Origin of the sequence: Pseudomonas sp. NPDC096950 (assembly GCF_044762525.1) — a bacterium.
Taxonomy (GTDB): domain Bacteria; phylum Pseudomonadota; class Gammaproteobacteria; order Pseudomonadales; family Pseudomonadaceae; genus Aquipseudomonas.
In genome coordinates this window covers 572493-630163 of sequence record NZ_JBIWEL010000001.1, presented here as the reverse complement: position 1 = coordinate 630163, position 57671 = coordinate 572493, and the positions used below count along the sequence as shown (strand labels likewise).

Annotated in this window: 52 protein-coding genes (1 of these 52 only partly in view); 28 read left to right on the top strand and 24 right to left on the bottom strand. The window is 60.7% G+C overall.

Annotation, left to right across the window (positions count from 1 at the left end):
- The 4 genes in view from ACIQY3_RS03105 to ACIQY3_RS03090 are tightly spaced (at most 56 nt apart) and all read right to left on the bottom strand, a layout consistent with a single transcriptional unit that may run on beyond the window.
- Positions 1 to 606, bottom strand: partial view of a type VI secretion system protein gene (locus tag ACIQY3_RS03105; protein WP_403017136.1) — the 5' end (the start) only. Its footprint begins 3213 nt before the window's first position; 606 of the gene's 3819 nt are visible here — the first part of the coding sequence; the start codon lies at positions 604 to 606; its stop codon lies beyond the left edge, outside the window.
- Positions 603 to 1370: a DotU family type IV/VI secretion system protein gene (locus ACIQY3_RS03100; protein ID WP_403017134.1), complete on the bottom strand. Its 768-nt coding sequence runs from the start codon at positions 1368 to 1370 to the stop codon at positions 603 to 605. The genes ACIQY3_RS03105 and ACIQY3_RS03100 overlap by 4 nt, the downstream gene beginning before the upstream one ends.
- A gap of 18 nt (positions 1371 to 1388) precedes the next feature.
- Complete coding sequence (gene tssK, locus ACIQY3_RS03095; protein WP_403017132.1) at positions 1389 to 2720, bottom strand: type VI secretion system baseplate subunit TssK; 1332 nt, start codon at positions 2718 to 2720, stop codon at positions 1389 to 1391.
- Between the two features lie 56 nt (positions 2721 to 2776).
- On the bottom strand, positions 2777 to 3226 hold the full coding sequence (locus tag ACIQY3_RS03090) for a type VI secretion protein (RefSeq protein ID WP_403017130.1): 450 nt from the start codon (positions 3224 to 3226) through the stop codon (positions 2777 to 2779).
- A gap of 226 nt (positions 3227 to 3452) precedes the next feature.
- Here ACIQY3_RS03090 and tssB point away from each other — a divergent pair, with 226 nt between their 5' ends.
- The 12 genes from tssB to ACIQY3_RS03030 all read left to right on the top strand — a co-directional run bounded on the left by tssB (position 3453) and on the right by ACIQY3_RS03030 (position 16851).
- Complete coding sequence (tssB, locus tag ACIQY3_RS03085) at positions 3453 to 4001, top strand: type VI secretion system contractile sheath small subunit (RefSeq protein WP_403017128.1); 549 nt, start codon at positions 3453 to 3455, stop codon at positions 3999 to 4001.
- Between the two features lie 28 nt (positions 4002 to 4029).
- Entirely contained in the window at positions 4030 to 5511 is a 1482-nt protein-coding gene (tssC, locus tag ACIQY3_RS03080; RefSeq protein WP_403017124.1) for a type VI secretion system contractile sheath large subunit, read from the top strand.
- Positions 5512 to 5588: 77 nt separating this feature from the next.
- Positions 5589 to 6086: an Hcp family type VI secretion system effector gene (locus tag ACIQY3_RS03075; protein WP_403017121.1), complete on the top strand. Its 498-nt coding sequence runs from the start codon at positions 5589 to 5591 to the stop codon at positions 6084 to 6086.
- Positions 6087 to 6101: 15 nt separating this feature from the next.
- Positions 6102 to 6545, top strand: coding sequence for a type VI secretion system baseplate subunit TssE (gene tssE, locus ACIQY3_RS03070; RefSeq protein ID WP_403017119.1), 444 nt, complete (start codon positions 6102 to 6104; stop codon positions 6543 to 6545).
- On the top strand, positions 6529 to 8322 hold the full coding sequence (gene tssF, locus ACIQY3_RS03065; RefSeq protein WP_403017117.1) for a type VI secretion system baseplate subunit TssF: 1794 nt from the start codon (positions 6529 to 6531) through the stop codon (positions 8320 to 8322). The genes tssE and tssF overlap by 17 nt, the downstream gene beginning before the upstream one ends.
- Positions 8286 to 9311 carry a type VI secretion system baseplate subunit TssG gene (tssG, locus tag ACIQY3_RS03060; protein WP_403017115.1) on the top strand — a complete coding sequence of 342 codons (1026 nt, stop codon included), beginning with the start codon at positions 8286 to 8288 and terminating at the stop codon, positions 9309 to 9311. The genes tssF and tssG overlap by 37 nt, the downstream gene beginning before the upstream one ends.
- Positions 9312 to 11855: a type VI secretion system ATPase TssH gene (tssH, locus tag ACIQY3_RS03055; RefSeq protein WP_403017112.1), complete on the top strand. Its 2544-nt coding sequence runs from the start codon at positions 9312 to 9314 to the stop codon at positions 11853 to 11855.
- Positions 11856 to 11908: 53 nt separating this feature from the next.
- Entirely contained in the window at positions 11909 to 12265 is a 357-nt protein-coding gene (locus ACIQY3_RS03050) for a hypothetical protein (protein ID WP_403017110.1), read from the top strand.
- 40 nt (positions 12266 to 12305) lie between these two features.
- Positions 12306 to 13091: a hypothetical protein gene (locus ACIQY3_RS03045; protein ID WP_403017108.1), complete on the top strand. Its 786-nt coding sequence runs from the start codon at positions 12306 to 12308 to the stop codon at positions 13089 to 13091.
- A 90-nt stretch (positions 13092 to 13181) separates the two neighbouring features.
- On the top strand, positions 13182 to 14231 hold the full coding sequence (locus tag ACIQY3_RS03040; RefSeq protein ID WP_403017106.1) for a hypothetical protein: 1050 nt from the start codon (positions 13182 to 13184) through the stop codon (positions 14229 to 14231).
- Positions 14232 to 14284: 53 nt separating this feature from the next.
- Entirely contained in the window at positions 14285 to 16294 is a 2010-nt protein-coding gene (gene tssI, locus ACIQY3_RS03035; RefSeq protein WP_403017105.1) for a type VI secretion system tip protein TssI/VgrG, read from the top strand.
- Between the two features lie 14 nt (positions 16295 to 16308).
- Entirely contained in the window at positions 16309 to 16851 is a 543-nt protein-coding gene (locus ACIQY3_RS03030) for a toxin-antitoxin system YwqK family antitoxin (protein ID WP_403017103.1), read from the top strand.
- A 233-nt stretch (positions 16852 to 17084) separates the two neighbouring features.
- On the opposite strand, the gene ACIQY3_RS03025 is transcribed toward ACIQY3_RS03030, so the two are convergent.
- On the bottom strand, positions 17085 to 17477 hold the full coding sequence (locus ACIQY3_RS03025; protein WP_054047418.1) for a DUF4280 domain-containing protein: 393 nt from the start codon (positions 17475 to 17477) through the stop codon (positions 17085 to 17087).
- A gap of 188 nt (positions 17478 to 17665) precedes the next feature.
- Between ACIQY3_RS03025 and ACIQY3_RS03020 the strand changes: the two genes are divergently transcribed.
- From ACIQY3_RS03020 to ACIQY3_RS03010, 3 genes are all read left to right on the top strand, one after another.
- Positions 17666 to 18733 carry a phosphotransferase family protein gene (locus tag ACIQY3_RS03020; RefSeq protein ID WP_403017101.1) on the top strand — a complete coding sequence of 356 codons (1068 nt, stop codon included), beginning with the start codon at positions 17666 to 17668 and terminating at the stop codon, positions 18731 to 18733.
- Between the two features lie 38 nt (positions 18734 to 18771).
- Positions 18772 to 19539, top strand: coding sequence for an SDR family oxidoreductase (locus tag ACIQY3_RS03015; protein WP_054047414.1), 768 nt, complete (start codon positions 18772 to 18774; stop codon positions 19537 to 19539).
- A gap of 283 nt (positions 19540 to 19822) precedes the next feature.
- Positions 19823 to 20938 (top strand): Gfo/Idh/MocA family protein, encoded by a 1116-nt coding sequence (locus ACIQY3_RS03010; RefSeq protein WP_403017098.1) that lies wholly within the window; start codon positions 19823 to 19825, stop codon positions 20936 to 20938.
- Here ACIQY3_RS03010 and ACIQY3_RS03005 read toward each other — a convergent pair.
- The 5 genes from ACIQY3_RS03005 to ACIQY3_RS02985 all read right to left on the bottom strand — a co-directional run bounded on the left by ACIQY3_RS03005 (position 20935) and on the right by ACIQY3_RS02985 (position 26050).
- Positions 20935 to 21582: a trimeric intracellular cation channel family protein gene (locus tag ACIQY3_RS03005; protein WP_403017096.1), complete on the bottom strand. Its 648-nt coding sequence runs from the start codon at positions 21580 to 21582 to the stop codon at positions 20935 to 20937. The genes ACIQY3_RS03010 and ACIQY3_RS03005 overlap by 4 nt on opposite strands.
- Before the next feature lie 493 nt (positions 21583 to 22075).
- The gene (locus ACIQY3_RS03000; protein WP_163909718.1) at positions 22076 to 22324 is read right to left on the bottom strand and encodes a DUF1652 domain-containing protein; all 249 of its coding nucleotides are present in this window, start codon (positions 22322 to 22324) and stop codon (positions 22076 to 22078) included.
- A gap of 193 nt (positions 22325 to 22517) precedes the next feature.
- Complete coding sequence (locus tag ACIQY3_RS02995) at positions 22518 to 24014, bottom strand: PAS domain S-box protein (protein ID WP_403017093.1); 1497 nt, start codon at positions 24012 to 24014, stop codon at positions 22518 to 22520.
- Between the two features lie 344 nt (positions 24015 to 24358).
- On the bottom strand, positions 24359 to 24607 hold the full coding sequence (locus tag ACIQY3_RS02990) for a DUF6124 family protein (RefSeq protein WP_403017091.1): 249 nt from the start codon (positions 24605 to 24607) through the stop codon (positions 24359 to 24361).
- Positions 24608 to 25129: 522 nt separating this feature from the next.
- Positions 25130 to 26050: a bifunctional oligoribonuclease/PAP phosphatase NrnA gene (locus ACIQY3_RS02985; protein ID WP_403017089.1), complete on the bottom strand. Its 921-nt coding sequence runs from the start codon at positions 26048 to 26050 to the stop codon at positions 25130 to 25132.
- A gap of 196 nt (positions 26051 to 26246) precedes the next feature.
- Here ACIQY3_RS02985 and ACIQY3_RS02980 point away from each other — a divergent pair, with 196 nt between their 5' ends.
- From ACIQY3_RS02980 to ACIQY3_RS02970, 3 genes are read left to right on the top strand one after another with little or no spacing between them, the layout of a single operon-like run.
- A complete protein-coding gene (locus tag ACIQY3_RS02980) occupies positions 26247 to 27095 on the top strand; it encodes a lipase family protein (RefSeq protein WP_403017087.1) in 849 nt (282 codons plus the stop codon).
- A gap of 11 nt (positions 27096 to 27106) precedes the next feature.
- On the top strand, positions 27107 to 28603 hold the full coding sequence (locus ACIQY3_RS02975; protein WP_403017086.1) for a hypothetical protein: 1497 nt from the start codon (positions 27107 to 27109) through the stop codon (positions 28601 to 28603).
- Between the two features lie 24 nt (positions 28604 to 28627).
- Positions 28628 to 29383 (top strand): hypothetical protein, encoded by a 756-nt coding sequence (locus ACIQY3_RS02970; RefSeq protein ID WP_403017084.1) that lies wholly within the window; start codon positions 28628 to 28630, stop codon positions 29381 to 29383.
- Positions 29384 to 29435: 52 nt separating this feature from the next.
- Here the strand turns inward: ACIQY3_RS02970 and ACIQY3_RS02965 are convergent, their stop codons facing one another.
- Together ACIQY3_RS02965 and ACIQY3_RS02960 are read right to left on the bottom strand one after the other, a co-directional pair.
- The gene (locus ACIQY3_RS02965) at positions 29436 to 30719 is read right to left on the bottom strand and encodes a Zn-dependent hydrolase (RefSeq protein WP_403017082.1); all 1284 of its coding nucleotides are present in this window, start codon (positions 30717 to 30719) and stop codon (positions 29436 to 29438) included.
- Between the two features lie 142 nt (positions 30720 to 30861).
- Positions 30862 to 32346: an NCS1 family nucleobase:cation symporter-1 gene (locus tag ACIQY3_RS02960; protein WP_403017080.1), complete on the bottom strand. Its 1485-nt coding sequence runs from the start codon at positions 32344 to 32346 to the stop codon at positions 30862 to 30864.
- A 621-nt stretch (positions 32347 to 32967) separates the two neighbouring features.
- Between ACIQY3_RS02960 and hydA the strand changes: the two genes are divergently transcribed.
- The 3 genes from hydA to preA all read left to right on the top strand — a co-directional run bounded on the left by hydA (position 32968) and on the right by preA (position 37208).
- Complete coding sequence (gene hydA / locus ACIQY3_RS02955; RefSeq protein ID WP_265045000.1) at positions 32968 to 34407, top strand: dihydropyrimidinase; 1440 nt, start codon at positions 32968 to 32970, stop codon at positions 34405 to 34407.
- A gap of 158 nt (positions 34408 to 34565) precedes the next feature.
- A complete protein-coding gene (locus tag ACIQY3_RS02950) occupies positions 34566 to 35933 on the top strand; it encodes an NAD(P)-dependent oxidoreductase (RefSeq protein WP_403017076.1) in 1368 nt (455 codons plus the stop codon).
- Positions 35934 to 37208 carry an NAD-dependent dihydropyrimidine dehydrogenase subunit PreA gene (gene preA / locus ACIQY3_RS02945; protein ID WP_403017074.1) on the top strand — a complete coding sequence of 425 codons (1275 nt, stop codon included), beginning with the start codon at positions 35934 to 35936 and terminating at the stop codon, positions 37206 to 37208.
- Between the two features lie 115 nt (positions 37209 to 37323).
- Here preA and ACIQY3_RS02940 read toward each other — a convergent pair whose 3' ends face one another.
- Entirely contained in the window at positions 37324 to 37944 is a 621-nt protein-coding gene (locus ACIQY3_RS02940; RefSeq protein ID WP_054047384.1) for a TetR/AcrR family transcriptional regulator, read from the bottom strand.
- A 132-nt stretch (positions 37945 to 38076) separates the two neighbouring features.
- Here ACIQY3_RS02940 and ACIQY3_RS02935 point away from each other — a divergent pair, with 132 nt between their 5' ends.
- The 3 genes from ACIQY3_RS02935 (at position 38077) to copD (ending at position 39814) form a co-directional block, all read left to right on the top strand.
- Positions 38077 to 38517 (top strand): acetyltransferase, encoded by a 441-nt coding sequence (locus ACIQY3_RS02935; RefSeq protein ID WP_403017071.1) that lies wholly within the window; start codon positions 38077 to 38079, stop codon positions 38515 to 38517.
- 67 nt (positions 38518 to 38584) lie between these two features.
- Positions 38585 to 38950 carry a copper homeostasis periplasmic binding protein CopC gene (gene copC / locus ACIQY3_RS02930; RefSeq protein WP_403017069.1) on the top strand — a complete coding sequence of 122 codons (366 nt, stop codon included), beginning with the start codon at positions 38585 to 38587 and terminating at the stop codon, positions 38948 to 38950.
- Between the two features lie 3 nt (positions 38951 to 38953).
- Positions 38954 to 39814: a copper homeostasis membrane protein CopD gene (gene copD / locus ACIQY3_RS02925; RefSeq protein WP_403017067.1), complete on the top strand. Its 861-nt coding sequence runs from the start codon at positions 38954 to 38956 to the stop codon at positions 39812 to 39814.
- Positions 39815 to 39918: 104 nt separating this feature from the next.
- Here copD and ACIQY3_RS02920 read toward each other — a convergent pair whose 3' ends face one another.
- Together ACIQY3_RS02920 and ACIQY3_RS02915 are read right to left on the bottom strand one after the other, a co-directional pair.
- A complete protein-coding gene (locus ACIQY3_RS02920; RefSeq protein ID WP_403017065.1) occupies positions 39919 to 41079 on the bottom strand; it encodes an HlyD family secretion protein in 1161 nt (386 codons plus the stop codon).
- Positions 41076 to 42740: an MFS transporter gene (locus ACIQY3_RS02915; RefSeq protein WP_403017063.1), complete on the bottom strand. Its 1665-nt coding sequence runs from the start codon at positions 42738 to 42740 to the stop codon at positions 41076 to 41078. The genes ACIQY3_RS02920 and ACIQY3_RS02915 overlap by 4 nt, the downstream gene beginning before the upstream one ends.
- 294 nt (positions 42741 to 43034) lie before the next feature.
- Here ACIQY3_RS02915 and ACIQY3_RS02910 point away from each other — a divergent pair, with 294 nt between their 5' ends.
- The 4 genes from ACIQY3_RS02910 (at position 43035) to ACIQY3_RS02895 (ending at position 47308) form a co-directional block, all read left to right on the top strand.
- Positions 43035 to 44327, top strand: a complete 1293-nt coding sequence (locus ACIQY3_RS02910) for an OprD family porin (protein WP_403017061.1) — start codon at positions 43035 to 43037, stop codon at positions 44325 to 44327.
- Positions 44328 to 44579: 252 nt separating this feature from the next.
- Positions 44580 to 45398, top strand: a complete 819-nt coding sequence (locus ACIQY3_RS02905; protein ID WP_403017059.1) for an NAD-dependent epimerase/dehydratase family protein — start codon at positions 44580 to 44582, stop codon at positions 45396 to 45398.
- Between the two features lie 26 nt (positions 45399 to 45424).
- Positions 45425 to 46315 (top strand): SMP-30/gluconolactonase/LRE family protein, encoded by an 891-nt coding sequence (locus ACIQY3_RS02900; protein ID WP_403017057.1) that lies wholly within the window; start codon positions 45425 to 45427, stop codon positions 46313 to 46315.
- Positions 46316 to 46441: 126 nt separating this feature from the next.
- Positions 46442 to 47308 carry an aldose 1-epimerase gene (locus ACIQY3_RS02895; RefSeq protein WP_403017055.1) on the top strand — a complete coding sequence of 289 codons (867 nt, stop codon included), beginning with the start codon at positions 46442 to 46444 and terminating at the stop codon, positions 47306 to 47308.
- On the opposite strand, the gene ACIQY3_RS02890 is transcribed toward ACIQY3_RS02895, so the two are convergent.
- The 9 genes from ACIQY3_RS02890 to ACIQY3_RS02850 all read right to left on the bottom strand — a co-directional run bounded on the left by ACIQY3_RS02890 (position 47305) and on the right by ACIQY3_RS02850 (position 57574).
- Complete coding sequence (locus ACIQY3_RS02890) at positions 47305 to 49032, bottom strand: NahK/ErcS family hybrid sensor histidine kinase/response regulator (protein ID WP_403017053.1); 1728 nt, start codon at positions 49030 to 49032, stop codon at positions 47305 to 47307. The two genes, ACIQY3_RS02895 and ACIQY3_RS02890, sit on opposite strands and share 4 nt — an antisense overlap.
- On the bottom strand, positions 49016 to 50179 hold the full coding sequence (ercA, locus tag ACIQY3_RS02885; protein WP_403017052.1) for an alcohol dehydrogenase-like regulatory protein ErcA: 1164 nt from the start codon (positions 50177 to 50179) through the stop codon (positions 49016 to 49018). Before ercA ends, ACIQY3_RS02890 begins: the two co-directional genes overlap by 17 nt.
- A 239-nt stretch (positions 50180 to 50418) precedes the next feature.
- Positions 50419 to 51561, bottom strand: a complete 1143-nt coding sequence (gene pqqE, locus ACIQY3_RS02880) for a pyrroloquinoline quinone biosynthesis protein PqqE (protein WP_403017050.1) — start codon at positions 51559 to 51561, stop codon at positions 50419 to 50421.
- Positions 51539 to 51811, bottom strand: a complete 273-nt coding sequence (pqqD, locus tag ACIQY3_RS02875) for a pyrroloquinoline quinone biosynthesis peptide chaperone PqqD (protein ID WP_403017048.1) — start codon at positions 51809 to 51811, stop codon at positions 51539 to 51541. Before pqqD ends, pqqE begins: the two co-directional genes overlap by 23 nt.
- Positions 51808 to 52560, bottom strand: a complete 753-nt coding sequence (gene pqqC / locus ACIQY3_RS02870; RefSeq protein WP_403017046.1) for a pyrroloquinoline-quinone synthase PqqC — start codon at positions 52558 to 52560, stop codon at positions 51808 to 51810. Before pqqC ends, pqqD begins: the two co-directional genes overlap by 4 nt.
- Before the next feature lie 144 nt (positions 52561 to 52704).
- Positions 52705 to 53619, bottom strand: coding sequence for a pyrroloquinoline quinone biosynthesis protein PqqB (pqqB, locus tag ACIQY3_RS02865; RefSeq protein WP_403017044.1), 915 nt, complete (start codon positions 53617 to 53619; stop codon positions 52705 to 52707).
- A 55-nt stretch (positions 53620 to 53674) separates the two neighbouring features.
- Positions 53675 to 53746 (bottom strand): pyrroloquinoline quinone precursor peptide PqqA, encoded by a 72-nt coding sequence (gene pqqA, locus ACIQY3_RS02860; protein WP_003253598.1) that lies wholly within the window; start codon positions 53744 to 53746, stop codon positions 53675 to 53677.
- A gap of 261 nt (positions 53747 to 54007) precedes the next feature.
- Complete coding sequence (locus tag ACIQY3_RS02855) at positions 54008 to 55528, bottom strand: aldehyde dehydrogenase family protein (RefSeq protein ID WP_163909686.1); 1521 nt, start codon at positions 55526 to 55528, stop codon at positions 54008 to 54010.
- 267 nt (positions 55529 to 55795) lie between these two features.
- Complete coding sequence (locus ACIQY3_RS02850; protein WP_403017041.1) at positions 55796 to 57574, bottom strand: PQQ-dependent methanol/ethanol family dehydrogenase; 1779 nt, start codon at positions 57572 to 57574, stop codon at positions 55796 to 55798.
- Positions 57575 to 57671 lie beyond the last annotated feature (97 nt).

The following is a 57671-nucleotide window of genomic DNA, read 5'->3' as shown; positions in this document are numbered from 1 at the left end:
GCGACTGTCTTGCGGCAACGCACTGATCAGTTCCTGGAAGCCCGGCAGTTCTTCCATACCGGTAATCACCACGTACACCGGCAGGCTCAGGCCGAAGCGTTGCAGCAAGTCGATAAAGCGCCGACGCGCCGCCAATCCGAGGTTCGCCGCCTGCTCGACATTGCCCAGGCGACTGACCGGCACGGTCCAGATAATCCCGTCCAGCGGCCGTTTGCTGCGCAGGCGCAGGATCAAGCCGAGCAAACGCCACCAGCCGCCGCGTTGCAGGTTCATGCCTTCATCGGGCAGGAACAGTGCTTGCGGCACCACCAGCACCGCGCCTTCGGGATCCGACCACCAACGGCCGAACCATGCCGGTTTGTCGGTCGGTTGCAGGCGCCATTTGCTGCACAATTGCGTGCCCTGGGTTTCGTTGCCAAGCATCAGCAACCACGGAATCTGATAACGATCCTGCGCGCCCTGCTCCTGTTCCATGTGGCGCACGGCGGCATAAAAACTGCGGATCGCCGCCCCGCTCTGGGTGCGCAACCACCAGACCGCCACGACGATAAGCGCCAACAGCACCAGCAGCGCGATGACCAGACCGATAATCTGCAGGGTGCTCATGAGTCTTGCTCCGACGCGGCGACCGAGTCGGTCATCTGCAACACCGGCTCCAGTTCCTGGCGGATATCGCGCCAGAACAACTGCCCCAGCCCGGTCAGCAACAGCACCATGGCGAGAATCCCCAAGCCGAGGCGAAAGCCATCAGGCAACGACAGGCGCACCGGCAACTGCACCGGCGGCACCGTCGCGGGCTGCGCGAGCCGGGTGCTGACGTCGGCATAATCCGGTTCGTGCTGCCAGGCAAATGTGAACAGGGCCAGGCGCAATTTCTCATGCTGGACCTGACTGTGTTCGCCCCGCAGCCGTCCTTGAAATCCGAGCACCAGGCACTGCAAATAGACATTGGCGAGGTCGCGGGTCGTGTGAATTTGCTCGTCCAGCAACTCCTTGATCGCGGATGGCAGTCGTTCCCCGGCCTGACGACTGGCGTACATCCGCGATTCCAGGGGTTTGTCCTGCCAGGCGGACTGGCCCGGCCATGGGGTGAACAGCAGGGTTTCATCGATCAGTGCGACAAAGGCATAGACCAGCGCCTTGACCTGCTCGGTCGCCGCATCGCCGACCCGGGCGAACGCGGTGCGCCACAAGCGCTGGGAAATTTGCGTGGACAGCTCGACCACGGCCTCGACCAGCACCGCTTCATCACTGTCCTTGGGCAACTGATTCCATTCCTCGGACCATTGCAACCAGGCCTGGCGAAAGGCGCTGCTCAGCGGTGCTTCGTGGAGGCCCCGTGTACCCGCCCCGGCATTCCCTTCAGACATACGACGCCCCTTCCTTGATCAAGCACTTTCACTGGCCTGGGCCACAAACAACACCACTTGCCATGGACTGCTCGCAGGCTTGGAGGCCGGCGCGGCAATCAGCAACGGCAACTGCCCGTCGAACCATTGGCCTTCGGCCGTCACCACAAACAACCGCGTATCGTCGCCGACGCTGTAGGCCACTTGCTCGTTGCGGCTCATGGCCTGATGCGCCAAACCGCTCATGCGCTGGCGGCTGAGCAACGGGATGTGCGGCTGCGACGCGATGATCGCGCCGCTCAGCCATTCGCTGGCCGCCTGCTCGCCGACGCCGTTGGGCATGCGCAAACCGATCACCAGGCGCTGGCTCGGCTGATCGTCGGGTAGCTGAATCGAGAAGCTCTGTTCGCTGCGGGCAAACGGCAGGCTGCGATAGCCGGCGCGGATCAGTTCAAGGGTTTTCTCCAGCCAGTCGAGGACCGCTTCATAGCCCCGTTGCAGCTCCAGGAAATCCAGCGGCGCGAACGGCGGGACACCGGCCAACGGGTCCAGCGCCGACCAGGCTCCGGCCAGTCCGAGCAACCCGCCATACAGGGTTTGCGGGTTGGCCTGGCGGCTACTCAGCGAACCTTCGACCTCCGGCAGCCGGGCCCACAGCGCGGTCAACTGGCGACGGATTTCCAGCACGTCATCCTGATTGCCGGCCTGCTGGGCCTGACGCAAACGGCCGCCGAGGAACATGCATTTCTCCCGGGCCCTGGCGCACAAACCGGCGACTCGCCGACCAATCACGGATTCCGGCAACAGGATTGGCGTCGGGGGTGTGTACGGCAACGGAATGAACCCGCCGCCCTCTTTGCGGATCTTCAGGAGTGGCAAGCAGATGGAATCGGCCTTGTTCAACTGCGTGCACAAGCGCGGGTTCGGCCGCCACACGGTGATCGATTCGGGGTACTCGCCGCTGGTCAAATCCGGCAGGGCATCGCCGACCACCGATTGCAACCGCCCCTTGAGCGGCAGCAACTGCCCGGCGCGCCACAACGGACTGACCGCGAGGTACACCGTGACCGTCGCATCGTCGGTGGCATTGATCGCCTCGCCGATGTCGAGCTCCAGGTTTGGCCCGATACCCGCCTGCAGATTGACCGGCAGACCATCAGGCATCGTCGCTTGCAGATTGATCAGCCGCACCAGCCCGGCACTGAGTGCGCCGGGGTCGACTTCGATGCGGTTCACGCCCCAGAACCACGGATTGCAAGCCTGGGCAAAATGCGCCACCAGCGCCTCGGCCCGCAGCCCTTGCAACTGAAAATGCTGGGGCAACAACTGCATGCCCTCGTGCCAGCAAACCGCATCAGGTAACAGGCTCATACGATTCCTTTCGAGGTCATGGTTTCGCCGCGCAACGCGGTGTTCTTGCAAGGTGTTCAGTTCGGGCTGTCGCCCACCAGCGTCATCTCGCGACTGTCGAACTTGAGCCAGGCATTGCTCTGGTCATCCAGCCGCAACCGGTGGGCTCCGGGAGTGTTATAGCTGGCGAAGACCAAAAGTCCAGCCGCCCGCTTGCCCCCCAGCGGGAAGGGTTGTTTGTCGATGAATTGCCCCGGCACCAGCTCCAGGCCCCATACCGTCATCAGCTGTCGGTAGTCGCGCTGGTATTGCTCGCGCTCGGTGAACCACTGGCGGGCGGTGATGCCCGACAGCTGCTTGAGCAGGTCGGGGTCATTCACGGCGATGAAATCCACGGCAATCGGGGTGTCGTCGTTGGCCCTTGGCGCGACATCCAGGGTCAGGTTGTCGAGGTCCACCCGTGGCCCGAAAAACGAACACCCGGCGAGGGACACGAACACGGCGCAGGCAAAAAAACGTGCAAACAAAATGAATTTTCCTTTTCTCATGACAGTCCTAAAAAGGTTTTCCCTTGCTTTTTTATAGACCTGTTCTAGCGTCTTGGGTAGTTCGGCCCACTCGGCGAACGAGGAAGGTTTGTCAAAGGAACGACAGGTCCATCTGCCACCCTTTCTAACCTACGGTCCAGCAAGGGAAAGCGATGAACGGGCCTCCCGATGCATTGCGCCCGCTCATGCATCGGAGTCACTCAACATGGCAGAAAGTACTCAGCACAAGCTCGACAGGGTTCGCCCGCCCCGGGTGCAAATTACCTACGACGTCGAAATCGGCAACGCCATCGAGAAAAAAGAATTGCCGCTGGTCGTGGGCATTCTCGCCGACCTTTCCGGCAAGCCTCTCAACGCCCTGCCCAAGCTGACCGAACGGCGCTTCACCGAGATCGACCGCGACAACTTCAACGAAGTGCTCGCCTCGATCGCTCCCCGCGCCACCCTGCAGGTCACCAACACCCTCACCGGCGACGACAGCAAGCTCAACATCGAGCTCAACTTCAAGCACATCGACGATTTCGACCCGGTGAAAGTGGTCGAGCAAGTCACGCCGCTGCGACGCCTGTTCGAAGCCCGCCAGCGTCTGCGCGACCTGCTGACCAAGCTCGACGGCAACGATGATCTGGACAAGTTGCTGCGCGATGTCATCGCCAACACCGAGGGCCTGCAAGAGATCAAGTCTGCGCGTCCGGAAGCCGCTGCCCCTGCCGCCGCTGGCGACGGTGAAGCACCGGCCGAACCGCAAGCCTGATCACTCATTCACTTAGGGAGAAGTCGCCATGCCCGCATCAGCCGCCGCCAAAACCAGTGAAAGCACCACGGAAAGCCTGTCCCTGCTAGACCGCATCATCGCCGAAGGCCGCATGGCCCATGATGACAGCCAGCAGGACTATGCCCGCGACATGCTCGCGGAATTCGCCACCCAGGTACTCGACGAAGGCATGGCCATCGACAAGGACACCGTGGCGATGATCAACGACCGCATCAGCCAGATCGACGAGCTGATCAGCGCCCAGCTCAACGAAGTTTTGCACCACCCGGACATGCAGAAACTCGAAGCGTCCTGGCGTGGCTTGCATCTGCTGGTGCAGAACACCGAGACCAGTTCCCGACTGAAACTGCGCCTGCTCAACGTGACCCAGAAAGAGCTGCAAAACGACCTGGAAAAAGCTGTCGAGTTCGACCAGAGCGCGCTGTTCAAGAAGATCTACGAAGAAGAATACGGCACCTTCGGCGGCCACCCGTTCAGCCTGTTGGTGGGTGACTACACCTTCGGCCGGCACCCGCAGGACATCGGCCTGCTGGAGAAACTCTCGAACGTCGCCGCCGCTGCCCACGCACCGTTCATTGCCGCCGCCAGCCCACGCCTGTTCGACATGAACAGCTTCACCGAACTGGCCGTGCCCCGTGATCTGTCGAAAGTCTTCGAGAGCCAGGAGCTGATCAAATGGCGCTCCTTCCGCGAAAGCGAAGACTCGCGCTACGTTTCCCTGGTGCTGCCGCACTTCCTGCTGCGCCTGCCTTACGGCCCGGAAACCTCGCCGGTGGAAGGCATCAACTACGTGGAAGACGTCAACGGCACCGACCACGGCAAGTACCTGTGGGGCAACGCGGCCTGGGCCTTGTCGCAACGCATCACCGAAGCCTTCGCCAAGTACGGCTGGTGCGCGGCGATTCGCGGGGCCGAAGGCGGTGGCGCGGTGCAAGGCCTGCCGGCGCATACTTTCCGCACCAGCTCCGGTGACCTGTCGCTCAAATGCCCGACCGAAGTGGCGATCACCGACCGCCGGGAAAAAGAGCTCAACGACCTCGGCTTCATCGCCCTGTGCCATAAGAAAAACAGCGACGTGGCCGTATTCTTCGGCGGCCAGACCACCAACAAGTCCAAGCTCTACAACACCAACGAGGCCAACGCCAACGCGCGGATTTCGGCGATGTTGCCGTACGTGCTCGCGGCGTCCCGTTTTGCGCACTACCTGAAAGTGATCATGCGCGACAAGGTGGGCAGTTTCATGACCCGCGACAACGTGCAGACCTACCTCAACAACTGGATCGCCGATTACGTGCTGATCAACGACAACGCGCCGCAGGAGATCAAGGCGCAGTACCCGTTGCGTGAAGCCCGGGTGGACGTGACCGAAGTCGCCGGCAAGCCCGGAGCTTACCGGGCCACGGTGTTCCTGCGGCCACACTTCCAGCTCGAAGAACTGACCGCATCGATCCGCTTGGTCGCCACCCTGCCGCCACCGGTTGCTGCCTGACTTGCTTCACTCCCGCCGGCCAGCCCGGCGGGAGTTCTCCGTTTATCTAGCGCGATAACCTTCAGGAGTTTCATGCGATGGATGCAATTATTCTCGACCTCGGCGGCGACATCAAAGGTGACAGCCTGCTCGAGGGCTACACGGACAAAATCGAAATCATGTCCTACAGCCACAACGTGGCGATGCAGGTCACCAACGACGTCAGCAACTCGGAACGGACCTCCGGCAAGCCGCACATCGGCGAGTTCACCCTGACCAAATTCGTCGACAGCTCCACGCCGTCCCTCAACGAATACTGCTGCGCCGGCAAACCGATCCCGGAGGCCAAGATCACCATCGGCCGTAACGCCGCCGAAGGCAGCGGCAAGCTGATGCCGTTCATCATCTACACCCTGACCAACGTGGTGCTGTCCAACGTCAGCGTCAGCGGCGGTACGGGCGGCAAACCGGTGGAAACCATTTCCCTGAACTTCACCAAGATCAAATGGGAACTCACTGCCCAGAAAGACGATGGCACCAAGGAAGGCACGGCCGCCTCGACCTGGGACATGGCCGCCAACAAGCTCGTCAAGTAAGCGGGCGCGTCGGCCATGGCAGGCACCGGCATTCTCCCTCCGCTGTTCGAGCGGTTGTCCTCCAGCGAGGCCGACACGGTGCAAGTGTTCGATCGCCAGGGGTTGCTCGACTCGGTGCAAACGGAGTTGCTGCGCGTGTTCAACACCCGACGCGGCCAACGCCCGCTGACCTCCCCGCCGAGCATTCTCGACTACGGCATCGCTGACTGGACCGCCCTGCAACAGCAGCGCAGCGATGACCGTCGTCAGTTGGCGCGGGAAGTGCGCGAGGCCATCACCCATTTCGAACCGCGCCTGAAACTGGGCGAGGTTCAGGTCAATCCAGTCCCCGGCCATCCGCAGCAACTGAGCATCCGACTGCTGGGCGAATTGCGCAGCGGCCAGCAGCACTGGCCCGTGGCGTTTGTCATCGAGAAGGCCAGCGATGGCCTTGAGGTGCGTCATGAGCGACTCGATTGACCCGCAACTGCTCGACTACTACCAACGGGAACTGACCTGGCTGCGACACGCAGGGAGTATTTTCGCCGAGCGTTATCCCAAGGTGGCCCGGCGTCTGGAACTGTCCCCCGGCGAGTGCCCCGACCCGCACGTCGAACGCCTGCTGGAAGGCTTTGCGCTGTTGGCGGCGCGCCTGCAACGAAGGCTCGATGACGACTACGCCGAATTCAGCGACGCCCTGCTGGAACAACTCTACCCGTTGGCCATGCGTCCGTTGCCGTCCTGCGCCATCGTGCAATTCCAGCCCGACCCGAGCAAAGGCAACCTCGCCGGCGGCTACCCCTTGCCCCGGGACACGCCGTTGTTCGTCACCACCAGCAAGGGCGAAAGCATCCACTTCCGCACCAGCGCCGCGGTTCAGTTGTGGCCAGTGGAAATCAACGAAGCCCTGCTGTTGGGCAGCGATGAAGCCCAGGCCCTGACCGGCGTTCCCCAGGCCCGTTCGGCGCTGCGCCTGAGCCTGCGTTGCCTCGGTGAAAGCCAATGGTCGGAGCTGAACATCGCGCATTTGCGCATCCATTTGGCCGCCTCCCCGGTAATCAACGCTTGCCTGTATGACCTGCTCGGTGCCCATGCGGTGAAGGTGCTCGCCGGGCCGGCGGGCAGCGTGCCGAAAACGTTGGCGGGGCTGCCGAAGATTGTCGGGTTTGCCAGCGATGAAGTGTTGTTGCCGGACGAAGACGGCGTGCATCCGGGCATGCGCCTGCTGGCCGAGTACTTTGCCTTTCCGGACAAATTCAACTTCTTCGACTTGCCATTGGCCGGTGCCAGCAGCGACAGCCAGACGCTGTTTGTGTACATCGTCTTCGACCGTCCGCCCACCAGCCGCATGCACCTTCAGGCCAGCGACATCACCCTCGGTTGCGCGCCGGTGATCAACCTGTTCCCGCGCACCTCCGAGCCCCTGCGCCCGGACGGCACCCGCAGCGAATACCGGTTGGTGGCCGACAGTCACCGGGAAAACAGCGTCGAGATCCACAGCATCCGCGCGGTGCGCGCCACCACTCGCCAAGGCGTGCAACGGGTGCCGGCCTATTACGGCAGCCAGCACGGCGGCGGCGACAAACAATGCTACTGGCATGCGCGCCGGGTCAGCGGCATGACCCCGAATCGCCTCGGCACCGATCTGTTGATGAGCCTGGTGGACACCCGGCTCGACCCGCTTTCAGACATGGTCGAATACAGCCTCACTGCCGAACTGTTGTGCACCAATCGGCACCTGGCCCAAAGCCTGCCCGCCGGTACGCCGTTGGGGTTTGAACGGCCGGGGCCGGTGGCCTGGGCACGTCTGCGCAACCCGCCGAGCCCGCAGAGTTTGCCGCGACTGGACGGTGAATCGCGCTGGCGGCTGGTGTCGCAACTGACCCTCAATCATTTGTCGCTGGTCGAAGGGCCCCAGGCGTTGGACGCCCTCAAGGAAATCCTGCAACTGCACAACCTGCGCGATGAGGCCAGCGCCCTGCGGCAGATCGAAGGTTTGCTCAGCCTTGGCTGCGAGCGGGTCATCGGCCATGTCGGCGAAGACGCCTGGCGCGGTTGGCGCAATGGGTTGGAGGTGCAGTTGCAACTCGATGCGCAGCATTTTGTCGGCAGCAGCGCAGTATTGTTCTCGGCGGTGTTGGCGCAATTCTTTTCCCTGTATGCCACGGCCAATCGCTTTGTGCGCACGGTGCTGGTCCAGTCGGACAAGGAGGTGAAAACATGGCAACCCCAAGCCGGCATGCCGCTTTCCCTCTGAACCTGAGTGAAAAGCTGCGCCGCGATCCGCAAGCGTTTGAACTGTTGCAGGCGCTGTTGCTGCTGGAGCGCGAACACCCGCAGGCCGAATCCCTGGGCAGCGGCACTTCACCCGAGGCGGAAGCCATTCGCCTGCGCGGGCCGTTGACGCCACTGTTCGCCGCCAGTGAAATCGAAAGCCTGACCCAGCAAACCGGCGAACAACCGGTCCTCAGCACACCGGTGTTCGGCCTCGGCGGCCCCGACGGTCCCCTGCCCTACGCCTATCAGGAATGGCTGCAACAACGGGCCCGGGCCAAGGACTACGCACCGGCGGAATTCCTCGACCTGTTCCAGCATCGTCTGTTGAGCCTGTTGTACAAGGTGATGCGCAAACACCGGATTGCCGTGGGCTTCACGGTTCCCGGCGCCTCGCCGGTCCAGGCGCAATTGCGCGCGCTGACCGGTTTGTTGCCCAAAGCCTTGCAGGAACGCGGGGCCATGCCCGACTCGGCGGTGTTGGCGTGCAGCGCATTGTTCGCCGATGGCCGCCGCTCCCTCGCCGGTTTCGCCGCCGTGGTGCGCGAGCATTTCGAACTGCCGGTGGAACTGAGCGCTTATGAAGGCGCCTGGCGCGAGATCCCACCGGCCAGTCGCAGCCGCATGATCCCGGGCGGGCGCAACCTGCAACTGGGTCGCACGGCAGTGGCCGGTACTCGGGTCTGGGATGAACACGCGGGTTTCAGAATGACCCTCGGTCCGCTGTCTTCGGCCCAGGCCGCAAAGTTTTTGCCGGACGGCGAATCCCACCCGGCGCTGGCCAGCCTCTGCGCGCTGTACTTCGGCCCGGACCTGGATTGCACGTTGGTGTTGCTGGTGCGCGGTGCCGGACCGATGAAACTCGGTCGCGAAGCACCGCCGCTACTCAGCTGGAACGGCGGTTTGCAACGCCAGACCAGCCTCGCCGTGCAACGCATCGAAACCCGCCTTCGTCAGCTGGAGATCACTTGAATGGAACTGGCCAGCCTGATCGGACGCCTCAACCCGGACAACCGCCGCGCCCTGGAACGGGCCGCGCAGCGCTGTCTGCAACGGGGTCATCACTACGTCGAAATCGAGCACTTGCTGCTGGAGTTGCTGGACATCGAGGGCGGTGACTTTGCCTATTTGCTGCCGCGCTTCGGTCTGGAGCGTGATGCCCTGACCGCCGAAATCAACAAGGCCCTGGAGCTGTTCAAATCCGGCAGCACTCGTACGCCGGCACTCTCGACCCACACCACCGGACTGCTGGAAGACGCGGTGGTCCAGGCCAGCGTGTTGGGGCTCGACAGTATTCGTTCCGGCTTGCTGCTGTTGGCGTTGATTGACCGCGACGAGCGCCGCAGCTTGTTGCTCAACAGCGCTTCGTCGCTGCTGAAGATTCCCCGGGAGGCACTGCGCAGCAACCTGCTGGAGTGGACCGAAAGTTCTCGGGAACACGTCGGTGGCACGCGACCTTCTGCACCGGGCCAATCAGCGCCCAAACAGGATTCGGTGCTGGACCAATACACCCAGGACCTGACCGCCGACGCCCATGCCGGGCGCATCGATCCCATCGTCGGGCGCGATGGTGAGATTCGTCAGTGCATCGACATCCTGCTGCGTCGCCGGCAGAACAATCCGATCCTCGTGGGCGCACCGGGCGTCGGCAAAACCGCCGTGGTCGAAGGCCTGGCCCTGCGTATCGCCGCCGGGGACGTGCCGCCGTCGTTGCAGGAAGTCAGTTTGCGGGTGCTCGACCTCGGCTTGTTGCAGGCCGGCGCCGGGGTCAAGGGCGAGTTCGAACAACGGCTCAAAGGCGTGATTGACGCGGTGCGCAACGCGGAAAAACCCATCATTTTGTTTATCGATGAAGCCCACACCCTGATCGGTGCCGGTGGTGCGGAAGGTGGCAGCGACGCGGCCAATCTGCTGAAACCGGCCCTGGCCCGTGGCGAGTTGCGCACCCTCGCCGCCACCACCTGGCTGGAGTACAAAAAATATTTCGAGAAAGACCCGGCATTGGCGAGGCGTTTTCAACTCGTGCAAGTCGAGGAACCGGACGAAATCACTGCCGTGGAAATGCTCCGAGGGGTCGCCGCAAAACTGGAACAGCATCACGGTGTGCAGGTGCTCGACGCGGCGATTCATGAAGCGGTGAAATTGTCCCATCGCTACATCTCCGGCCGGCAGTTGCCGGACAAAGCCATCAGCGTGCTCGACACCGCGTGCGCCCGGGTCGCCCTCGGCCAGCACGATGTTCCGCCACCGCTGGAAAGCCTGCGCCACCGCCAGAACAGCCTCAAGGATGAAGTCGAACGCCTGCGCCGAGAACAGGCCACCGGGCTTGATCACCGCGAGCGCATCACCCTGCTGGAAAGCGAATCCATCAGCAACGTGCAAGCGATTCGCGAACTGGAAACCCGCTGGAACGAAGAGCGGGTCGCCGTGCGCGAACTGCTGGAAACCCGCCGCGAACTGCTCGCGCTCAGCGAACGCGCCGACAGCGACAAACCCGACGAAAACATCGACAGTCGCATCGACCACCTGGCGGCCGAACTGGTGCGCCTGGAAGCCGGGCTCGACGCGATTCGCCAGGACGATCCACTGGTGCCGGAACAGGTCGACACCAAAACCGTCGCTGCCGTGATCGCCGGCTGGACCGGCATCCCGGTCGGCAAAATGCTCGCCGACGAAGCCCACGCCGTACGCACCCTCGGCCAACGCATGGGCCAACGGGTGATGGGCCAAAGCATCGCCCTCGGCACCATCGCCCAGCGCTTGCAGGCCTACCGCGCCGGCCTCACCGACCCGCAAAAACCGGTCGGCGTGTTCCTGCTGGTCGGCCCCACCGGCGTGGGTAAAACCGAAACCGCCTACGCCCTGGCCGACGCCCTGTACGGCGGCGAACGCAACCTGATCAGCATCAACCTCTCGGAATATCAGGAAGCCCACACCGTCAGCCAACTCAAAGGCGCCCCGCCCGGTTATGTCGGTTATGGCAGCGGCGGCGTGCTCACCGAAGCCGTGCGGCGCAAACCGTATTCGGTGGTGTTGCTGGATGAAATCGAAAAGGCCCATCCGGATGTGTTGGAGGCGTTTTACAACGTCTTCGATAAAGGCGTGATGGAGGACGGCACCGGGTTGGTGGTGGATTTCAAAAACACCGTGATGTTGGCCACCAGTAACGTTGGGGCTGAGTTGTTGCTTGACACGCCCGCCGCGCAACTGGGTACTGACGCATTTAACGAAGCGTTGCACAAAGTGCTGTTGCAAGCGTTCAGGCCGGCGTTTCTGGCGCGGATGACGGTGGTGGCGTATCGGCCGCTGGATGAGGCGACGCTGGAAGGGATTGTGCTGGCCAAGCTCGAAAAATTGCGTGGCCGGTATAAAGCGGCGACTGGCAAACAGTTTGAGTTTGATGCCGGGATTGTGCAGGCGGTGTTGGCCAAGTGCAGTGCGGCAGGTGCGCGGGATGTTGAGAATGTGTTGATGACGCAGGTGACAGGGAAGTTGGCGGAGTGGGTGTTGGAATAACCACGGGATGCCGCTCCAATACCAAGGCACCTGTATGTACAGGGAGTAAGTGTATGGCATTTACAACAGCGCAACTGGCGACACAGTTGAATGTTCGAGCACTCAGCACGTGGGCAGCATCCACCCCGGAAAACCAGGAGCCCCTGCTACAGGGCTTTACCGAGTACTTCACCGCCGTACAAACCTGGATCACCGGCAATAACGGCGCAACGCCCTTTGGCTGGAACAACCTCCACGGACTGACCACGCGAAACGGCACTCAAGTCGTGCTGCAGGGGCCGGCACAACGAGCGCCGTTCAATGACGCATTCGACGATGTCAGAACACACTTGATGACTCCAGGTTTTCGTCTTTATCAAGCAGGCCAGGCCATCGTGCGCTTGATTGGAGTATTGGGGCGGTTGGGGTGACGACTGCAAGTGGGACGAATATTTAACAATAGGAGACGCCATGACTCGCTGGATCAATCAATACGGCTCCGTCTCACCAGATCAGACAGTCTTTACGATGGCCGCAGATCAATACGGCCCCATTTATGCCGCGCATGGCAAATCCATGGGAGCCACTTGGGCCCACTGCATTCTGGGCCCGGACATCGCCGCACCGGGGGGTATTCAGGTCAACAACCAACCCAGTATTGGCGGTGAAGGCTGGAACACGCCGTGGATTGGCATGGGATTTCCGGGTCATACCTTTGTTGAAGATGTGGTGAGTTGGAAACGGGCGCATTTGATCAATGGAGAATGGGGCGGCTCCGGTAGTCAGTGGAATAACCTGACGATTCTCAGCTCGCAGGCCAACAGTTGGCACACCGGCATTGAAAACCATATTCGTAACTTTCTGAACGCCTGCCGTAACTTTGACTTGCACAACCCCATGCCTAATTATTGGGTTGGCGTGGAGTATCAAGTCGTCAGATCAACCGACACCTACGCCATCCCGCCGGCCAATATGAACGATCTCTATACTTATGTCCCGTCGCATATTGTCGTCAGATGGCGGGCCGTCAGCTTGCCGAAGATCGCCGGCGCCATCCACATTGTGATTGCCAACGCAGTGGCCAATAGAGTGGCACTGGCCGCGCTGCCGGTGAATTTCGGCGGATTCCCTCCTTACAACGTGCCAGGGGCATTGGCGGCTCACCAACATACCGGCAACTACATGGCGGGTGCGCCTGCCATGCATGCGCCCAATGCCAATAACTTCGATCAAGACGTGGAAATACATAACGTCTGAGTAAATTGACAAAAAGGGACAGCGTTATTTTTATCGAATATATAAGACGTCTCTTCACATCCAGGCCTGCCCACGTCCAAGGAGTTGCTCATGTACATCATTGACCTTGCAAAGCTAGCGGGTTGCAGCAAAGGAGTAGCAATGACCCGGTTTGGCGATGTGGATGCGCATGGCAAAAAGGTCTACACCGAATGGTTGAAATCAAAGTTAAATGAAGCGTCTTTATTGTCTCCTACACAGCCCATAAAAGATAACTCAGAGCGGTCTATTACCATTAATAGACTTATGCAAAACCCGCGATGGGAGTTAGACCTGGACAATGCGCTGCGCGAAGCATGGAGAATAAAAACTCTGATGCCCGAGGGTCCGGAGGCATTCGCTGCAAAAATCTCGGCTTATATCACTCTACAAAAAAATACTGACCCCACGTGGCCCATTTACCCCGTCATCAACTCCCAATGGAAAAGTGACGCCTGGCTCACCGGGCTTTTTTTATTTGCGCCAGACACCCCGATATTAAATCCAGAGAACATAGGATATGGGCTGAATGCGGGCCCCATCCCCGAACGCACACTAGTACCTGAAAACCCAGACTATACCTATGATGTGCTTTACATAGACGATGCCAGCTATTCAGGAACCCAAGCATTTAACTTGATGAATAACATCTTTTTTTCCGGGCTGCGTCCCCGCCGAATTTATATCATGCTCTGTGGCATGAGCAGCCTCGCCCAGGAGCAAATTAGCAAATCACTGCTATTTAAAAGAAGCGACTGCAAGCCTTATATGGATCCTGGCGTTACAACCCCTATAAATACACATTGGGATATTACAAAGGACACCCAAAATCTGTTGTACCAGTTTTTTAACGGCGCCCACATCGAGGCGGACCCCCAAACAATAAAACCAAGACCCACCAAAGGCCACCTGCCGATTTTTCTGAATAATTGCCTGATGATGCTGCCGTACAAAATACCGGATTCAATATCTGTACCTACTCATCTTTATCTGGCCTACGACCCCACACTGAAAGCCTCTATTTTTGAAAGCGAAGGCGGGCATATTTTCGTCACCAATGGCGGGGCAAACTACCGTGACGTGATGGCCAAAAGCGCCGCACACTATGCACAAAAAATATGAATAACCTGTTCAAAGGAATCACCCAGTCATTGCCCAATACCTGAGGCCATTCAATGCCCCGCACCACCGACAGCAACACCTCTATCTCCCTCACCGCCACTTCGCTGTCGGCGCTGTACCCTGAATCGCTGTCCGGCGAGGAATCGCTCAACGGGCTGGGCTCGCAAATCCTCAACGGCCTCAACGACGGCACCTCTCTCACCCTGACCACCGCCGTCGCCACCCACGTCACCACCACACTGCACAACGACGCCCTGCTTCGCCCCTTCGATGCACTGGTCGCCGAGATCCGCCAACTCCCCGCCGACGCCACCGCCGAACGTTATCAACTGGTGTTAAGGCCATGGCTGTGGTGGCTGACCCTGGCCAGTAACAACCGTGTGTTTCAAAACCTCGCGACCTCGGACATCGTCACCACGATTTTCAAGGCTCACGGGTTTACCGAGTTCAAACTGTCGCTCACCGGCAGCTATACCCCGCGCGAATACTGCGTGCAGTACGGCGAGACGGATTTCGCCTTCGTTTCACGGTTGCTGGAAGAAGAAGGGATTTTCTGGTTTTTCACCCATGAAGACGGCAAGCACACCTTGGTGCTGGGGGACAGTAACGACGCGTTTGTGCCGATTCCCAACGGGCCGACAGTCAACTACCTCGGCCAACAGTTGGGCGAACGTGAGTTGCATGGGATTCGTTCCGGCCAGGTGTGCATGCAAGCCGTCGCCGGGGTGTATCGGGCGACGGATTATGAGTTCACCACGCCGACCACGTCGCTCTACGGCCAGGCCGAAGCCGTCGCCGGGCCACGCTCTATCTATGAACATCCGGGCGGCTATAACGCCAAAGCTCGCGGCGATGCGTTGACCAAGCAGCGAGTCGACGGGTTGCGCAGTCAGGAGAAACGTTTTGTCGGTGAAAGCGACTGTCGCTGGCTGGTGCCGGGGCATTGGTTCACCCTCGCGGGCCATGATGATGCGAGTCTGAATATCGATTGGGTGGTGACGGCGGTCACCCATGAAGCCAGCCACGAAAACTATCGCAATCGCTTTGAAGCAATTCCCAAGGCCACACCGTTCCGTCCGGCGCGGACCACGCCCAAACCGCGGATGCATACGCAAACCGCCATTGTCGTCGGCAAGTCCGGCGAAGAAATCTGGACCGACGAATATGGTCGGATCAAGTTGCAGTTTCCTTGGGACCGCGACGGCAAGAATGACGAAACCAGTTCCTGCTGGGTGCGGGTGGTGCTGCCCTGGAGCGGCAAGGGTTTCGGCATGCAGTTCATCCCGCGCATCGGCCAGGAAGTGATCGTGACGTTTATCGATGGCGATCCCGATCGGCCACTGGTGACCGGTTGTGTCTACAACGGCGACAACGCCCTGCCCTACGCGCTGCCGGCGAATCAGACCCAGTCCGGGATCAAGACCCAGTCGTCCAAGGGCGGTGGCGGGTTCAACGAGTTGCGCTTCGAAGACAAGAAAGACGCCGAAGAGGTGTTCTTGCAGGCGCAGAAGGATTTCAAGATCAACGTGCTCAACGACACCACCGCGACCGTCGGCCACGACGAAACCCTGACGGTGCAGAACGCGCGCACGCGCACGGTGAAGGACGGCGACGAGACGGTGACCCTGGAGAAAGGCAAACGCAGCGTGACGATCCAGACCGGCAGCGACACCCTCGATGTGAAGGACAGTCGCACGGTGACGGTTGGTACCGACCAGACCCACAGCACCGGCGGCAATTACGACCACAAGGTCACCGGTAATTACAGCCTGACGGTGGACGGCAACCTGACGATCAAGGTCAGCGGCACCCTGACCCTGCAAAGCGGCGGCAGTTTTTCGATCAAGAGTGGCGCCGATTTGGCGGCGGAGGCCAGCACGTCAGTCACCCAAAAGGCCGGTACATCCTTGAGCAATACGGCCGGGACCACGTTGACCAACAAGGCCGGCACCACACTGACCAACGACGCAGGGGTTAGCCTCATGAACAAGGGCGGCGCCGAGCAGACCGTGGACGGTGGCGGCATGTTGACGATCAAGGGCGGGTTAGTGAAGGTCAACTGAGGAGGTTTACGACGATGTCATCCAGCAAAGTGGACCTGGACCGTGGTGACAGTCACATGGACGGTCGCCTGGTCGATGAGCGACTGGAAGGTCCACTGCATATCAAGGAGGCCGGCCGGCCCCAGGCCGATCTGAATTACAGCCAGGGGGAATTGCAGGGCACGAGTTTGTTGTATCACCCCAATGGCAAGGTGTCGGCGCATTTGCCCTTTGTGCGGGACAAGTTGCAGGGGGTCGCCAGTTTCTATGCGCCCGAGGGTTGGTTGCAGCGCAAGGCCAGTTACCGCCGGGGTTTGCTGCATGGCGAGGCAAATAATTACTTCCCGGACGGGCAACTGGCCGAGGCCGAGTTCTATCGCGATGGGGTGCGTGAGGGGCGTTATCAGCGCTTTCATCCCAACGGCAAACCGGCGGTGGATGCGCGTTATCTCAATGGGCAACTGGTGGAGCCGGAACAGGGTTTTGCCAGCGATGGGCGACCGCTGGATGCCGAGGGCAAGCCGATTTCCCGGGTGCGTTGGTGGGTTCGGCGGTGGACGGATCCCGAACAGGCTTGAGTTTTATGTGGGTAGTGAGGGCCTCATCGCGAGCAAGCCCGCTCCCACAGTTTTGATCGGCGCGGGACACACCTTTTGCATCCACCGAAGATCCCCTGTGGGAGCGGGCTTGCTCGCGAAGAGGCCGGCACATCCAGCATCAATGTCGCCTGACACACCGCCTTCGCGAGCAAGCCCGCTCCCACATTTTTGATCTGTGTCGGACACAAACCTGTCATCCACAGGGTTTGGTGTCAGGGGATGAGCATTTGCATCTGCCCCGGCATGGCGATTTTGATCACCCCTGCCCAGTTGCACATCAAGATGCTGTTGGCATCCAGCGCCGGCATGTTGCCGAGCAGCACGGTGGGTGCGCCGGGGAGCCACGGTGAGGCGGTGGCCGGGATGCAGGGCATCGGGGTCAATACGCCGAGCGCCGCAGCGGTGGCGGCCGCGACCATCGGGTTGGCCATGCTCATGCACACGCCGAACGGCATGACGTTGACCAGCGGAATGTGGTCCATGATGTTGGCCGCCGGCATGCCGCCGGTCAGGGTTCGGTTCACCGGCAACACATTAAGCACGGCGGGCGCCGCGCCGAAGCTGCATTGCAGGGTTGCGGTGGCACACACTTGCGGACAACCCATTTCAAACCTCCTTCCTGGAAGCATTGCATCCCCAGAACCATAGACCGCCGCGCCGGTTCTCGCATCAGGAACGCTGATTATCCAGCAACACGCTAACCTATAAGACCGAGCCGCGCTTGTGGCACGCCCGTCTCACCATTAGATTAGCCAATGATGTCTGGCCTCCAAAATAAGCAGAAGGGATAAGCATGGCGCTTACTGACCAGTCCACCCGTATCCGCTCTGGCGAAGAACTCGATGCCAGCCTGATCGATCCGTACCTCAAGGCGCATATTCCGGGTTTGAGCGGCTTGCCGCAGATCAGCCAGTTTCCCGGCGGCGCGTCGAACCTGACTTACTTGCTGGAATATCCCGAACAGGAATTCGTCCTGCGACGCCCGCCGTTCGGCCACAAAGCCAAGTCCGCCCACGACATGGGCCGCGAATTCCGCATTCTCAACCAACTCAAGGACGGCTTCCCGTACTGCCCCAAAGCCTACGTGCACTGCACCGACGAATCAGTGATCGGCGCCGAGTTCTACGTGATGGAGCGGGTCAACGGCATCATCCTGCGCTCGGAACTGCCACCGGAACTGGGCCTGGATTCGGCCAAGACCGAAGCGCTGTGCAAAAGCTTCATCGACAAGTTCGTCGAGCTGCACCGGGTCGACTACAACGCCTGTGGTCTGTCTGACCTCGGCAAACCCGAAGGCTACGTCGCACGGCAGATCAAAGGCTGGAGCGAACGCTACGAGAAAGCCCTGACCCCCGACGCGCCACAGTGGGAAGCGGTCAAGGCCTGGCTCAACGACAAGATGCCGGCCGACCACCCGACGTCGAGCATCGTCCACAACGATTACCGCTTCGACAACGTGATCCTCGACCCGCACAACCCGATGGAGATCATCGGCGTGCTCGACTGGGAGCTGACCACCCTCGGCGACCCGCTGATGGACTTGGGCAACACCCTCGCCTACTGGATCGAGGCCGGCGACCCGGCGCCGGTGCAACTGATGCGCCGCCAGCCGAGCCACGCGCCGGGCATGCTGACCCGCCGCGAATTCGTCGATTACTACGCCGAACGCTCCGGCATCCAGATCGACAATTTCGACTTCTACTACACCTACGGCCTGTTCCGCCTGGCCGGCATCGTGCAGCAGATTTACTACCGTTTCTTCCATGGTCAGACCCAGGACAAACGCTTCGCGCAGTTCATTCACATGAACAAACTGCTGGAGCAGATGAGTTTGCAGGTCATCCAGAAATCCAGCCTTTGATCCAGGCCCTCTAACAAGACTTTTTATAAGAGAATCCCATGTCCAAGACTCAGTTGTTCGACCTCGACGGCAAGATCGCTTTCGTCTCCGGCGCCAGCCGTGGCATCGGTGAAGCCATTGCCAAACTGCTGGCCCAGCAAGGTGCCCATGTGATCGTTTCGAGCCGCAAACTCGACGGCTGCCAACACGTGGCCGACGCGATCATCGCCGCCGGCGGCAAAGCCACCGCCATCGCCTGCCACATCGGCGAAATGGAACAGATCACCCAAGTCTTCGCCGCCATCCGCGAACAGTTCGGGCGTCTGGACATCCTGGTCAACAACGCCGCCACCAACCCGCAGTTCTGCAACGTGCTGGACACCGACCTCAGCGCCTTCCAGAAAACCGTCGACGTGAACATCCGCGGCTACTTCTTCATGTCCGTGGAAGCCGGCAAGCTGATGCGCGACAACGGCGGTGGCAGCATCATCAACGTGGCGTCGATCAACGGCATCTCGCCGGGGATCTTCCAGGGCATCTACTCGGTGACCAAGGCGGCGGTGATCAACATGACTAAAGTCTTCGCCAAGGAATGCGCGCAATTCGGCATCCGCTGTAACGCCCTGCTGCCGGGCCTGACCGACACCAAGTTTGCGTCGGCGCTGGTGAAAAATGACGCGATACTGAAGACCGCACTGCAGCAGATTCCGCTGAAGCGCGTGGCGGATCCGAGCGAGATGGCGGGTGCGGTGCTTTATCTCGCGAGTGATGCGTCGAGCTATACCACGGGTGTTTCTCTGAATGTGGATGGGGGTTTCCTGTCCTGAGTTGATTCAACGGAACACAAAAAAAGGCAGCCTCAGGGCTGCCTTTTTTGTTGACGTTGCGGACGCCTTCGCGAGCAAGCCCGCTCCCACAGGGGACAGGGGTTGACCACAAATATTACATCCAATGCAGATCCAATGTGGGAGCGGGCTTGCTCGCGAAGCAGGCGACACGATCTCACAGGCCAACTCACAACAAAGAAATTTAATTCCAACAATTGCAAATAACGAATATTTATTCCATAAATAGCCCTCCTGAAAACAAAAATCCAAAAGGACCCCGGCTATGCGCGAACTCGGTATCGGACTCATCGGCACAGGTTTCATGGGCCGTGCCCACGCCTTGGCGTTTCGCAACGTCAGCGCGGTTTTCGAGCTGCCTCTGAAGCTCAAACTCGCCGCCCTGGCCGACGCCGATCCGCAACGCGCGCGGCAGTGCGCCGAGGCCTGGGGTTTTGACAGTGCCCACAGTGACTGGCAGCAGTTGATCGATGACCCGAAGGTCAATCTGATCGCCATCACCACGCCCAACCACCTGCACTACCCCATGGCCATGGCCGCCCTCGCCGCCGGCAAACCGGTGTATTGCGAAAAGCCGTTGGCGGTGAGCCTAGAACAGGCCAATGCCATGCGCCTGGCGGCCAAAGCGGCGGGTGTGGTGACGCGGGTCGGTTATAACTATCAGCACAACCCGATGATTGGACTGGCAAAGGAACTGATTCAGAGCGGCGAGCTGGGCGAGATCATCAGTTTCCAGGGTGAGTTCAGCGAAGATTTCATGGCCGATGCCACCTCGCCCTGGTCCTGGCGTTGCGACGCCGCGCATGCCGGCGGCGCACTGGCGGACCTGGGCAGTCACTTGCTGGCGATGGCCCGTTGTCTGGTGGGCGATGTCGAAGCGGTGTGCGCCGACACCCAGACCGTGCATCCACAACGCCCCGCCACTGCCGGTAGCCTGGAACAACGCACCATCGCAGTGGACGATCAGGTCCACGCCCTGCTGCGCTTTGCCAGCGGCGCCCGTGGCACGTTCAGCAGCAGTTGGCTCAAGCACGGCTACAAAAATCATCTGAGTTTCGAGATCAGCGGCACGAAAGGCACCCTGACTTTCGATCAGGAACGCTTGAATGAACTGCGTCTGTTCCGTGCCGGGCAGGACGGCTTCCAGCGTTTGCTGGCGGGGCCGAACTTGCCAGGTTACGCGGCGTTCAGCCCGGCGGCCGGGCATCAACTGGGTTACAACGAACTCAAGACGCTGGAGGTGCATGACCTGGTGATGGCGTTGGCCGGGCTCAGCCAGGGCGGGACGGATTTCGATCAGGCGTGGGAAGTCGAGCGATTGGCGACGGCGATACGCTTGGCCGCCAACGAATCACGCTGGGTCAGGCTTGAGGAGGTTTAACCGCCGATGACCTTCGGCAACTGCCAGCCGTAATTCACCGACAACAGCCGCAACAGCAGGCATGCCGCGCCGGCCAACAGCGCGGCAGCCACCGGTGGCACGCCGCAACGTCGTCCGACGATCAGCACCACCGCGCCGACAAATGCCGAACTCGCATACAAATCTTCCTGCAACACCACCGGCACCCGTGCCAGCACGATGTCCCGCAGAACGCCGCCACCGACCCCGGTGATGGTGCCCATGAGCGTCGCCACAAACGGCGAGATCCCGAAATTCAACGCCTTCTGCGCCCCAGCTACCGCGAACAACGCCAGCCCCGCCGCGTCCAGCACAATCAACGTCGAACCGGACCAGCCCAACACCTGCTGATGGAAGACAAACGCGACCCCGCCCATGAAAAACGCCAGGGCCGGGTAGCGCCAATCGGCCACGGCATTGGGTGGCGTCGCGCCGATCAGCAGGTCTCGGGTCACGCCCCCGCCCAAGGCGACAATGAAGGAAATCACCATCACCCCGAGCAGGTCGAGGTTGCTGCGCATGGCGCTGATCGCACCTTCAACGGCAAACACCGCCGTACCGACCAGGTCGGCCACCAGCACAATCTTTTCGACGCGAGGCTTCAATGGGCTTACTGAGTCACGCAACGGGTGGTCGTGGTGGTTCGAGTCACCTGCTCATCCATGCGCGCATCGCCCATCACATCGGTTTTATCCAGGGTTTCACAGGTGCGTTCAGGCGGAGGCGGAGGTGTCACGGGGGGCGGCGGTGGCGGACTGGCACAACCACTGAGAATCACCGCGCAAAATGCGAGCGACAGTGGTGTGAAAAGGCGTTTCCCAAGAATAGTCATAGGCTGGCCTGCGGTGGGTCATCGACGTATTTCCGCGACACGAAAAAACACCGCGCAGCCGCGCACCGGTCGCAGAAAAATAAGTACCACGCATTTCTTATAGCCCAGCCACCGGCCAATGCCAGTAAACACCATGAAACGGGGGGTTGTATCGATCACAAATGGCGGTCATACCATCAATCTACAGTGTGAGCGGGCTTGCTCGCGAATGCGGTGTATCAGTCGAGTTCATAACTGAATGACACACCGCCTTCGCGAGCAAGCCCGCTCCCACAGGTGTTTATGGCTTACGAGGTTTCGGGGCGATGCAAGCCATTGCTCTCAAGCTCATACCGCAGCTCTTCGATCAACGCGACCACCGCGTCCGGGGTTCTGAGGTTCGCCACACTCAACCCACTGACCACCAGATCCACCTGGCCAGACGCCGGGTGATAGAGCTTCACGGTCAAGGAGTTGTCGCCCGTGAGCGTGCATTCACAAGCCAGCGGCGAAAAACTGCGCTCCAGTTGAGCACGCAACTGCGCTAGATAAATCATCCGATTCACCCGACCAACACTGCTTGATCGAACACATTACTGAACTGTTGATAAGCCATGTGGCTGTTCCTTTAGCTGTTTCGAAGGGGACGCGATAGCGGTCCGATGACGCCTGTCGCACCCTCACAGACTAAGAACTGGCGCCCCGCGCCAGAACATCCATTTGCACCCTCCCCACTAGTGCATTTGCACCTTATCGCGACCCCTTCGGTCGCCACTCGCTGGAGAACAAACCGCGCTCCCGCGCCCACACAATTGCCTCACTGCGGCTGTGTACATCGAGCTTCGAATACACCGTGGAAACGTGATTGCGCACCGTGTTCGGCGCCAGTTTCAGGCGTGCGGCGATTTCCTTGTCGGCCAGGCCTTCGCAGATCAGGCCGAGCACATCGCGCTCCCGGGCCGTGAGGTCGGTGAACGACACACTGGGCAGCTTCGGCGAATTGACGCTCTTCACGTTGGCGAGTTTTTCAATCAAAGTGCGACTGAACCAGGACGCGTCCTTCATCACCTCTTCAATCGCCGACACCAATTCCAGCTCGGTGCGTTTGCGCTCGGTGATGTCCATAAACACCAGCAAGTAGCAGGGGCTGTCCTGAATGTTCACGGTGTCGGCGGACACCGTGCACTCAATCAGCTCTGCGCCCTTCTTGCGCACCTGCACATCGACACGATCCAGGCTGCCGGCCTTCTCCAGCGCAGCAAACAGTCGCGTGCGGGTGCTCTTGTCATCGATGAAGTCGACCTCGGCCACGGTTTTGCCGAGCACTTCTTCGCTGGAGTAAGCCAGGGTATCGAGGAAGGCTTCATTGACATCGATCACCAGTTGACTCTCGGCGTTGCACACCAGCGTCGGCACCGGCGTCAGGCGAAAGGCCTTGGCGAAACGCTCCTCGCTCTGGCGCAGGGCGAGTTCGACCTTGTACCGCGGTTCCATGTCGACGAATGAAAACAGCATGCAGTCTTCTTCGTTGAGCTCCAGAGGTTGCCCGGCCACGATCACCTGCTTACTGCTGCCGTCCGGTAGTTTCAGCTCGGCTTGCATCTGCGGAATGGTCGAGTGCTGGCGCAAACGCTCGATCGCCAGGTCTTTCTTTTCCGCGCCTTCCAGGATGTCCAGCTCATAGATCGATACGCCGATCACCTGATCGCGGTTGTAGCCGGTCATTTCCTGGAAGCCCTGGTTGACCTTGATGTAGCGCAGATCGCTGAGACGACAAATCACTGCCGGAGCCGGGTTGGCGTTGAAGGTTTTCTCGAAACGCTGCTCGGCGCTGGCCCATTCGGTGACGTCGTTCATGATCAGCACCAGGGATTCCGGCTCACCGGCGCTGTTCGCAAGTCCCATGCTGCGCACGCTGTGGACTCGCATGCGTTCTTCGTCATCGGCCGGCATCACTTCCACCAGCACATCACTGAAAATCTCGCCCCGGGCGATGCGGTTGATCGGGTAATTGTCCGCCGGCACCGGGTGATTGTTGCGATAGCGCAAGGCGAAACGCTTGGCGTACTCCTTGGCATTGGCGCCCAACTCGTCGAGTCGATTGACCCCGTGCATCGCCAGCGCGGCGTCATTGGCCCAGAGAATGGTCTGGTCAAGCTCCAGCAAAATCACCCCGTCGGACAAACCGGCAATGATCTGCTGCAACTGACGACGATTGGTTTCGGTGGTCAGGACGTCCTGGCTCATTGGATCTCCACAAAGTGCGGCGGCGCTGTTACGCGCCGCCCTGTGAAGATTACGACCGCAGGGGGTCGGGATAGTGCGGCCGAAGCGCGTTGGCCCCGGTTGTAAACACTGTCCCCCTGTGGAAGCGGGCTTGCTCGCGAAGGCGGTGTGTCAGGCAACAGAGATGTTGAAGGTGATGGCCCCTTCGCGAGCAAGCCCGCTCCCACATTGGTCTGTGTTGTGATCGTTCCCACGCTATGCGTGGGAATGCCGCCCGGGACGCTCTGCGTCCCAGCAGCGGACGCGGAGCGTCCATTGATGCATTCCCACGCGGGAGCGTGGGAACGATCAGTAACCTACCCTGCCTATCCCTGCGAATCGAGATTATCCAGCGCCCGGTTCACTGCCAGTTCGCCCAGCATGATGATCTGGGCAATGCCAAGCAGCGTGTGGCGGTGCGGGCCTTCGAGGAATCCGGCCAGGTCGCTGGTCATTACATTGGCCGAGGCCAGGGATTCGCAGGCGTGGGCCAGCAGGGATTCTGTGTTGATGTCGGGGGAGACGAAGAAGAATGGACTGGGTTTGCGCGGGGGGTTGGGTGTGTCTTTGAACATGGTGAAGCTCCTGTAGAGATGGAGCCGTCCCGACCTGTCGCTAAACAAGTAAGGGCGGCGGCTGAACGCAGGTTAGCGAACCGGGTACAGGCACCCCGGTAGACCCCGAAGGTCTCCCGCGCACAGCCGCCAAAACACAAATTGCAGACAAAGCCTGCAATAGAGCTCGGAGTACTGTTGCGCCTGTATATGATCCGGGTCGCTAAACCCGATCGCTGAACATTCAGCGACCCGGAAATGATAAAGACCCCGCACAAGGCGCAAAAGCCGGCGGATTCTGGCGTAGTTGTAGGCAAAGGCGCAAGGCGATGTAGCCTCGCTTTTCCCTGTGTAGGAAAAGTCTTTAGCTACAAGATTTTTCGATAATGGCGGCCAGCGCTGTCAGGAAAAATAAACCGAAAGATCAAAAGATCGCAGCCTTCGGCAACTCCTACAGAAATTGCGTACAACACGAAATATCGGATATACCCGGTTCATGTAGGAGCTGCCGAATACTGCGATCTTTTCGGCGCACTGATTTTGTTACGCACTGCTCGAAACAGCCAACCCCATCGCCACCAACTCCTTGCGCAACAGCGACCGTTCATGAACAACCAGACCATCCTGACAATCGACTCGCAGCAAATCGCCTAACTTCTTTTGGCTGATCAACGGCTCGACCAAAAAATAGCTCCTGCGCTCGCTGATACTGATGACATTCAGCAGCCAGTCATCCCCTTGTACTGCCAGCCACTCAGAGATCGTTTGACGATGTTGCTGAATCAATGCCTGGGCATCCCACACCGTCATCTGCGCAAACACATGAGGCAAACCCGTTTCCGGTTTCATCCGTTTCATGTCCGCCGCCAACGCTGCGGCAAGATCGGATTGGATCATCGCCTGGCACTCTTGGAAATACTGTTCAGACCAGTCCACGGGCAGTTTGGCGTATCGCCTCAGCGTCCCGTACGCCCGGACATCCGCCTCGGTAACCAGTTGTCCGGTGAAGTTCATCGTGTTGTCGAGGATCGCCGTCGCCAGCAGCGCTGCGCTTTGCTCGCTGATATTGGCAAGCAACCCTGACATTTCCCAACGTTCAAAGACCTGCGTCGCCGCGGCGCCAATCCGTCGGATGTCGGCGGCGTGGCCCAGTTTCTGCGTCCAGAACTTTTCGAATCCCGGATGGTGATCGATAACCTCCACAACCCGATCGAGCACCACCAGCGGATCGAAATGTTCGAAATCAGAGACGTCCACCAGCACGAACTCATCGCTGACTTCGGGCGCGTAGTTGTCCAGGGTAACCGGCCACTCGAGGACAGACTTCGAGACACTGGCATTGGGTGTCGCACTACTGACCGCGCGGGCCGCGACGCCTTGAAGATTGAGCAATTCGGCATAGGCAATCGCGCAGGCGTACGCGTCGATATCCAGATAGGCCGAGCCTGATGTGACTACTTTCATGAAGCATCCCTTTGGCATGTGCTTTCCATTTCCGGGCAACCTCGCACACTTTAATGACGAACAGGTAACAGCAAGGGCAGACCTTTCAGTTTTTTTTCGATACGCGCCCCACTCTGTTCTAGAGTTGATAAACACCCCGCCCGACTTCAAGCAGTGTCCGGCCCTGACGTTGAATGGAAATCCAGGATTTTCAGTCATGCCGCTGCCCTATGATCCTTCTCGTAAAGCGCTGTACAAGCCCGAAGACCGGAGCAGTGTTTTCGGCACCGGGCCTCTCGATACGTTGCGCCTGTGCAGCGAAGCTTCGCGTCTGGCCTACCTGCGCTTCGATCAGTCACAAGCATCCGGGACGGTGTTGGCCAATACGCTGGCCCTGGCGGGTTTCACCGATGCTTTTCAAACGTTTGTGCACCGGCCTACCGATGGGGCCGGCTACGGTGTGATGAACGACGACAAGGTTGCGTTGCTGGTGTTTCGTGGCACGCAAGCGGATCACATGCTGGACCTGATCACCAATATCCAGTTTGGCCTGTCCTCCTGGAACCTGGGGCCGGGCAAGGTTCACCGCGGCTTTGAACTCACCGCGCTCGGCCTATGGAAACAGGTCTTGCCGTGGCTTCAGGGCCCTGCCGGCCACCGCCAGCAATTGCTTATTTGCGGTCACAGCCTCGGCGGCGCAATCGCCTCGTTGCTGGCCGTCCCGGCCCAGGCCAATGCGCTGGTGACGTTCGGCTCGCCGAGAGTGGGTGATGCCGGTTTCGTGCAAGGCCTTGCGGGCCTGGACTCGATTCGCGTCGTCGATTGCTGTGACCTCGTTCCCCTCGTGCCACCGACTTCGCTGTTGCTGCCGTACGAGCATGTCGGGGCGTTTCACTACATTGATCTGTCCGGCACTGTTCACTTGAGCCCGAGCGCCGCGTTCATGGCGCAGGATCAGCAACAGGCGGAACTGGATTACGCCGCCCACTGCAAAGGCTTCGACAACGTCGTGACCCGACGCCTGGCCGACCATGCGCCGATCAATTACATCCGGGCATTTTGGTAAAGGAGAAACCAATGATTCTGATCGTTCGCCCCTTGATCAGCCCCCCCACGGAAAAAGCCAAGGTACGGCTGTGGGTCGGTCTGTTCGGTATCGCCAACCCTGCCCAACCTACGTTTTTTCTAGGCAAAACATCGCGACCGCCGCCGCAAACCCCGGCCACGCCCGCCGACGGTGAGCAGTTGTATCCGATCCGCGATAACGTTGTGGACGGTCACGAAAAACCGCTGAACCACCAGGGCGTCTTCACGTTCGACTCGTTGGGCTCGGGCATCAATCACTGCTTTCGCGTGGTGGTGGGTGGCGAAGACCAGTGTTTCGAATTCACCTCCTTGCCCGACAAAGTCCCGCTGTCCGGTGCACCGCTGAACATTCTGCTGTCATCGTGTTACTACCGGCCCAATGACAAAAACAAAATCCTCGGGGATACGATTTCCCGCCTGCCGCAACCCTGTCGGCCAGACCTGTCGCTGTTGGCGGGCGACCAGGTTTATCTGGATGTACCAGTGGTCGGTTCATGGCGATTCAGCCTCGAAAGCATTCAAACCATGATCGGCCAGAAGTACTTCGAAAACTGGTGTTCACAAAGTTTGAACCTGGCGGGCCTGCAGACCGTGCTGGCTCGCACCCCGACGGCGTGTATTCCGGACGATCATGAGTTCTGGAACAACTACCCGCTGAGGCAGGCCCAGCTACTTCCGGAATGGCTGATCGACAAGGATGGCTGGTCCGATGTTGCCATGAGGTTGTACCAGGACTTCCAGTTGGGTGGACGCACGCCCAACGTGCGCGACATGCCTGGCTTTCAGCGCATTGATGTCGACCCCTTGAGCATCCTGATGCTCGACACTCGCAGCCGTCGGGATGACGAGTTCGAGCGGTTGATGCCGGACGACGCCGTGACGGCTATCGAGGCCTGGGCCAGCGAGCTGATTGCGGCGAAAGCCACTCCGTCCCCCAAAGTCGGGATTCTATCGGCAGGGCAACCGCTGTTCACCGATCCACCCGGTTTCATCGGCCAGCGTGTCGTCGATGGCGACCTCGCCAACTACACGCAATTTTCGGTCATCGAAGAACAACTGGAGCGGGTGGTCAGCCAAGGCATACCGGTGGTGTTTCTCACCGGTGATGTGCACTGGAGCCGGGTCTGCGCGGCCCGTTATGGCTCATTTCCCACGCCCATGCTGTACGAAGTGATCTGTTCACCCTCGACCATGATTCCACCCTCGCCCGGCGACAAGCTCGTGGACAGTGTGCGCGGCAAGGACTGGCCCGGCTTTCCTTCGGCGCCGATGGAAATCCCGCGCAGATTTGGCCAAAACAACCACTTCAAGGTCTCCAGGCGCGGCGAGGACGACTACTTCGAATGCAATGGCAACCAGGTGTCGGTGCTGCAGTTTCGCCGGGCGGGATTCGGCGTGGACATGACCGTCAACTATTTCGAAGTCAGTACCGATCCGCAGCGGCAACGTCGCAAAACCACTCAGGCCTACAAACTACGGTTCTATTGATTGGGTCCAAAAAGGAGATTCGCCATGGCGCATGCCCATAACTCTTCCGCAGAGATATCCAACCTCCAGTACAAGGAGCTCAAACGCAACAAACAGGAAAACAATGAAAAGTGGATGCACAGGGCAATCAAGAAGCTGAATTTGAGCCTGGACAATTGGTCATATGTCGCCTTGTTCGGGGGGCGCGACATCATGGCGTTTCGTCTGAGGGTGGCGCAGTCTCACCTTCGCAGTGACCTGTTGCCGTCTTATTGGTCAGAGGCGGCGCTGATCAAGGTCGATGGCGACAACCTCACCGCGATTCATGTGCCACTGTTCCAACCCGAACGGGCTGAATTTGCGACTAAACGTAATGGCGTGGTTGAACAACCGATGAGCCACTTCACCAGTGCCGAGCGCTGGGAAAACATCTCCGTCATCGCCCTGCCGGTGCCTCAGGCGACGATCCTGCAAGCCATCGAAACCTTCAAGCATTCGCGGTCGCCGGTCGACAGCCTGGAATATGTGCTGCGCTGGCTGGCCTTTTCGTGGGGTGCCGGGCGCACGGCCAACCCGATTCACGAAGGCATCGGCCTGCCCTCGGCAACCATGCTGGAGGTCGCTTACAACGCCGTTCAGTTCGACCTCACACCCGGCCTGGAGTCCAGGGCTTCATGCCCGGAATACCTGTGGATCATGGCGAAGTATTGGTATCCCTACTACGAGCAGGTGGGCACAAAAGAAATACCCCGTGGCTACTTCTTCACGCCGGACAGCTTCTCGATTCACGACCCCAAGTGACGCACTGATGAAAGGTCGCCGCCCCAAGACCGGGACGGCGACCGATCCGGCCTCAAGCCGCCAACTGCCCCCCGGCAATCGCCTTTGAGGCCGCCAGCATCGCCCGCAACAACACTGCGCACCCGGCCGCCAAATCATCCGGCGCGGCGTTTTCGATTTCGTTGTGGCTGATCCCGCCTTCGCACGGTACGAAAATCATCCCCGCCGGGCCGAGTTCGGCGAGGAAGATTGCGTCGTGTCCGGCCCCGCTGACGATGTCCATGTGCGATAAACCAAGGCCTTGGGCCGCGCCGCGTACCGCGTCGACGCAGCCCTTGTCGAAGTACAGCGGCGGGAAATCGGCGGTGGGTGTCAGTTCGTAGGTCAGGCCGTGTTCCTCGCAGGTGGTTTCGATGACTGCGCGCACTTCGGCGATCATCGAGTCCAGGCGCGCCGGTTCCAGATGCCGGAAGTCGAGGGTCATGCGCACTTCGCCGGGGATGACGTTGCGCGAGCCGGGGTAGGCTTGCAGGCAACCGACGGTGCCGCAGGCATGAGGTTGATGGCCGAGGGCGGCGCGGTTAACGGCGCCGACGATGACCGCGGCGCCGACCAGGGCGTCCTTGCGCAGGTGCATCGGGGTCGGGCCGGCGTGGGCTTCGACGCCGCGCAGTTTCAGGTCGAACCATTTCTGCCCGAGTGCGCCCATGACGACGCCGATGGTTTTGTGTTCGTCTTCGAGGATCGGGCCTTGTTCGATGTGCGCTTCAAAGTAAGCGCCGACGGCATGGCCGCTGACTTTGCGTGGGCCGGCGTAGCCGATGGCGTTCAGCGCGTCGCCGACAGAGACGCCGTCGACATCGACCTTGGCCAGGGTGTCTTCGAGGGTGAATTTTTCCGCGAACACACCGGAGCCCATCATGCACGGTGGAAAGCGTGAGCCTTCTTCGTTGGTCCAGACCACCACTTCCAGCGGCGCTTCGGTTTCCACGCCGAGGTCATTGAGGGTGCGCAGCACTTCGACGCCGGCCAGCACGCCGAAGCAGCCGTCGAATTTGCCGCCGGTGGGTTGGGTGTCGATGTGGCTGCCGGTCATGACCGGTGGCAGGTCCGGGTTGCGGCCTGGACGACGGGCGAAGATGTTGCCGATGCCGTCGACGGTGACGGTGCAGCCCGCCTCCTCGCACCAGTTGACGAAAATGTCCCGGGCCTGGCGGTCAAGGTCGGTCAGGGCCAGGCGACAGACCCCGCCCTTGACCGTGGCGCCGAGCTTGGCCAGTTCCATGAGCGACTGCCACAGGCGATCGCGGTTGATGTGCTGATGGGTGGATTGCAGAACGTCTACGGCAGCGTTCATGGGGATCTCCTCAGGCTGTTCTTATGAGTTTCTTCAGGCAAACTTTTGGTGTATTTGAGGCCGCCTTCGCGAGCAAGCCCGCTCCCACAGGGGAACGCATTTCAAAATGTGGGAGCGGGCTTGCTCGCGAAGAGGCCAGCGCTCACACCGGTGATTTCGCGATGGACGGGCTCGGGCGCATCGAGCACAACCCGTAATAAATCACCCCGCCCAGCGCCGATCCGGTAAACCAGCCATAGCTGTAGAACCAGCTGAACGCATCGCTGCCCAGCGACAACAACGTCAGCACCACCGGCACGCCGAACGCGATAAACCCGAACCAGTTCCACGCCGGGTACACGTCATCGCGGTACAGCCCGGCCAAATCCAGTTGCTGTTTCTTGATCAGGAAATAGTCCACCACCATGATCCCGGCGATGGGCCCGAGCAGGCTGGAATAGCCGAGCAACCAGTTGGAATAGACGGTTTCCAGGCTCACGTCCGAAACGATCCAGCCGAGTTTTTTCAGCAGTTCATGGCCCATCAGCAGCAGCCCGACCAGCCCGGTGAGCAACACCGCTTTGGTCCGGTTGATGACTTTTGGCGCGATGTTCTGGAAGTCGTTGGTCGGGGACACGATGTTGGCGGCGGTGTTGGTCGACAGCGTGGCGATGATGATCAACGCCATGGCCACCGCGACCCACACCGGGCTCTGGATATGCCCGATCAGGCTGACCGGGTCGGAGACAGTGACGCCCACCAGTTTCACCGACGCGGCGGTCATGACGACGCCGAGGGCGGCGAACAGGAACATGGTCAGGGGCAAGCCGAAAATCTGCCCGAGGATCTGGTCCTTCTGACTTTTGGCGTAGCGGCTGAAGTCCGGAATGTTCAGGGACAATGTGGCCCAGAACCCGACCATCGCGGTCAGCCCGGCAGCGAAGTAGCTGACCACACTCGCGCCTTCAGGACGCTTCGGTGGAATCGCCAGCAGTTCAGTCATCGAGACATTAGGCATCGCCCACACCAGCAGGCCGATGCCGACTGCCACCAACAGCGGCGCGGACAGGGTTTCCAGCCATTTGATCGACTCGGCCCCGCGCAGCACCACCCACAAATTCAGCGCCCAGAACACCATGAAACCGATCACTTCACCGGTGCCGCCGAGGGATTTCCAGCCCTCGAACACCGAGCCGAGAAACAGGTGAATCGCCAATCCGCCGAACATCGTCTGGATGCCGAACCAGCCGCACGCCACCAGTGCGCGAATCAAACACGGCACGTTGGAACCGAGGATGCCGAAGGATGAACGCAGTAACACCGGGAACGGGATGCCGTACTTGGTGCCGGCGAAGGCGTTCAGGGTCAGCGGGATCAGCACGATGAGGTTGGCAAACAGAATCGCCAGCAGCGCTTCGCCCACGCTCAAGCCGAAATACGCGGTGAGCACCCCGCCGAGGGTGTAGGTGGGCACGCAGATCGACATGCCGATCCACAACGCGGTGATGTGCCATTTGTTCCAGGTTCGTTCGTGCACCTTGGTCGGTGCCATGTCGTGGTTGTAACGGGGACTGTCGAGGACGTCGGTGCCGGCTTCGAGCTCAAACAAGCCGTCGCGCTCGGTCACTTGCGATCTGATCTGTTGCATGGCCGCTCCACTGTTCTTTGAATTATTTTTGCTCATCAGGGGCTGGCGCCTGAGGGCGCGAGCCGACGATGGCCGGAGGAACTGACAACTTTTACGGACCGGCCAAGGTGTCAGCGGCGGCATCAATAAACGTGCCGGGGTCCCCGCCTGCATCTCACACCGCACCATAAAAACTTTATAACCAACTGATGTTTATCAGTTTTATTCATTCAACTTTCGAGTCCCCGGTTACTTGTCACGCCACTCAGGCCGAATGGGCAGCAAGTTGTCGGAACAGTCAGGACTCAATCTGGTGCATGGATCTTTTTTTCAAAGTTGCGCATCAACCATAGACCATCCTCAAGCGGCTGATTTCACATAGGAAATCTGGTCTTTTTTTCGATCCTGTCAAGTGCGTCAAAATGGTGACTGGCCTCACCATTTTGGTGATTTGTGTTTTTAATCGTTATTTATCAACAAGTTATTAACGATATATGCTTATAAAAAATAATCTTGCTCATTCCGTAAAGTCCAGCTAGCGTCTATTCCTGACAGCGCTGACAGGAATACACCTGTTTGCGTCAGCTTCATATAAAACATTTAGAACCGGCATAAGTCGGTCATGCCTGCGAGGAACTCGGAATGTCTCTGTTGATCCGTGGCGCCACCGTTATTACCCATGATGAAAGTTACCGCGCCGATGTGTATTGCGCCGACGGCGTGATCAAAGCCATTGGTGAAAACCTGGATATTCCCGCCGGGGCCGAAGTGCTCGACGGCAGCGGCCAATATTTGATGCCTGGCGGCATCGACCCCCACACCCACATGCAACTGCCCTTCATGGGTACCGTGGCCAGTGAAGACTTTTTCAGTGGCACCGCCGCAGGTCTGGCCGGAGGTACCACGTCGATCATCGACTTCGTGATTCCCAATCCGCAGCAGTCGTTGATGGAGGCGTTTCATCAGTGGCGCGGCTGGGCGGAGAAGTCGGCGTCGGACTACGGGTTCCACGTCGCGATTACCTGGTGGAGTGAGCAGGTGCGCGAGGAAATGGCCGAGTTGGTCAGCCATCACGGCATCAACAGCTTCAAGCATTTCATGGCGTACAAGAACGCGATCATGGCCGCCGATGACACCCTGGTGGCGAGTTTCGAGCGCTGCCTGGAACTTGGCGCAGTGCCGACCGTGCATGCGGAAAACGGTGAGTTGGTCTATCACCTGCAACGCAAGCTGATGGCCCAGGGCATTACCGGCCCGGAAGCCCACCCGCTGTCGCGCCCTTCGCAAGTGGAAGGTGAGGCCGCGAGCCGGGCGATCCGCATTGCCGAAACCATCGGCACGCCGTTGTACCTGGTGCATGTCTCGACCAAAGAAGCCCTCGACGAAATCACCTACGCCCGCAGCAAGGGCCAACAGGTCTACGGCGAAGTCCTCGCCGGGCATCTGCTGCTGGATGACAGCGTCTACCGACACCCGGACTGGCAGACCGCCGCCGGCTACGTGATGAGCCCGCCCTTCCGCCCGCGCGGCCATCAGGAAGCGCTTTGGCATGGCCTGCAATCCGGCAACCTGCACACCACCGCCACCGACCACTGCTGCTTCTGCGCCGAGCAAAAAGCCGCGGGCAAGGACGACTTCAGCAAGATCCCGAATGGCACCGCCGGCATCGAAGACCGCATGGCCGTGCTTTGGGATGAAGGGGTCAACAGCGGTCGTTTGTCGATGCAGCACTTTGTGGCGCTGACCTCCACCAACACCGCGAAGATCTTCAATCTTTATCCGCGCAAAGGCGCGATCCGCGTCGGCGCCGATGCTGATCTGGTGCTGTGGGACCCGGAAGGTACGCGCACCATCTCCGCCAAAACCCACCATCAGCAGGTGGACTTCAACATCTTCGAAGGCAAGACCGTGCGCGGCGTGCCCAGCCACACCGTCAGCCAGGGCCGCGTGGTCTGGGCTGATGGCGACTTGCGCGCCGAGCGCGGTGCCGGGCGGTACATCGAACGGCCGGCGTATCCGGCGGTGTTTGATTTGCTGAGCAAACGGGCTGAGTTGAATAAGCCGGTTGCAGTGAAACGCTGAGATCGAGGCCTTCGGCCTTCGCGAGAAAGCCCTCTCCCACAGGGTGAATGCATTCCAAATGTGGGAGCGGGCTTGCTCGCGAAGAGGCCGGCCCAGGCGACACAAAAAACCACTGCCCACCAGAGGCAGCACCTCAAAAAAACATGAGGCCTTAAACCGTGATCAAGACCCTGAACCACCTCCCGCATCCCTACGAGAATGCGGCCGCCCTCGCCGGCCATTTCACCGATCTGGCGCCGCCGCTCAATGACCGCCAGGCGCATCTGGAAGCCTCGCGCTGTCTGTACTGCTACGACGCGCCGTGCGTGAACGCCTGTCCGAGCGAGATCGATATTCCGTCGTTCATCCGCAATATCCATCAGGAAAACGTCCAGGGCGCCGCGCAGAAAATCCTCTCGGCGAACATCCTCGGCGGCAGTTGCGCACGGGTTTGCCCGACGGAAATCCTGTGTCAGCAAGCCTGCGTGCGTAACAACGATCACGAGTGCGCGCCGGTGTTGATCGGTCTGCTGCAACGCTACGCCGTGGACAACGCGCACTTCAGCGAACACCCGTTCCAGCGCGCCGCTGCCACCGGCAAACGCATCGCGGTGGTGGGTGCCGGTCCGGCCGGTTTGTCCTGCGCCCATCGCAGTGCGATGCACGGCCACGACGTGGTGATTTTCGAAGCCAAGGAAAAGGCTGGCGGCCTCAATGAATACGGGATCGCCAAGTACAAACTGGTGGACGATTACGCGCAAAAGGAACTGGATTTCCTGTTGCAGATCGGTGGCATCGAGATCCGTCACGGACAGAAGCTCGGCGAGAACCTGACCCTGAGCGAACTGCACCAGCAATTCGACGCGGTGTTCCTCGGCCTCGGCCTGGCTGCGAGCAAACAACTCGGCCTGGCCCACGAAGACGCGCCGGGCCTGGTTGCCGCCACCGACTACATCCGCGAACTGCGCCAGGCCGATGACCTGACGCAACTGCCCCTGGCCGACCGTTGCATCGTCCTCGGCGCCGGCAACACCGCGATCGACATGGCGGTGCAAATGGCCCGGCTCGGTGCCCGCGATGTGAACCTGGTCTATCGCCGTGGCGTCGAGGACATGGGCGCCACCGGTCACGAACAAGACATCGCCAAGGCCAATCAGGTACGCCTGCTGACCTGGGCACAACCGGAGCAAGTGCTGCTCGACGACCAAGGCAATGTGCGCGGCATGCGTTTCGCCCGCACAACCATGGTCGAAGGTCGTCTGCAAACCACCGGGCAAACCTTCGAACTGGCCGCCGATGCGATCTTCAAAGCCATCGGCCAGGCGTTCGACGGCAGCGCCCTCGCCGACCCGTTGGCCCGTGAACTCAAGCGTCAGGGCGAGCGCATTCAGGTGGACGACAACCTGTGCACCAGCATCCCCGGCGTGTATGCCGGCGGCGACTGCACCAGCCTCGATCAGGACTTGACCGTGCAAGCGGTGCAACACGGCAAACTCGCGGCGGAAGCGATCAACGCCCAACTCATGCTCAACGTGGAGGCTGCGTAAATGGCCGATCTCTCGATTGTCTTCGCCGGCATCAAAGCCCCCAATCCGTTCTGGCTAGCCTCCGCGCCGCCCACCGACAAAGCCTACAACGTGGTCCGCGCCTTCGAGGCCGGCTGGGGCGGTGTGGTCTGGAAAACCCTGGGTGAAGACCCGGCGGCGGTCAACGTCTCATCCCGCTACTCGGCGCATTTTGGCGCCAACCGCGAAGTGATGGGCATCAACAACATCGAGCTGATCACCGACCGTTCGCTGGAGATCAATCTGCGGGAAATCACCCAGGTCAAAAAGGACTGGCCGGACCGCGCGCTGATCGTGTCGCTGATGGTGCCGTGTGTCGAAGAGTCGTGGAAATTCATCCTGCCGCTGGTGGAAGCCACCGGTGCCGACGGCATCGAGCTGAACTTCGGCTGCCCCCACGGCATGCCGGAACGGGGCATGGGCGCGGCGGTCGGCCAGGTGCCGGAATACGTCGAACAGGTCACTCGCTGGTGCAAGACCTATTGCTCGCTGCCGGTGATCGTCAAGCTCACGCCGAACATCACCGACATCCGCGTTGCTGCCCGTGCGGCTCATCGCGGTGGCGCCGATGCGGTGTCGCTGATCAACACGATCAACTCGATTACCAGCGTCAACCTGGAACAAATGGTCGCCATCCCCACCGTCGGCCACCAAAGTACCCACGGCGGTTATTGCGGCTCGGCGGTGAAGCCGATTGCGCTGAACATGGTCGCCGAAATCGCACGCGACCCACAGACCCAAGGCTTGCCGATTTGCGGGATTGGCGGCATCGGCAGTTGGCGCGATGCGGCGGAATTCATCGCGTTGGGCAGCGGCGCAGTGCAAGTGTGCACGGCGGCGATGCTGCATGGGTTCCGGATTGTCGATGAGATGAAGGACGGCTTATCGCGCTGGATGGACAGTCAGGGGTACGCCAGCGTGTCGGAGTTTTCCGGGCGGGCGGTGGGCAATACGACGGACTGGAAGTACCTCGACATCAACTATCAGGTGATCGCGAAGATTGATCAGGAGGCGTGTATTGGGTGTGGGCGTTGCCATATTGCTTGCGAGGATACGTCGCACCAGGCCGTGGCCAGCATCAAGCAAGCGGATGGCACGCATAAATATGAAGTGATTGATGACGAGTGCGTGGGCTGCAATTTGTGCCAGATCACCTGCCCGGTGGAGGATTGCATCGAGATGGTGCCGATGGATACCGGCAAGCCGTTTCTGGATTGGAATCATGATCCGAGGAATCCCTACCACGTCGCCCTCTAAGACCTGCGGCGCCTGAGCTGACGCCTTCGCGAGCAAGCCCGCTCCCACATTTGAAATGCATTCCAATGTGGGAGCGGGCTTGCTCGCGAAGAGGCCGGCAGCGACACCACAATCCTCAAGGCTCCAACCCAATCCCGCGCAATATCACGCTCGTCACCGTCTGCACCGCCCGTTCGAACTGCATGTCCGACAACGGCTGGTGGTCATTCAAGATATTCACCTGGTGATCAAAGTCCGCGTAATGCTGGGTCGAGGCCCAGATCATGTACAGCAGCGCCGAAGGTTCCACTGGCAGGATGCGTTTGTCCTCCACCCACTGGCGAATTTTCGCTTCTTTCATCTTGGCCCAGTCGTACAGGCTGGCGTCCAGCGCTTCGCCCAAGGTCGGCGCGCCGTGGATGATTTCGTTGGCCCAGACTTTCGAACCGTAGGGCCGGCTGCGGGAATGGTTCATCTTGGCGCGGATGTAGCTGCTGAGCACCACCCGCGGGTCGTCGAACATTTCGAAGCACAACGCGTCCTGCTTCCAGACTTCCAGCAGGTCGAACAGCACGGCGCTGTACAACTCGCCCTTGGTGCTGAAGTAGTAATGCAGATTGGAGCGCGGCAGTTGTACTTCGGCGGCGATGTCCGCCATGGCGGTGCTGCCGAAGCCTTTTTCGGCGAAGACCTTTTCGGCCCCGAGCAGGATTTTTTCGACGTTACTGCGACGAATCTCGATCTTGTGATTGCCCATGAGGGCTCCCTGACAACAGCGTTGCCCAAGACTAGCATCCGCTCTGGGTCGCGGCGACAGGCCTTTTTCACTTCCCCGGGGAAAACCGATTGGGTAGCATCCGCCGCACATTTGCGCCGCAACGGATCACCCGTGAACATTCGACCCCGCGTCGCCGCCGACGATGCCGCCCTCGCCGCCCTGTGGGAACGCTCGGTGCGCGCCACCCATGATTTCCTCAGCGAAGACGACATCCGCTTCTTCTACCCGCTGGTGCGCGACGCCTACCTGCCCGCGCTGACCGTGTGGGTCGGCGACAACCCGGATGGCACGCCCGCCGGCTTCATCGCCACCGGCAACAACAACGTGGAAATGCTGTTTATCGAACCGGCCAATCGGGGCCAGGGCATCGGCCGGCGCCTGCTCGACCACGTCAAAGCCCTGCACGTCACCCTGAGCGTCGACGTCAATGAACAGAATCCCCAGGCCCACGGCTTCTATCTGCACTATGGTTTTGAACAGACCGGTCGTTCGGAAACCGATGGTGAAGGCCGGCCGTTCCCGGTGATTCACCTGGCGCTGCGACCGGCGTAAACATTTCCCGGTGCGCCGCGTTCATGCTTAAGTGACGCCCATTAAACTGCCCAGAAGGAAACTGACCATGCTGCTGAAAAAAGCCCTGACCGCCGCCGCCCTGCTCGGCTCGCTGCTCGCCGCTTCGTCGGTGTTCGCCCACGCGCACCTGAAAAGCCAGACCCCGGCCGCCGACAGCACCGTGAGCGCGCCATCGGAACTGCGCCTGGTGTTTTCCGAAGGCGTTGAAGCAACCTTCACCAAAGTCACGATCAAAAAGGACGGTGTCGATGTGCCGGTGAAAAACCTGGCCACCGAAGGCAGCGACAAGAAAACCCTGGTCGTCACCCCGGCTGTTCCGCTGGCCGCCGGTGCCTATAAGGTCGAATGGCACGCGGTGTCGGTCGATACCCACAAAAGCGAAGGCGCCTACAGCTTCAAGGTTGGCCAGTAATTCATGACCGACACGCTGGTGCTGTGCCGCTTCCTGCATTTTGTGGTGGTGCTGATGCTGTTCGGGGCCTGGGTGTTCAGGCCCCTGCTGTTGAAGGCTGATGCCGAATATTTGGATCGGCGTCTGGCGCGTGTGAGTCTTGGTCTGACCGCCGTGGCATTGGTCAGCGGCGTGACCTGGCTGCTGCTGATCACCGCGAGCATGGCCGGTGCCTGGGACGCGGCTTTTGATCCTTCGACCCTGGGCCTGGTGCTGCGCAATACGTTTTTCGGCCAGGTCTGGAGCTGGCACCTATTGCTTAACGCTGTGCTGCTGGGGTTGCTGCTGACGCCGTTGCGCGCGAACGTGCCCCTGAGACTGGTCGTGAGTGGCCTGCTGCTCGCAACCCTGGCGCCGGTCGGTCATGGCGCGATGCTCGACGGGCTCAGCGGCCAGTTGCTGATCCTCAACCAGATCATCCACCTGACCTGCGTCGGCGCCTGGCTCGGCGGATTGATGCTGTTGGTGATGATCCTGCGCCACCCGACCGGCCACTCGTTGAGCGTGATCCTGCGCCGTTTCAGCGGGGTCGGCTACGGCTTGGTCGCAGGGTTGGTGATCACCGGGTTGATCAATGTTCGCGTGCTCACCGGCGCGTTCTGGCCAACGCCGTTGCTGTCCGGATTTGCCTTGATTCTGTTGATCAAGGTCGTACTGGTGGCGGTGATGCTGGGGCTGGCGTTGTTCAATCGGTTGCGGATCAAGGACTGCGAACAACGGGTTGGCACGCTCAAGACCAGCGTGATGCTGGAGTGGTTGCTGGGGATGGGCGCGGTGGCGGCGGTTTCGCTGCTGGGCACCATGCCCCCAATGATCGCCAGCTGAAACACAGATCCCCTGTGGGAGCGGGCTTGCTCGCGAAGGCGGCGGCACATTCAACATCAATGTCGCCTGACACACCACCTTCGCGAGCAAGCCCGCTCCCACATTTAGTTTTGTGTGGTGTCAGGGGTATCGTTGTGCCCCTCAGCAGCCGTATCAATACTCACCACCACCGACATCCCCGGCCGCAACCGCTCACTCTGCTCCTGCCCCTCATCCACCGTAATCCGCACCGGCACCCGCTGGGCGATTTTGACGAAGTTGCCGGTGGCGTTGTCCGCTTGCAACAGGCTGAACTCCGAACCGGTGGCCGGTGAAATCCGCTGCACCCGCCCCTTGAATTTGCGATGGTCGAGGGAATCGACGGTGAAGCTCACCGGTTGGCCGACGCGCACGTCGTCCATCTGGGTTTCCTTCATGTTGGCGATCACCCACAACTGATTCGGCACCAGCGCCATCAACTGCGCGCCGGAGTTGACGTAGGCGCCGAGGCGCACGCCAATCTGCCCGAGCTGGCCGTCACGGGGTGCCAGGACCCGGGTGTTCGACAGGTCGATCCGCGCCAGTTGCACCGCCGCTTCGGCGCTGGCCACCGCCGCTTCAAGCGAGCCGCGATTAACGATCACCGTTTGCAGGTCCTGCCGGCCGATTTCCAGGTTGGCCTGGGCCTGGGCCACCGCCGCGATGGTCTGGGCGTTGGCGGCCAGGGTCACGTCCAGCTCGCGCTTGGACACCGAACCGTCGTTGATCAGTTCTTTGTTGCGTCGCAAATCGGCCTCGCTTTTGCGCGACTGAGCCTGGGCGTCGGCGACCGCCGCCTGACGCAGCTTGATGGTCGCTTCGGCGCTGTTGCGTTGCTGCACCACGTTGGCCAGCGCGGCTTTCTGCACCGCCAGTTGCGCCAGGGATTGATCGAGGTGTTGCTTATAGATCCGGTCATCGAGGCGCACCAGCAAATCACCGGCCTTCACAAACTGAAAGTCCGTGACCGGCACTTCGTACACATAACCGCTGAGCTGCGGGCCGATGATCGTCACCTGACCGCGCACCAGGGCGTTTTCCGTGGTTTCCACCGCACTGCTGAACGGCGGCAGTTGCCAGGCATACAACACGATCAGCACGCCGACGATGGCAATCGCCGCAAAACCCAGTGACGAGATGATCCGCACCCGCAGCGAGCGCGGCTCGGTGGCCGGCGTGGACGGTGGCGCCACGCCTTCGGGGGTGGCGGCGATGGCGTTGGTGGTCGTGGTGGTCGGTTCAGTCATGAAGAAGTGGCACCGCTGGGTTGAACGGAAGGAGTGGCAGGCGCTGGGGCGACAGTTTGGGTGGTGCTCATCAGCCACAGGGCGCGAATGGAAATCCAGATCATGGTCAGCACCGCAATCACGGCGATCAGCATAAAGACGTCGTTGTAAGCCAGCACATTGGCTTCGCGAGTCGCCGCCGTGGCGAGGCTGCGAATGCCTTGCAGGTTGCGCAGGCTCGGGTCGGCGATCATCGAGCCCACCGCATTACCGCCGCTCTGTACCCGGGCCGCGACACGCGGATCCATCATGGTCAGGTGTTCAACAATATTGCTGGAGTGGAATTTCTCGCGAACGATCTGGAACGTCCCCAACAGCGCCGCACCGATCAAGCCGCCGAGGTTCTGGCAGATCCCGAACAGCACCGAGAAACTCACCAGGTTGCGCGGGTTGGTCAACACCCGGCGCGTGCCAAGGACCATGGTCGGTCCGAGGAAAAAAGTGCCGCCGAAGGCCAGCAGAAACTGGCTGAAGTACATGTTTTCCGGGCGGGTCAGGTTGTTCGAATAGCTGTCCATGACGGAGCCGACCGCCATCAGCGCCAGGGACACGATCAGCGGCATGAACAAGTGTTTGGGGTCGATGGTCAGGGCGCTGGTGGCCAGGCCGGCGATGCTGCCGAGCAACATCACCACGTACAGGCTGTGCAACTGCTGACTGCTCATGTTCAGCATCTGCATAAAACCGACCGCGCCGGTGGACTGCTCGGACAACACCATGCGAATCAGGATCACCGCCAGGGCCAGGCGAATCATCACGCCGCTGCCAAGCCAACGGGTCATCAGCATCGGGTTGCTGCGGTTATGTTCGATCGCCAAACCGGCGAGGATCAGCACGATGGACGCCGCCGAGGCGACACCGATCCACGGCGCTTCCAGCCACCAGTCGATGCGCCCCAAGGACAGCACGGCGCAGAGCAATGCCACACCCGTGGCGAGGATGGCGAAGGTCAGGAAGTCGAGTTTTTCGAAGGTCTTGAAGCGGTCACCCGGTGGCAATTTCAGCAGGAACACGCAGCCCAGGGTCAGCAGCGCCATGCCCAGTTCGAACAGGTACAAGCCGCGCCATTCGGCGATCTGCATCAGGTCTTCGGAGAATAATCGCGCCAGCGGCAGCGCCAGTTGCGACGCGCCCAACCCCAGCACCAACGCCTTCATCCGCCATTTCGCCGGGAACGCCTGGATCATGTAATACAGGCCCAGGGAACTCAGCGCCGCGCCGACCATGCCGTGGGCCGCGCGCACGGCGATGGCCGAACTCAAGTCGTTGACGAACAAGTGGCCGAAGGTCACCAGGGCGTAGAGCACCAGGAACACTTCGGTGAACGCGCGCAAGCCGAACTGCTGGCGAAACTTTACCAGCAGCAGGTTCATCGAGACGTTGGTCATGACATAGGCCGCCGGCAGCCACGCCATCTCGGCAGTGGTCGCCCCCAGCGCGCCTTGCAGGTAAGGCAGGTTGGCAATCACCAGCGAATTGCCGAGGCCACCGGTCAACGCCACCAGCAAACCCACCAGCGCATACGCCAGGCGCTTGGGCGTGGAGTGCAACGGCGTCGAGGGAGAACCGGGCAAACTGGGGCGCTCATGGGGCTGCCAGTCGCGCGGGGCGTAGTGATCCATTCAAGGGCCTTGTTCTGGGGACCGTGCCAGTTTGCCGGAAAATCACCGCCAACACACAAATCCCTGTGGGAGCGGGCTTGCTCGCGAAGACGGTGGCACCTCCAACATCAATGTCGCCTGACTCTCCGCTTTCGCGAGCAAGCCCGCTCCCACAAGGATTTGGGTTTAAGCCCCGATGTCATCGTACAACTTGTGATTGACATTCCCGCAAAGCCTCGCAAATAATCGCCGCCATGTTGTACGACGACGTATAACAAACAATAAAAACAACAAGAAACAAAAGGGATCGTCACTGTGAGCAAACTCGTCCGCCATTCCTCCGTCTGCACCCCTCGCCCGACCTTTGTCCGCCGCCATACCCTGAGCCTGATCGGTTGCAGCAGCCTGGCCCTCTTGCCCATGGCCAGCCACGCCGAAGGTTTCGTCGAGGACGCCAGCGCCACGCTGAACCTGCGCAACGCCTATTTCAATCGCAACTTCACCAACCCGGCCTACCCCCAGGGCAAGGCTGAAGAGTGGACGCAAAGCTTTATCCTCGACGCCAAGTCCGGCTTCACCCAGGGCACGCTCGGGTTTGGCGTGGACGTGCTGGGGCTGTACTCGAAAAAGCTCGATGGCGGCCAAGGCACCGGCGGTACGCAGTTGCTGCCGCTGGATCACGACGGGCGCCCGGCGGATAACTTCGGCCGTACTAACGTGGCATTCAAAGCCAAGGTGTCGAAGACCGAATTGAAGGTCGGCGAATGGATGCCGGTGCTGCCGGTGCTGCGTTCGGACGACGGCCGTTCCCTGCCGCAAACCTTTCGCGGCGGCCAGGTAACGTCCAGCGAAATCGAGGGCCTGAAGCTCTACGGCGGCCAGTTCCGCGCCAACAGCCCGCGCAACGATTCGAGCATGGACGACATGTCGATGAACGGCAAAGCAGCGTTCACGTCGGACCGTTTCAACTTCGGCGGCGGTGAATACACCTTCAATGAAAAGCGCACATTGGTCGGCGTCTGGTACTCCGAACTCAGCGACATTTACCAGCAGGAATATTTCAACCTGAGCCACAGCCAACCCATCGGCGACTGGACCCTGGGCGCCAACCTCGGGTTCTTCACCGGCAAGGAAGACGGCAGCGCCCTGGCCGGCGAACTGGACAACAAAACCACCTTCGCCATGCTCTCGGCCAAATACGGCGGCAGTACCTTCTATGTCGGCCTGCAAAAACTCACCGGCGACGATGCCTGGATGCGCGTCAACGGCACCAGTGGCGGGACCCTGGCCAACGACAGTTACAACTCCAGCTACGACAACGCCAAGGAAAAATCCTGGCAACTGCGCCACGACTACAACTTCGTCGCCCTCGGCATTCCCGGCCTGACCATGATGAACCGCTACATCAGCGGCGATAACGTGCACACCGGGGCGATCGCCGACGGCAAGGAATGGGGCCGCGAGAGCGAACTGGCGTATACCGTGCAGAGCGGCGTGCTGAAGAACCTCAACGTGAAATGGCGCAATGCGAGTATTCGCAAGGACTTCAGCACCAACGAGTTTGATGAGAACCGGATCTTTATCAGCTATCCGATTTCGTTGTTGTAAAACGGCGAACACAAACCCTGTGGCGAGGGAGCTTGCTCCCGCTGGGCTGCGCAGCAGACCCAAAATATTGGGGAGTGCTTCGCACTCCAGCGGGAGCAAGCTCCCTCGCCACAGGGTCAGTGCTTTACTGAGATACCCTCCGTCAATTTCAACCATCCACGCGTTGACAAGCACCGGAAAGCCTAACGATACTTCGCCCAAGTCATACGACAACTTACAACAACTGCAATGACTCCGAATTCAGGAACCGCCATGACCACGACTTCCCCTGCCCCTTTCAATCGCCTGCTGCTGACCGGCGCCGCCGGTGGCCTCGGCAAAGTGCTGCGCGAAACCCTGCGCCCTTACGCCAACGTGATTCGCCTGTCGGATATCGCCGACATCGCCCCGGCCCTCGACGACCGCGAAGAAGTCGTGACTTGCGACCTCGCCGACAAACACGCCGTGCATCAACTGGTCGAAGGCGTGGACGCGATCCTGCACTTTGGCGGCGTCTCCACCGAGCACGCGTTCGAAGAAATCCTCGGCGCCAACATCTGCGGCGTGTTCCACATCTACGAAGCTGCGCGTCGTCATGGTGTGAAGCGAGTGATCTTCGCCAGCTCCAACCACGTCATCGGTTTCTACAAACAGGACGAAGTGATCGACGCCCGCTCCCCGCGCCGCCCGGACAGCTACTACGGTTTGTCCAAGTCCTACGGCGAAGACATCGCGAGCTTCTACTTCGATCGCTACGGCATCGAGACCGTCAGCATCCGCATCGGCTCCTCGTTCCCGGAACCGCAGAACCGCCGCATGATGAGCACCTGGCTGAGCTTCGGCGACCTGACCCAATTGCTCGAACGCGCGCTGTACGCGCCGAATGTCGGCCACACCATTGTCTACGGCGTGTCCGACAACAAGAACGTCTGGTGGGACAACCGCTACGCGGCGGGCCTGGGTTATGTGCCACAGGACACTTCCGAAGTGTTCCGCGAAAAAATCGAAGCGCAGCCGATGCCTGCGGCGGATGACCCGGCCATGGTTTACCAGGGTGGCGCGTTTGTCGCGTCCGGTCCGTTCGGCGATTGAGCCAACGTCCAAAGGAATGAGTCGCCATGCAAGCCGAATTGATTGTCGATGCCCGTAACGCGGTCGGTGAATGCCCGGTCTGGGTCCCCGAGGAAAACGCCCTGTACTGGGTCGATATTCCCGCCGGGGGCTTGCAGCGCTGGAGCGCCGCTACCGGTCACATCCACGTTTGGACCGCCCCGGAAATGCTCGCGTGCATCACCCGTCACCGCGATGGCGGCTGGGTCGCCGGGATGGAAAGCGGGTTCTTTCATTTGCGTCCGCACAACGACGGCAGCCTCGACAGCGAATTGCTGGCCCACGTCGATCATGCCCGCCCGGACATGCGTCTGAACGATGGGCGCTGTGATCGCCAGGGGCGTTTCTGGGCCGGCAGCATGGTGCTTAACATGGGCGCCAACGCCGCCGACGGCACCTTGTATCGCTACAGCCATGGGCAACGCGGGCCGCTGGAACCACGGCTCACAGGCTTCATCGTCCCCAATGGCCTGGGCTTCAGCCCGGATGGCCGGACGATGTACTTGTCCGATTCCCACCCTTTGGCCCAGCAGATCTGGGCCTTCGACTACGACATCGACAGCGGCACGCCAAGTAATCGGCGGTTGTTCGTCGACATGAATCACTACTGCGGCCGCCCCGATGGCGCTGCGGTGGATGCCGAAGGTTGCTACTGGATCTGCGCCAACGATGCCGGGCTGATTCACCGGTTTACCCCCGATGGCCGGCTCGACCGCTCCCTCGCCGTGCCGGTGAAAAAACCGACCATGTGCGCGTTTGGGGGTAGCCGACTGGACACGTTGTTTGTGACGTCGATTCGGCCGGGTGATGACCATGATGAGCAGTCTTTGGCGGGGGGCGTGTTTGCCCTCAATCCTGGGGTGAAGGGATTGTCTGAGCCAATGTTCCAGGATTGCTGAACAGCCTAAAAGATCGCAGCCTTCGGCAGCTCCTACAGTGAGATCGGGTACATCCGGGTGAACGTCAATCCTGTAGGAGCTGCCGAAGGCTGCGATCTTTTCAACCCTTCACGCAGAACAAAAATCATGAAACTGCTCGAACTCGAAGACGACCTCACCCACCTCACCCTCGCCCCGGAACTCGGCGCGAGCATTGTCAACTGGACGGTTCGCAGCACCGGCCAGCCGCTGTTGCGCCACAGCGACGCCCAGGCCCTGAACACCGGCCTGCCCGGCAAACTCGGTTGCTACCCCTTGGCCCCGTGGTCCAACCGGATTTCCGAAGGCGGTTTCGACTGCCCCGAAGGCTGGCTCGCCCTGAAGCCCAACAGCCTCACCGATCCCCTGCCGATCCACGGCAGCGCCTGGCAACAGCCGTGGCGGGTTGTTTCCCAGACCCGCAACGAAGCCGTCCTGCAACTCGATAGCACCAGCCCTTTCGCCTACCGCGCCGAGCAGCGCTTCCACTTGAGTGAAGGTCGGTTGAGCATCGATCTAAAGGTCACTCATCTCGGCGAACACGCGGTGTGGCACGGCCTCGGTTTGCACCCTTACTTTCCACGGACCGCACACACCCAATTGCAGGCCAAGGCCCGGCAAGTCTGGTTGTGCGACACCGCCAAACTGCCGACCCAACTCAGCACGCTTCCCGAAACCTGGGATTTCCAGCAGCTCAAGGCCTTACCGGAAACGTTGGTGGACAACGGTTTTTGCGAATGGAACGGCCACTGTCTGATCCAGCAACCCGAGCTGGGCTATGAACTGGAATGCCAGGCCACCGGCAGCGATTACTACCTGCTCTACTGCCCCGTTGGCCTGGGGTTTTTCTGTATCGAACCGGTGAGCCACCCGGTCAACGCGCACCACTTGCCCGGCCGGCCAGGCTTGCGTTTGCTGGAGCAAGGCCAATCCGCCGAGCTGGGTTTCAGCCTGCACTACCGCGCACTCGCCTAACCCAGCAACTGACTCAGCACCGCGCGCAACTTGCCGGGTTTCACCGGTTTGTTCAGCAGTGGCGCGTCGAGTCGTTGCAACGAGCGGCGGCATTGGTCGGTACGGTCGGCGGTGATGATCACCGCCGGAATGGCCTGGTCGAAATGCTCGCGCAAGTGCCGCACCACATCACAGCCCACCACCCCATGGTCGAGGTGATAGTCCGCCAGAATCAGTTCCGGCGCGCGCCCCTGCAACGCTGCCAATGCCGAGAACTCATCGGTGGCGATCACTACTTCGCAGCCCCACTGCCCGAGCAACGCGCTCATGCTTTCGAGAATGCTGATTTCGTTGTCCAGCACCAGCAAACGTCGGCCCGGCAGCGGGTTACCGGTGCCCGGTTGCGGTGCCGCGAGGCTGATCGGCAACGGCACTTCATGGGAAATCGGCACGTCGATGCTGAACACCGACCCGCGCCCCGGCCATGAACGCACCTGAATCCGGTAGCCGAGAATCTTCGCGATACGTTCGACAATCGCCAGGCCGAGACCCACGCCTTTGCGGTCAGCGGCGCGGCCAACGTCCAGTTGATTGAACTCGAGGAAGATCGAGTCAAGCCGATCCGCCGCGATCCCGCGCCCGGTGTCCCAGACTTCCAGACGCAGGTTATCGCCACGACGACGCGCCCCGAGCAGGATGCAGCCCTCGTCGGTATAGCGGCAGGCATTGCTGAGGAAGTTGCGCAGGATCCGCGTCATCAGACGCAGGTCAGTGCTGATCGCAAAATCGCCCATGTGCACCCGCAGGTTCAGCCCCGCCGCCTCGGCCACCGACTGGAATTCCGACACCAGCGGCGCGAGCAACTCATCGAGCCGATACAGCGCGACGTCCGGTTTCACCGCTGCCTGGTCGAGCCGTGAAATATCCAGCAAATCCGTGAGCAAATCCTCGGCGCCCTCCAGCGCCTGGTGCGTGCGCTCCACCAGCACCTGCTCGACATCGGGCAACTTGCGCTCGCGCAAGGTCGAGATCAGCAACCGCGCGGCGTTGAGCGGTTGCAGCAGGTCATGACTGGCGGCGGCGAGGTATTTGTCCTTGCTGCGATTGGCCGCCTCGGCGGCGTCCCGGGCATCGCGCAGGGCCTGGGCGATCTGTTTACGCTGGGTGATTTGTTGCTGCAGGTTGCGGTTGGCTTCAAGCAATTCGTCGGTGCGCGCGGTGACCCGTTGCTCCAGTTCGTCGTTGAGTTGTTGCAGGCGTTGCTGGGCGAGTTTGCGTTCGGTGATGTCGGCGACAAAGCCTTCCACCAGCCCTTCCTGGTCAGGCTTGAGCAACAGGTTCATCAGCACGTCGAGGCTGCTGCCGTCCTTGCGTCGCAATTGGGTTTCATAGCCGTGCAGGCTGCGTTCGGTCTTGAGGATTTCGCCGATGCTTTCCAGCTCTTTTGCGCCACCGACAAACAGGTTGCTGGCCAGGTCCGCCAACGAAAACAGCACCTCTTGCGGATTGTCGTAGCCAAGCATCCGCGCCAGTGCCGGATTAGCGGCGCGCATCCCTTCCAACAGGCTGGCCTGGAAGATTCCGTGCACCGCGTTTTCGAACAGCCATTTGTAGCGATTGCGCTCGGCTTCCAGCTCATCCAGCCGCGCCGAGAGCTCCGGGTAATGGCTCTTGCGCGCCGAGTGGCTGCCTAATCCCAGCAGTCCCGCCAGCGCCCGTTGCTGCTCGTCAGAGGGCTTCGCCATAGACGACCTCGACGTCACGCTGACTGGATTCCCGCGGGTTGGTCAGGATGCACGGGTCGTGCATGGCGTGCTGCGACAGGAATGGAATGTCCGCCATGCTGACCCCGTGCAGCCCCAGGGTTTCGTGGAAGCCGATCGCATGTTTCAGCGCGATCAGGTGTTCCACCAGGCGTCCGCAAATCTGCCGGTGATTGAGGCCCCGGCAATCGATGCCGAAGGTCTCGGCAATCACTTTGAAGCGCTCCGGCGCCGAACTGTAGTTGAACGCCACCACGTGTTCCACCAGCACCGCGTTGCACAAGCCGTGGGGCAAATCGAGAAAGCCGCCGAGGCTGTGGGACATCGCATGTACGGCGCCGAGAATCGCGTTGGAGAACGCCAGCCCGGCCTGCATGCTGCCGAGCATGATTTTCTCGCGCAGGGCGATGTCCGTCGGGTTGGCGATCATCTGCACCAGGTTGCCGTTGATCAGGCGCATCGCTTCCAGCGCATGGGGGTCGGTCAGAGGCCCGTGACCGGTGGAAACAAAGGCTTCGATGGCATGCACCAAGGCGTCGATGCCGGTACAGGCTGACAGGAACGGGTCCATGCTCAGGGTGGTTTCCGGGTCGATCAGCGACACGTCGGGCACCACGGCTTTGCTGACGATGGAGAACTTCATGCGTTCTTGCTGGTTGGAAATGATCACGAACTGCGAGACGTCCGCCGAAGTGCCGGCGGTGGTCGGGATCAGAATCAGCGGCGGGCTCGGAACGCGGATGGTGTCCACACCCTCGAACTCCAGAATGCTGCGCCCGTGGGCGACGACGATGCCGATGCCTTTGCCGCAGTCCATCGGGCTGCCGCCACCGACGGCCACGATCACGTCGCAGTGGTTTTCCCGGTACAGGTCGGCACCGAGCATGACTTCTTCGACACGAGGATTGGGCGAGACAGCGCTGTACAGGAAATACTCGATGCCCTGGGCTTGCAGGCTGGCTTCGACGTCCGCAACCCAACCGGCGGCAATCACCCCGGGATCGCTGACCACCAACACCTTGCGGGCGCCGAAGGTCTTGGCGTAATTGCCGACGTTGTGCCGGCAACCGGCACCAAAAATGATTTCAGGCGAAACAAATTTACGCAGCTGGCTGAGATTTTGGCTCATTGGAAAGCCTGTTTTTATTGTTTTGGAAGGTAGATCCACACTAAAGCATCCGGCTGCGAATGCAATCAGACCAATGGGTAGCACGAGTTGGGTGTACCCAGACTTTAAATCCAGTGGAGATCCCCTGTGGGAGCGGGCTCGCTCGCGAAGGCGTCGGGTCAGTCAGCATCCATGTCAGCAGACCCACCGCTTTCGCGAGCAAGCCCGCTCCCACAGGGGGATTTGTGTCAACTCCAGGCTTATCCGCGATAGATCAGCCGCGAAGCCTTCTCATTGCGCAACGTCAGGTGTTCCATGCCCTGCCCCGGCGCGTCGGCTTCTTCCCGGGCCTTGAGGATCACCCCGTGATGCGGCGACTTGCTGCACACCGGGTCGGCGTTTTCCGCATCGCCAGTGAGCATGAACGCCTGGCAGCGGCAACCGCCCAGGTCCTTGTGTTTTTCATCGCAGGAACGGCACGGCTCTTTCATCCAGTCGTCGCCGCGAAAGCGATTGAAGCCGAAGGAATCGGTCCAGATGTGTTCGATGCTGTGCTCGCGCACGTTGGGAAATTGCACCGGCAACTGCCGGGCGCTGTGGCACGGCAACGCGGTGCCGTCCGGGGTGATGTCGAGGAACAGGTTGGCCCAGCCGTTCATGCAGGTTTTCGGGCGTTCTTCGTAGTAGTCCGGGGTGACAAAGATCAATTTGCACGGGTGGCCCTGGGCTTCAAGCCGTTCGCGGTACTCATTGGTGATGCGCTCGGCGCGCTGCAATTGATCGCGGGTCGGTAACAGCCCGACGCGGTTGAGCTCGGCCCAGCCGTAGAACTGACAAGTGGCCAGCTCGACGAAATCCGCCTCCAGTTCCAGGCACAAATCAATGATCCGGTCGATCCGGTCGATGTTGTGTCGGTGGGTAACGAAATTCAGCACCATCGGGTAGCCCTGGGCCTTTACGGCACGGGCCATCGCCAGCTTCTGGGCGAAGGCTTTGCGCGAGCCGGCGAGCATGTTGTTCACCGCTTCATCGGCGGCCTGGAAGCTGATCTGGATATGGTCGAGGCCGGCGACCTTGAAGTCGCGGACCTTTTGCTCGGTCAGGCCGATGCCGGAGGTGATCAGGTTGGTGTAGTAACCCATGTCCCGCGCAGCCTTGATCAGCTCGGCCAGGTCCTGGCGCACCAACGGTTCGCCACCGGAAAAGCCCAGTTGCGCGGCGCCCATGTCCCGCGCTTCGCGGAACACGCGAATCCATTCTTCGGTGCTCAGTTCCTCACCCGATTGGGCAAAGTCCAGCGGGTTGGAGCAATACGGACATTGCAGCGGGCAGCGATAGGTCAGTTCCGCCAGCAGCCACAACGGCGGCCCCGGTGGCGAATCACTCGATCCAGAATTGCGCACGGGCCACCTCCAGAAACGCCAGCACGTCCTCGTCGATGTCCGATACACCGGGGAAACTCGCGCACAGCAAACCAATAATCGCCGCCACACTGCGTTTGCCATCCACCAGATCGAGGATCTGCCCGGCGCTGGCGTTGAGTTTGATCATGCCTTCGGGGTAAAGCAGCACGTGACAATCCTGCCGGGGCTCCCATTGCAAGCGGAAACCCTGGCGCAAGGCCGGTGACTGTTTGCGGCTGATCAGGCTCACAAGGTAATCCCCCGGTGCCAGACATTTTCGCGGGTGACGCTGTGGTACGGCGGTCGTTCCAGCTCATAAGCCATGCTCATCGCATCGAGCATGCTCCACAGCACATCCAGCTTGAACTGGAGGATTTCCAGCATCCGTTGCTGACCTTCGAACGTGACGTAATGCGCCAGGGTGATGCGCAAACCGTGCTCGACATCCCGCCGCGCCTGACTCAAACGGGTGCGGAAATAGTCGTAGCCGCCGACGTCGATCCACGGGTAATGGGTCGGCCAGGCCTCGAGACGGGATTGATGGATTTGCGGGGCGAACAGTTCGGTCAACGAGCTGCTGGCCGCTTCCTGCCAACAGGCGCGACGGGCGAAATTGACGTAGGCGTCCACGGCGAAACGCACACCGGGCAGCACCAATTCTTGAGAGAGGATTTGTTCGCGGTCCAGCCCCACGGCTTCGCCCAGACGCAGCCAGGCTTCGATCCCGCCTTCGCCGCCGGGGGCGCCGTCGTGATCGAGGATTCGTTGCAGCCATTCCCGGCGCACGTCGCGGTCCGGGCAATTGGCGAGGATCGCGGCGTCCTTGAGCGGGATATTGACCTGGTAATAGAAGCGATTGGCGACCCAGCCCTGGATCTGCTCACGACTGGCGCGGCCGGCGTACATGGCTTGGTGGAATGGGTGATGGATGTGGTAGTAGGCGCCTTTGGCGCGCAGGGCCTGTTCGAATTCGGTGAGGGACATTGGGGGGTTGGTCATTGCGGTTCTCCTGGGCGTTTTGCGGTGTCTGGTCTGGCGCCTTCGCGAGCAAGCCCGCTCCCACAGGGGGCTCTGTTGTTCACACATTTTGTGGCCAGTGGAGATCCCCTGTGGGAGCGGGCTTGCTCGCGAAAGGGCCATGAGCTACAGCACAAGACTCATGCCGTCATAAGCCACCTCAACCCCCCGCCGCTCCAGCAACGCCCGCTCAGCCGAGTCTTCATCCAGGATCGGATTGGTATTGTTAATGTGGATCAGCACCTTGCGCTGGCGACCAAAACCCTCCAGCACTTCCAACATCCCGCCAGGTCCGCTTTGCGCCAGATGCCCCATTTCACTGCCCAGACTTTGGCCGACTTCACACACGCGCATCTCGTCGTCGCGCCATAACGTGCCGTCCAGCAGCAGGCAATCGGCGCGCTGCATCCAACTCAAGACTTCTTCGTCGACTTGCCCCAGGCCCGGCGCATAAAACACCGAGGCGCCGTTACGCAGGTCTTCGATAAACAGGCCGATGGTGTCGCCCGGTTGCGGGTTGCCGCGATTGGGCGAGTACGGCGGTGCGTTGCTGACCAGGGGGATCGCGTGAAAATGCAGATGCGCGCAAGCCGCGACGGTGAACGGCTCACCCGCCAGCCCGATCGGCTGCCACTGCAAGCCGCCGTTCCAGTGTTTGAGCATGGGGAACAGCGGAAAACCGCTACTCAAATCCTCATGTACCCGCTCGGTGCACCACACGTCATGCGGGCAACCTTCGCGCAGGCTCAACAGCCCGGTGCAATGGTCAATCTGGCTGTCCAGCAGGACGATTCCGGCGATGGCGGTATCGCGCAATCGGCGCGCAGGTTGCAATGCGGGGAAACTTTCCAGTTGCGCGCGAATGTCCGGTGAAGCATTGCACAGCACCCAGTCCACGCCGTTGTCGCTGACCGCAATCGACGACTGCGTGCGGCGTTGCGCGCGCAGGCTGCCGTTGCGCACGCCGGTGCACTGGCGACAGTTGCAGTTCCATTGCGGGAAACCGCCGCCAGCGGCGGAACCGAGAACGCGGATGTGCATGAGCAATGCTCCAGAAGGCAGGCCCGGCCAACGCTGCGGCTGGCCGGGTGAACAATCAACGGTTGGCGAAATACATCGTCACTTCGAAGCCAATGCGCAGATCGGTAAACGCGGGTTTAGTCCACATGGGTCAATCCTCTTCTTGTGCCGGGCAATTCCGGTAAAGCCATTAATGCACGGCGCGCCAAGGGCCCGAATGCTACTTTCGAAGGAGGTGGCGGCGTGCGTTGGTAGGGGGTGTTGCGAGGTTTTCAGTACACATGAAACCCATGTGGAAGCGAGCCTGCTCGCGAAGAGGCCAGCACATTCAACATTGATGTTGAATGACAGACAGCTTTCGCGAGCAGGCTCGCTCCCACAGGGGGATTTCGTTGTTCTTGCGGGGGGGTTAGAAGAACCCCATCGGGTTGATGTCGTAGCTCACCAGCAGGTTTTTGGTCTGTTGGTAATGGTCGAGCATCATCTTGTGGTTTTCACGACCAACGCCGGACTTCTTGTAGCCACCAAACGCAGCATGGGCCGGGTACAGGTGATAGCAGTTGGTCCACACGCGCCCGGCCTTGATCGCCCGGCCCATGCGGTAGGCGCGGTTGATGTCGCGGGTCCACAGGCCGGCACCGAGGCCGAATTCGCTGTCGTTGGCAATCGCCAGGGCTTCGGCTTCGTCCTTGAAGGTGGTGATGCCCACCACCGGGCCGAAGATTTCTTCCTGGAACACACGCATTTTGTTGTGGCCCTTGAGCAGGGTCGGCTGGATGTAATAACCCGTCGACAAGTCGCCCTCAAGGCGTTCCGCCGCGCCGCCGGTGAGCAGCTCCGCGCCCTCCTCCTGGGCAATTTTCAGGTACGAGAGGATCTTGTCGTATTGCTGCTCGGACGCCTGGGCGCCGACCATGGTTTCAGTGTCCAGCGGGTTGCCGCGCTTGATCTTGACGATCTTCTGCATCACCACTTTCATGAAGTCGTCGTAGATCGACTCCTGCACCAACGCCCGGGACGGACAGGTGCAGACTTCGCCCTGGTTGAAGAACGCCAGGACCAGACCTTCGGCGGCTTTCTCGATGAACTGCGGCTCGGCGTTCATGATGTCTTCGAAGAAGATGTTCGGCGACTTGCCGCCCAGTTCCACGGTGCTCGGGATGATGTTCTCGGCGGCGCAATGCATGATGTGCGCGCCCACCGGGGTCGAGCCGGTGAAGGCGATCTTGGCGATACGCTTGCTGGTGGCCAGGGCTTCACCGGCTTCGCGCCCGAAGCCTTGCACGATGTTGAGCACGCCGGCCGGCAGCAAATCGCCGATCAACTCGGCGAAAACCATGATCGACAGCGGTGTTTGCTCGGCAGGCTTGAGCACCACGCAGTTGCCGGCGGCCAGGGCCGGGGCAAGTTTCCACGCGGCCATCAGCAGCGGGAAGTTCCACGGGATGATCTGCCCGACCACGCCCAGCGGCTCGTGAAAATGATAGGCGGTGGTCAGCTCGTTGATCTCGGCGGCGCCGCCCTCTTGCGCGCGGATGCAGCCGGCGAAGTAACGGAAATGGTCAGCGGCCAGCGGCACGTCGGCGTTGAGGGTTTCGCGCACGGCTTTGCCGTTGTCCCAGGTTTCGGCGACTGCGAGAATTTCCAGGTTTTGTTCGATGCGGTCGGCGATTTTCAGCAGCACCAGGGAACGGTCCTGCGCCGAGGTCTTGCCCCAGGCATCGGCAGCGGCGTGGGCGGCATCGAGGGCTTTGTCGATGTCAGCGGCGCTGGAGCGCGGGAACTCGGCGATCACTTCGCCGTTGACCGGCGAGGTGTTGGTGAAGTACTCACCATTGACCGGCGGCACGAACTCGCCACCGATGAAATTGCCGTAGCGCGGCTTGAAGGAAACGACGGCGCCGGGAGTGCCAGGTTGTGCGTAGATCATGGTGGGCCTCTGTCTGGGTCGATGCCTGTCGGGCAAACAGGCGATGCACCGATAGTAGAGAGCCCCGCGCGCCAGACGAATGCGCCGTTGGCAGGGGGGGCTCTCGTTATTTGGTAGTAGGTTTGCCCATGTTTCCATGTGGCAAATTTCCCTGTGGGAGCGAGCCTGCTCGCGAAGGCGATCTGACATTCAACATCATTGTTGAATGTGCTGGCCCCTTCGCGAGCAGGCTCGCTCCCACAGGGGGAATTGCAGTGGGCTTGGGTTTTAGCGTTTAGCGACTACCAGGTCTTTCGGCAATTTGAAGGTCCAAAGCATCCCGCCCTGGTTGAAGTCCTTGATGCGTTTGGCCACTTCGCCGCCCCACAACGGCACTGCGCCGCCCCAGCCGGAGAGCACCGAGACGTACTGTTCGCCGTCCATCTCCCAAGTCACAGGCGAGCCAAGCACGCCGGAGCCGGTCTGGAATTCCCAAACCTTTTCACCGGTCTTGGCATTGAACGCCTGGAGGAAACCTTCCGGCGTGCCGGTAAATACCAGGTTGCCTTTGGTGGTCAGCACCCCGCCCCACAGCGGCGCGTAGTTCTTGTGGCGCCAGACTTCCTTGCCGGTGACCGGATCGATGGCGCGCAGCACGCCGATGTAGTCGTCGTTCAACGGTTTGATGGTGAACCCGGCGCCGAGGAACGCCGCGCCTTTCTTGTAGGCGATGCCTTCGTTCCAGATGTCCATGCCCCACTCGTTGGACGGCACGTAGAACAGCTTGGTGTCCTTGTTGTAGGCCATCGGCATCCAGTTTTTCGCGCCGAGGAACGCCGGGGCGACGAAGACTGAACTGCCCTTGGCTTCAGAGCCCGGCGCGCCAGGGCGGCTGGCTTCGTTGTAGATCGGCCGGCCATCCTTATCCAGGCCCGTGGCCCAGGTGATCTTGTCCACGAACGGGAAGCCACGGATGAACTTGCCGTTGGTACGGTCCAGCACATAAAAGAAACCGTTACGGTCGGCGGTGGCGGCGGCTTTGATTTCCTTGCCGCCCTCGGTGTAGTTGAACGAGACCAGCTCATTCACGCCGTCATAGTCCCAACCGTCGTGGGGCGTGCTCTGGAAGTGCCATTTGATTGTGCCGTCGTCCGGGTTCAGCGCCAGGCGCGAGGACGAGTAGAGGTTGTCGCCCGGACGCAGGTGCGAGTTCCAAGGCGCCGGGTTGCCGGTGCCGAACAGCAGCAGATTGGTTTCCGGGTCGTAGTAACCGCCGAGCCAAGGGGCGGCGCCGCCGGTTTTCCACAAATCGCCGGGCCAGGTCTTGCCCGCTTCGCCGCCGGAGATGCCATTCTCTATCGCTTTGCCGTCCTTGTAGACGTAACCCATGTGGCCTTCAACGGTGGGCCGGGTCCACAGCAGCTCGCCGTTTTTCGGGTCATAGGCGGAGATCTTGCCGACCACGCCGAACTCGCCACCGGCCACGCCGGTGATCAGTTTGCCGTTGATCACCAGCGGCGCGGCGCTAATGGAATAGCCTTCCTTGTGGTCGGCCACCTGCTTGCTCCACACCACTTTGCCAGTGTCTTTGTTCAGGGCCACGAGCTTGGCGTCGAGGGTGCCGAAGAACACCAGGTCGCCATACAGCGCCACGCCACGGTTGATCACGTCGCAGCATGGGCGGATGTCATCCGGCAGGCGCGCGTCGTATTGCCAGAGTTTCTTGCCGGTGCGCGCGTCCACCGCGAACACCCGTGAGTAGGAACCGGTCATGTACATCACGCCGTCCTTGATCATCGGCTGCGCTTGCTGGCCGCGCTGTTTTTCACCGCCAAAGGAAAAGGCCCAGACCGGCCGCAGGTCCTTGACGTTGTCGACGTTGAGGGTGTCCAGCGGACTGTAGCGCTGACCCTGGACGCCCAGACCGTTGGTGACGATCTGCTCCGGGTTCTTGGGGTCCTGGAGAATGTCCTGGTCAGTGACGGCGGCCAATGCCGAGCCGGACAACAGCATGGCACTGAGCAGCACGCTCAAGACGAAGGGTTGGCGACGTGCGGGTTGGGTCATGACGGCTACCTCTGCGGTTTTTGTTATACCCGGGAAATTTTCCCGGTCTGGTGCAGATTCTTGGGCGCCGCCGCCTCTGCAACAATTGCCCGCAGTG

Bases quoted from the DNA above. Each gene is read 5' to 3' on its own strand.
- ACIQY3_RS03100 (WP_403017134.1), bottom strand. From the start codon at position 1,370: ATGTCTGAAGGGAATGCCGGGGCGGGTACACGGGGCCTCCACGAAGCA.
- tssK (WP_403017132.1), bottom strand. From the start codon at position 2,720: ATGAGCCTGTTACCTGATGCGGTTTGCTGGCACGAGGGCATGCAGTTG.
- tssB (WP_403017128.1), top strand. From the start codon at position 3,453: ATGGCAGAAAGTACTCAGCACAAGCTCGACAGGGTTCGCCCGCCCCGG.
- tssC (WP_403017124.1), top strand. From the start codon at position 4,030: ATGCCCGCATCAGCCGCCGCCAAAACCAGTGAAAGCACCACGGAAAGC.
- ACIQY3_RS03075 (WP_403017121.1), top strand. From the start codon at position 5,589: ATGGATGCAATTATTCTCGACCTCGGCGGCGACATCAAAGGTGACAGC.
- tssE (WP_403017119.1), top strand. From the start codon at position 6,102: ATGGCAGGCACCGGCATTCTCCCTCCGCTGTTCGAGCGGTTGTCCTCC.
- tssF (WP_403017117.1), top strand. From the start codon at position 6,529: ATGAGCGACTCGATTGACCCGCAACTGCTCGACTACTACCAACGGGAA.
- tssG (WP_403017115.1), top strand. From the start codon at position 8,286: ATGGCAACCCCAAGCCGGCATGCCGCTTTCCCTCTGAACCTGAGTGAA.
- tssH (WP_403017112.1), top strand. From the start codon at position 9,312: ATGGAACTGGCCAGCCTGATCGGACGCCTCAACCCGGACAACCGCCGC.
- ACIQY3_RS03050 (WP_403017110.1), top strand. From the start codon at position 11,909: ATGGCATTTACAACAGCGCAACTGGCGACACAGTTGAATGTTCGAGCA.
- ACIQY3_RS03045 (WP_403017108.1), top strand. From the start codon at position 12,306: ATGACTCGCTGGATCAATCAATACGGCTCCGTCTCACCAGATCAGACA.
- ACIQY3_RS03040 (WP_403017106.1), top strand. From the start codon at position 13,182: ATGTACATCATTGACCTTGCAAAGCTAGCGGGTTGCAGCAAAGGAGTA.
- tssI (WP_403017105.1), top strand. From the start codon at position 14,285: ATGCCCCGCACCACCGACAGCAACACCTCTATCTCCCTCACCGCCACT.
- ACIQY3_RS03030 (WP_403017103.1), top strand. From the start codon at position 16,309: ATGTCATCCAGCAAAGTGGACCTGGACCGTGGTGACAGTCACATGGAC.
- ACIQY3_RS03025 (WP_054047418.1), bottom strand. From the start codon at position 17,477: ATGGGTTGTCCGCAAGTGTGTGCCACCGCAACCCTGCAATGCAGCTTC.
- ACIQY3_RS03020 (WP_403017101.1), top strand. From the start codon at position 17,666: ATGGCGCTTACTGACCAGTCCACCCGTATCCGCTCTGGCGAAGAACTC.
- ACIQY3_RS03015 (WP_054047414.1), top strand. From the start codon at position 18,772: ATGTCCAAGACTCAGTTGTTCGACCTCGACGGCAAGATCGCTTTCGTC.
- ACIQY3_RS03010 (WP_403017098.1), top strand. From the start codon at position 19,823: ATGCGCGAACTCGGTATCGGACTCATCGGCACAGGTTTCATGGGCCGT.
- ACIQY3_RS03000 (WP_163909718.1), bottom strand. From the start codon at position 22,324: ATGATTTATCTAGCGCAGTTGCGTGCTCAACTGGAGCGCAGTTTTTCG.
- ACIQY3_RS02995 (WP_403017093.1), bottom strand. From the start codon at position 24,014: ATGAGCCAGGACGTCCTGACCACCGAAACCAATCGTCGTCAGTTGCAG.
- ACIQY3_RS02990 (WP_403017091.1), bottom strand. From the start codon at position 24,607: ATGTTCAAAGACACACCCAACCCCCCGCGCAAACCCAGTCCATTCTTC.
- ACIQY3_RS02985 (WP_403017089.1), bottom strand. From the start codon at position 26,050: ATGAAAGTAGTCACATCAGGCTCGGCCTATCTGGATATCGACGCGTAC.
- ACIQY3_RS02980 (WP_403017087.1), top strand. From the start codon at position 26,247: ATGCCGCTGCCCTATGATCCTTCTCGTAAAGCGCTGTACAAGCCCGAA.
- ACIQY3_RS02975 (WP_403017086.1), top strand. From the start codon at position 27,107: ATGATTCTGATCGTTCGCCCCTTGATCAGCCCCCCCACGGAAAAAGCC.
- ACIQY3_RS02970 (WP_403017084.1), top strand. From the start codon at position 28,628: ATGGCGCATGCCCATAACTCTTCCGCAGAGATATCCAACCTCCAGTAC.
- ACIQY3_RS02965 (WP_403017082.1), bottom strand. From the start codon at position 30,719: ATGAACGCTGCCGTAGACGTTCTGCAATCCACCCATCAGCACATCAAC.
- ACIQY3_RS02960 (WP_403017080.1), bottom strand. From the start codon at position 32,346: ATGCAACAGATCAGATCGCAAGTGACCGAGCGCGACGGCTTGTTTGAG.
- hydA (WP_265045000.1), top strand. From the start codon at position 32,968: ATGTCTCTGTTGATCCGTGGCGCCACCGTTATTACCCATGATGAAAGT.
- preA (WP_403017074.1), top strand. From the start codon at position 35,934: ATGGCCGATCTCTCGATTGTCTTCGCCGGCATCAAAGCCCCCAATCCG.
- ACIQY3_RS02940 (WP_054047384.1), bottom strand. From the start codon at position 37,944: ATGGGCAATCACAAGATCGAGATTCGTCGCAGTAACGTCGAAAAAATC.
- copC (WP_403017069.1), top strand. From the start codon at position 38,585: ATGCTGCTGAAAAAAGCCCTGACCGCCGCCGCCCTGCTCGGCTCGCTG.
- copD (WP_403017067.1), top strand. From the start codon at position 38,954: ATGACCGACACGCTGGTGCTGTGCCGCTTCCTGCATTTTGTGGTGGTG.
- ACIQY3_RS02920 (WP_403017065.1), bottom strand. From the start codon at position 41,079: ATGACTGAACCGACCACCACGACCACCAACGCCATCGCCGCCACCCCC.
- ACIQY3_RS02915 (WP_403017063.1), bottom strand. From the start codon at position 42,740: ATGGATCACTACGCCCCGCGCGACTGGCAGCCCCATGAGCGCCCCAGT.
- ACIQY3_RS02905 (WP_403017059.1), top strand. From the start codon at position 44,580: ATGACCACGACTTCCCCTGCCCCTTTCAATCGCCTGCTGCTGACCGGC.
- ACIQY3_RS02900 (WP_403017057.1), top strand. From the start codon at position 45,425: ATGCAAGCCGAATTGATTGTCGATGCCCGTAACGCGGTCGGTGAATGC.
- ACIQY3_RS02895 (WP_403017055.1), top strand. From the start codon at position 46,442: ATGAAACTGCTCGAACTCGAAGACGACCTCACCCACCTCACCCTCGCC.
- ACIQY3_RS02890 (WP_403017053.1), bottom strand. From the start codon at position 49,032: ATGGCGAAGCCCTCTGACGAGCAGCAACGGGCGCTGGCGGGACTGCTG.
- ercA (WP_403017052.1), bottom strand. From the start codon at position 50,179: ATGAGCCAAAATCTCAGCCAGCTGCGTAAATTTGTTTCGCCTGAAATC.
- pqqC (WP_403017046.1), bottom strand. From the start codon at position 52,560: ATGACCAACCCCCCAATGTCCCTCACCGAATTCGAACAGGCCCTGCGC.
- pqqB (WP_403017044.1), bottom strand. From the start codon at position 53,619: ATGCACATCCGCGTTCTCGGTTCCGCCGCTGGCGGCGGTTTCCCGCAA.
- ACIQY3_RS02855 (WP_163909686.1), bottom strand. From the start codon at position 55,528: ATGATCTACGCACAACCTGGCACTCCCGGCGCCGTCGTTTCCTTCAAG.
- ACIQY3_RS02850 (WP_403017041.1), bottom strand. From the start codon at position 57,574: ATGACCCAACCCGCACGTCGCCAACCCTTCGTCTTGAGCGTGCTGCTC.